The organism is Pseudomonas sp. 5.2 (assembly GCF_059025405.1).
Map to the genome: position 1 here is coordinate 115,130 of NZ_JBYBHH010000009.1, position 57,671 is coordinate 172,800.

40 protein-coding genes (2 of these 40 running past the window's edge) are annotated in these 57,671 nt (G+C 62.5%); 18 read left to right on the forward strand and 22 right to left on the reverse strand.

Annotated elements, in window-relative coordinates; all coding sequences use genetic code 11:
• Both AC5PZ0_RS15635 and AC5PZ0_RS15640 read left to right on the forward strand, forming a co-directional pair.
• Nucleotides 1–44, forward strand: the final stretch of a protein-coding gene (locus tag AC5PZ0_RS15635) for a dermonecrotic toxin domain-containing protein (RefSeq protein WP_493855296.1). 5,521 nt of this gene lie to the left of the window's left edge; 44 of the gene's 5,565 nt are visible here — the last part of the coding sequence; the start codon falls outside the window, past its left edge; its stop codon occupies nucleotides 42–44.
• 83 nt (nucleotides 45–127) lie between these two features.
• Nucleotides 128–5,785, forward strand: a complete 5,658-nt coding sequence (locus AC5PZ0_RS15640) for an NEL-type E3 ubiquitin ligase domain-containing protein (protein ID WP_493855297.1) — start codon at nucleotides 128–130, stop codon at nucleotides 5,783–5,785.
• Between the two features lie 39 nt (nucleotides 5,786–5,824).
• Here AC5PZ0_RS15640 and hutG read toward each other — a convergent pair whose 3' ends face one another.
• The 7 genes from hutG to hutC all read right to left on the reverse strand — a co-directional run bounded on the left by hutG (nucleotide 5,825) and on the right by hutC (nucleotide 14,364).
• Complete coding sequence (hutG, locus tag AC5PZ0_RS15645; protein WP_265969953.1) at nucleotides 5,825–6,628, reverse strand: N-formylglutamate deformylase; 804 nt, start codon at nucleotides 6,626–6,628, stop codon at nucleotides 5,825–5,827.
• Nucleotides 6,629–6,638: 10 nt separating this feature from the next.
• Nucleotides 6,639–7,844 (reverse strand): imidazolonepropionase, encoded by a 1,206-nt coding sequence (gene hutI, locus AC5PZ0_RS15650; protein WP_493855298.1) that lies wholly within the window; start codon nucleotides 7,842–7,844, stop codon nucleotides 6,639–6,641.
• Nucleotides 7,845–7,860: 16 nt separating this feature from the next.
• Nucleotides 7,861–9,264, reverse strand: coding sequence for an amino acid permease (locus AC5PZ0_RS15655; RefSeq protein WP_265969955.1), 1,404 nt, complete (start codon nucleotides 9,262–9,264; stop codon nucleotides 7,861–7,863).
• A 150-nt stretch (nucleotides 9,265–9,414) separates the two neighbouring features.
• Entirely contained in the window at nucleotides 9,415–10,947 is a 1,533-nt protein-coding gene (gene hutH, locus AC5PZ0_RS15660) for a histidine ammonia-lyase (RefSeq protein WP_027592396.1), read from the reverse strand.
• Between the two features lie 69 nt (nucleotides 10,948–11,016).
• Nucleotides 11,017–12,690, reverse strand: a complete 1,674-nt coding sequence (gene hutU / locus AC5PZ0_RS15665; RefSeq protein WP_027592395.1) for a urocanate hydratase — start codon at nucleotides 12,688–12,690, stop codon at nucleotides 11,017–11,019.
• 394 nt (nucleotides 12,691–13,084) lie between these two features.
• Nucleotides 13,085–13,657 carry a HutD/Ves family protein gene (locus tag AC5PZ0_RS15670; RefSeq protein ID WP_493855299.1) on the reverse strand — a complete coding sequence of 191 codons (573 nt, stop codon included), beginning with the start codon at nucleotides 13,655–13,657 and terminating at the stop codon, nucleotides 13,085–13,087.
• Nucleotides 13,654–14,364: a histidine utilization transcriptional repressor HutC gene (gene hutC / locus AC5PZ0_RS15675; protein ID WP_172960436.1), complete on the reverse strand. Its 711-nt coding sequence runs from the start codon at nucleotides 14,362–14,364 to the stop codon at nucleotides 13,654–13,656. Before hutC ends, AC5PZ0_RS15670 begins: the two co-directional genes overlap by 4 nt.
• A 143-nt stretch (nucleotides 14,365–14,507) precedes the next feature.
• On the opposite strand from hutC, the gene AC5PZ0_RS15680 reads away from it, so the two are divergent.
• Nucleotides 14,508–15,872: a formimidoylglutamate deiminase gene (locus AC5PZ0_RS15680; protein WP_493855300.1), complete on the forward strand. Its 1,365-nt coding sequence runs from the start codon at nucleotides 14,508–14,510 to the stop codon at nucleotides 15,870–15,872.
• A gap of 113 nt (nucleotides 15,873–15,985) precedes the next feature.
• Here the strand turns inward: AC5PZ0_RS15680 and AC5PZ0_RS15685 are convergent, their stop codons facing one another.
• The 5 genes from AC5PZ0_RS15685 to AC5PZ0_RS15705 form a co-directional block, all read right to left on the reverse strand.
• The gene (locus AC5PZ0_RS15685) at nucleotides 15,986–16,558 is read right to left on the reverse strand and encodes a lipocalin family protein (RefSeq protein WP_493855301.1); all 573 of its coding nucleotides are present in this window, start codon (nucleotides 16,556–16,558) and stop codon (nucleotides 15,986–15,988) included.
• Nucleotides 16,555–16,809 carry an outer membrane protein assembly factor BamE domain-containing protein gene (gene bamE, locus AC5PZ0_RS15690; RefSeq protein WP_079230016.1) on the reverse strand — a complete coding sequence of 85 codons (255 nt, stop codon included), beginning with the start codon at nucleotides 16,807–16,809 and terminating at the stop codon, nucleotides 16,555–16,557. Before bamE ends, AC5PZ0_RS15685 begins: the two co-directional genes overlap by 4 nt.
• Before the next feature lie 203 nt (nucleotides 16,810–17,012).
• On the reverse strand, nucleotides 17,013–17,609 hold the full coding sequence (locus AC5PZ0_RS15695) for a DUF924 family protein (protein ID WP_454242825.1): 597 nt from the start codon (nucleotides 17,607–17,609) through the stop codon (nucleotides 17,013–17,015).
• A gap of 3 nt (nucleotides 17,610–17,612) precedes the next feature.
• Nucleotides 17,613–18,623 (reverse strand): class 1 fructose-bisphosphatase, encoded by a 1,011-nt coding sequence (locus tag AC5PZ0_RS15700; protein WP_027592388.1) that lies wholly within the window; start codon nucleotides 18,621–18,623, stop codon nucleotides 17,613–17,615.
• Between the two features lie 268 nt (nucleotides 18,624–18,891).
• Nucleotides 18,892–21,342: a glycogen/starch/alpha-glucan phosphorylase gene (locus tag AC5PZ0_RS15705; RefSeq protein WP_027592387.1), complete on the reverse strand. Its 2,451-nt coding sequence runs from the start codon at nucleotides 21,340–21,342 to the stop codon at nucleotides 18,892–18,894.
• Between the two features lie 198 nt (nucleotides 21,343–21,540).
• Here AC5PZ0_RS15705 and AC5PZ0_RS15710 point away from each other — a divergent pair, with 198 nt between their 5' ends.
• Nucleotides 21,541–21,945 carry a YkgJ family cysteine cluster protein gene (locus AC5PZ0_RS15710; protein ID WP_016712459.1) on the forward strand — a complete coding sequence of 135 codons (405 nt, stop codon included), beginning with the start codon at nucleotides 21,541–21,543 and terminating at the stop codon, nucleotides 21,943–21,945.
• A 173-nt stretch (nucleotides 21,946–22,118) separates the two neighbouring features.
• On the opposite strand, the gene AC5PZ0_RS15715 is transcribed toward AC5PZ0_RS15710, so the two are convergent.
• From AC5PZ0_RS15715 to thiI, 3 genes are all read right to left on the reverse strand, one after another.
• Nucleotides 22,119–22,718 (reverse strand): YjaZ family protein, encoded by a 600-nt coding sequence (locus AC5PZ0_RS15715; RefSeq protein ID WP_493855302.1) that lies wholly within the window; start codon nucleotides 22,716–22,718, stop codon nucleotides 22,119–22,121.
• A gap of 168 nt (nucleotides 22,719–22,886) precedes the next feature.
• Nucleotides 22,887–24,710: a translational GTPase TypA gene (gene typA / locus AC5PZ0_RS15720; RefSeq protein ID WP_027592386.1), complete on the reverse strand. Its 1,824-nt coding sequence runs from the start codon at nucleotides 24,708–24,710 to the stop codon at nucleotides 22,887–22,889.
• A 128-nt stretch (nucleotides 24,711–24,838) separates the two neighbouring features.
• On the reverse strand, nucleotides 24,839–26,293 hold the full coding sequence (thiI, locus tag AC5PZ0_RS15725) for a tRNA uracil 4-sulfurtransferase ThiI (protein WP_027592385.1): 1,455 nt from the start codon (nucleotides 26,291–26,293) through the stop codon (nucleotides 24,839–24,841).
• 491 nt (nucleotides 26,294–26,784) lie between these two features.
• Between thiI and glnA the strand changes: the two genes are divergently transcribed.
• The 3 genes from glnA to ntrC all read left to right on the forward strand — a co-directional run bounded on the left by glnA (nucleotide 26,785) and on the right by ntrC (nucleotide 31,052).
• Nucleotides 26,785–28,191 carry a type I glutamate--ammonia ligase gene (gene glnA, locus AC5PZ0_RS15730; RefSeq protein WP_008095432.1) on the forward strand — a complete coding sequence of 469 codons (1,407 nt, stop codon included), beginning with the start codon at nucleotides 26,785–26,787 and terminating at the stop codon, nucleotides 28,189–28,191.
• A 342-nt stretch (nucleotides 28,192–28,533) separates the two neighbouring features.
• Entirely contained in the window at nucleotides 28,534–29,619 is a 1,086-nt protein-coding gene (gene glnL, locus AC5PZ0_RS15735; RefSeq protein WP_027592384.1) for a nitrogen regulation protein NR(II), read from the forward strand.
• The gene (gene ntrC / locus AC5PZ0_RS15740; protein WP_027592383.1) at nucleotides 29,616–31,052 is read left to right on the forward strand and encodes a nitrogen regulation protein NR(I); all 1,437 of its coding nucleotides are present in this window, start codon (nucleotides 29,616–29,618) and stop codon (nucleotides 31,050–31,052) included. Before glnL ends, ntrC begins: the two co-directional genes overlap by 4 nt.
• Before the next feature lie 459 nt (nucleotides 31,053–31,511).
• Here ntrC and AC5PZ0_RS15745 read toward each other — a convergent pair whose 3' ends face one another.
• Nucleotides 31,512–31,949 (reverse strand): hypothetical protein, encoded by a 438-nt coding sequence (locus AC5PZ0_RS15745; protein ID WP_027592382.1) that lies wholly within the window; start codon nucleotides 31,947–31,949, stop codon nucleotides 31,512–31,514.
• Here AC5PZ0_RS15745 and trmL point away from each other — a divergent pair.
• On the forward strand, nucleotides 31,948–32,409 hold the full coding sequence (gene trmL / locus AC5PZ0_RS15750) for a tRNA (uridine(34)/cytosine(34)/5-carboxymethylaminomethyluridine(34)-2'-O)-methyltransferase TrmL (protein WP_099455580.1): 462 nt from the start codon (nucleotides 31,948–31,950) through the stop codon (nucleotides 32,407–32,409). The genes AC5PZ0_RS15745 and trmL overlap by 2 nt on opposite strands.
• A 154-nt stretch (nucleotides 32,410–32,563) precedes the next feature.
• Here trmL and secB read toward each other — a convergent pair whose 3' ends face one another.
• Genes secB through AC5PZ0_RS15765 form a run of 3 tightly spaced genes read right to left on the reverse strand, consistent with a single transcriptional unit; the run spans nucleotide 32,564 to nucleotide 33,758 of the window.
• Nucleotides 32,564–33,049: a protein-export chaperone SecB gene (gene secB / locus AC5PZ0_RS15755; RefSeq protein ID WP_027592380.1), complete on the reverse strand. Its 486-nt coding sequence runs from the start codon at nucleotides 33,047–33,049 to the stop codon at nucleotides 32,564–32,566.
• A gap of 39 nt (nucleotides 33,050–33,088) precedes the next feature.
• Nucleotides 33,089–33,343: a glutaredoxin 3 gene (gene grxC, locus AC5PZ0_RS15760; protein ID WP_003249204.1), complete on the reverse strand. Its 255-nt coding sequence runs from the start codon at nucleotides 33,341–33,343 to the stop codon at nucleotides 33,089–33,091.
• Between the two features lies 1 nt (nucleotide 33,344).
• Complete coding sequence (locus AC5PZ0_RS15765; RefSeq protein WP_027592379.1) at nucleotides 33,345–33,758, reverse strand: rhodanese-like domain-containing protein; 414 nt, start codon at nucleotides 33,756–33,758, stop codon at nucleotides 33,345–33,347.
• A 206-nt stretch (nucleotides 33,759–33,964) separates the two neighbouring features.
• Between AC5PZ0_RS15765 and gpmI the strand changes: the two genes are divergently transcribed.
• The 4 genes from gpmI (at nucleotide 33,965) to AC5PZ0_RS15785 (ending at nucleotide 39,206) form a co-directional block, all read left to right on the forward strand.
• The gene (gene gpmI / locus AC5PZ0_RS15770) at nucleotides 33,965–35,500 is read left to right on the forward strand and encodes a 2,3-bisphosphoglycerate-independent phosphoglycerate mutase (protein ID WP_493855303.1); all 1,536 of its coding nucleotides are present in this window, start codon (nucleotides 33,965–33,967) and stop codon (nucleotides 35,498–35,500) included.
• Nucleotides 35,501–35,706: 206 nt separating this feature from the next.
• Entirely contained in the window at nucleotides 35,707–37,011 is a 1,305-nt protein-coding gene (locus tag AC5PZ0_RS15775; protein WP_493855304.1) for a murein hydrolase activator EnvC family protein, read from the forward strand.
• Nucleotides 37,012–37,113: 102 nt separating this feature from the next.
• Complete coding sequence (locus tag AC5PZ0_RS15780) at nucleotides 37,114–38,430, forward strand: S41 family peptidase (RefSeq protein WP_027592376.1); 1,317 nt, start codon at nucleotides 37,114–37,116, stop codon at nucleotides 38,428–38,430.
• Between the two features lie 8 nt (nucleotides 38,431–38,438).
• Nucleotides 38,439–39,206, forward strand: coding sequence for a divergent polysaccharide deacetylase family protein (locus tag AC5PZ0_RS15785; RefSeq protein ID WP_493855305.1), 768 nt, complete (start codon nucleotides 38,439–38,441; stop codon nucleotides 39,204–39,206).
• 5 nt (nucleotides 39,207–39,211) lie between these two features.
• Here AC5PZ0_RS15785 and AC5PZ0_RS15790 read toward each other — a convergent pair whose 3' ends face one another.
• Together AC5PZ0_RS15790 and AC5PZ0_RS15795 are read right to left on the reverse strand one after the other, a co-directional pair.
• Nucleotides 39,212–43,885 (reverse strand): dermonecrotic toxin domain-containing protein, encoded by a 4,674-nt coding sequence (locus AC5PZ0_RS15790; protein WP_493855306.1) that lies wholly within the window; start codon nucleotides 43,883–43,885, stop codon nucleotides 39,212–39,214.
• A gap of 258 nt (nucleotides 43,886–44,143) precedes the next feature.
• On the reverse strand, nucleotides 44,144–46,147 hold the full coding sequence (locus tag AC5PZ0_RS15795; RefSeq protein ID WP_374707412.1) for a BCCT family transporter: 2,004 nt from the start codon (nucleotides 46,145–46,147) through the stop codon (nucleotides 44,144–44,146).
• A 478-nt stretch (nucleotides 46,148–46,625) separates the two neighbouring features.
• Here AC5PZ0_RS15795 and betI point away from each other — a divergent pair, with 478 nt between their 5' ends.
• The 6 genes from betI (at nucleotide 46,626) to selO (ending at nucleotide 57,560) form a co-directional block, all read left to right on the forward strand.
• The gene (betI, locus tag AC5PZ0_RS15800; protein WP_027592372.1) at nucleotides 46,626–47,282 is read left to right on the forward strand and encodes a transcriptional regulator BetI; all 657 of its coding nucleotides are present in this window, start codon (nucleotides 46,626–46,628) and stop codon (nucleotides 47,280–47,282) included.
• 38 nt (nucleotides 47,283–47,320) lie between these two features.
• The gene (gene betB, locus AC5PZ0_RS15805) at nucleotides 47,321–48,793 is read left to right on the forward strand and encodes a betaine-aldehyde dehydrogenase (RefSeq protein WP_027592371.1); all 1,473 of its coding nucleotides are present in this window, start codon (nucleotides 47,321–47,323) and stop codon (nucleotides 48,791–48,793) included.
• Nucleotides 48,794–48,869: 76 nt separating this feature from the next.
• Nucleotides 48,870–50,567, forward strand: a complete 1,698-nt coding sequence (gene betA / locus AC5PZ0_RS15810; protein ID WP_027592370.1) for a choline dehydrogenase — start codon at nucleotides 48,870–48,872, stop codon at nucleotides 50,565–50,567.
• Nucleotides 50,568–50,822: 255 nt separating this feature from the next.
• Nucleotides 50,823–52,565 carry a potassium/proton antiporter gene (locus AC5PZ0_RS15815; protein WP_027592369.1) on the forward strand — a complete coding sequence of 581 codons (1,743 nt, stop codon included), beginning with the start codon at nucleotides 50,823–50,825 and terminating at the stop codon, nucleotides 52,563–52,565.
• A gap of 36 nt (nucleotides 52,566–52,601) precedes the next feature.
• Nucleotides 52,602–55,919, forward strand: coding sequence for a mechanosensitive channel MscK (mscK, locus tag AC5PZ0_RS15820; protein ID WP_186677130.1), 3,318 nt, complete (start codon nucleotides 52,602–52,604; stop codon nucleotides 55,917–55,919).
• 180 nt (nucleotides 55,920–56,099) lie between these two features.
• Nucleotides 56,100–57,560, forward strand: coding sequence for a protein adenylyltransferase SelO (selO, locus tag AC5PZ0_RS15825; RefSeq protein ID WP_493855307.1), 1,461 nt, complete (start codon nucleotides 56,100–56,102; stop codon nucleotides 57,558–57,560).
• Between the two features lie 110 nt (nucleotides 57,561–57,670).
• Here the strand turns inward: selO and AC5PZ0_RS15830 are convergent, their stop codons facing one another.
• Nucleotide 57,671: a 1-nt sliver of a ParA family protein gene (locus AC5PZ0_RS15830; RefSeq protein ID WP_454242822.1), read on the reverse strand. The gene runs 773 nt beyond the window's last position; a 1-nt sliver of its 774-nt coding sequence is all that appears in the window; its start codon lies beyond the right edge, outside the window — the gene reads right to left on this strand; only part of the stop codon is in view: it crosses the right edge, with 1 base visible at nucleotide 57,671.

The following is a 57,671-nucleotide window of genomic DNA, read 5'->3' on the forward strand; positions in this document are numbered from 1 at the left end:
CGTTCGCCAATCCGGATCGCAGGCCACGTTCCTCGACGGAGTGACACCCCACAGCAGGTAACTAACTACCACTCGCCAATAAAACCCCCATGCAAACTCCGACACTGACTAATCAATCGGAGTTTGTATGCCTGCCATCCCCGCCGCTGCCGCAAACGTCAGCGATGACCCTGTCCACCCAGCCTACCCACTGATCACGAGCCTGATCCCCGACTGGTTCAAGGCATTGCCCAGGCAACAGTATGCCGCGCTGCGCAGTGCCACGAAGCACCCCATGGACTGGTATGAACAGGCATGCCTTGAGGTGCCGGAAACCGTCGCGGCTTTACATGCCGAACATGCCCATTTCCAGTGGCTCGAGTCACAGAAGCGAAAAGCCCTGGAGCAGCTGGCCACACTTGAAGGCTTCGCTGAACCGCTGCTCAAAGCCGCAATCAAACAGCGCTTCAAGCTTGAGGTGGACGTTCGTCGGGCCGTTCTCTTTCACCCTCGGCTTGCGGACACTTCCTGGTCATTCATGAACCTGTCCAAGGACCCGCTGGTGGAGGCCGCCGCCGCTGTGCGAAGGGCCACCCAGCCCTTGCTGACGGCCGCTCTGCAGAATTTTGTGGCGTCCGACACGCAGGCCGGGGGTATGGACCTTAGGCGCATGGAAGCCATCATCTATGACCCTGTCGATCAGGACCAAACGCTAGCGATCGCCCCCCACGAATTCGCCGCGCTGTGCCGAGAACTGGACCTGGGCGGGCAATACCAGAAAACCCTCGACGACGTATTCAACCCCACCTCTTCGGCCGACCAGGCACCTGATGCAGCAGCCTTCAATCAGCTGGGCCTGCTCAAGCGTTGTGAAAGCTCAATACTGAAGCTACATGCCTATACGGCCTACATGAAGAAAGAGATCAGTGAACGCACGTTGCGGTCGCTGCTGTCGTTCTCAGACAACAAGCGCGTCTTGCAAAACGGCAGCCATCTGGTCAGCCGTCACCTGAAGATGCGGGACATCGACCTGACCGGCATCGCGGTCATCGGCACACCGGACGACCAGGGCGGCCTGAACGGCCCCGTCATTGTCTATATCCCAGAAGACCCGGTGTGCCCGCTCAAGGAATATGTCACCACGCTCAACTTCGTCAGCGACCTGCGCGACCGAATGTTCGGCCCAGGCTACCTGGATTTCTTCCGTGGGCTGGTCGCCGACGAGCACGCCAGCGCACTGTTCGCCACCCTCACCGATCGCCTCTATCCGCTGGTCTGGGCCGACGGTGGGCAGCTGAAGGTAAGGCGCCCAGACAAACAAGCCGAGCTGCACGTGCGCATGCACGACTACAGCCAGTCATTCCTGACCGAGTTCACCCTGCGCAAGGTTCGAAAACTGCGAACGGATGCGCTTTACCATGGCGTGCCGACTGCCGTAATGGACGATAAGGCACTGGAAGCCCGGCTGGCGTATTTCGCCGGTGGCGTGCTGCAGGCACTGAACATCGGCGCCTTCTTCGTACCCGTGCTGGGCCAGGTGATGATGGTTGTCACCACCTTTCAGCTGGCCTATGAAAGTTACGAGGGTATCGAAAGCTGGAGCCGTGGCGAGCGCGAGCAGGCCTTGGGCTACCTCATGGACGTGGTCGAGAACGTTGCCTTGTTCGCCGCACTCGGCGCCGCTGGTGCCGGTGCTGGCACCACGCCCGCCCTCGAGCGGATACCGGTCGAAACCCCATCGTTCATCGAAGAGCTGCAAAGCGTTACCTTGGCCAATGGCAAGACACGCCTGATCAAGCCCGATATCACGCCCTTTGCCCATGACATCCTGTTGCCCGCCGGCTTGAAACCTGACGCGTTCGGCCTCTATCACTACCAGGGCAAGACTTGGCTGGCGCTGGAAGACCGCGTCTATTCAGTCAAGACCTCGCCAGGCAATCCACCCCAACAGCGCATTGAGCACCCAACCAAAGCCATCAGCTACGAGCCCTTGCTGCGCCATAACGAAGCCGGTGCCTGGCAGCATGAGTTCGAGCGCCCGCGCCAATGGCAGGGCCACACGCTGTTCCGACGCCTGGGGCCTTCGGCCCGCGGGTTCTCTGAAGAAACCGCCCGACGCATCCTCGCCGTCAGCGATACCCATGAAACCGTCCTGCGCCAGGTCCTGACCGAAAACCAGCGCCCGCCAGCACTGCTGGAAGACACCCTGCGCCGCTTCAGGCTGGATCAGGAGGTGTCACAGGACTTGGCCGGCACAGACGCGAACACACGTATCACTGCCTTTCAAGCACGCTACCAGACACCGCCCGTCGATCAGGCCCCCAGCACCCATACCATTACCCGCCGCTACCCGGCGCTGCCCGTTGGTATCGCGGATGAGTTGGCGCGCCATGCCAGCCCAGCGGAGCTGGAGCAGTTGCTGGCGGGCAAGGTCCCGTTGCGTCTGGCTCAAGAAATCCATACCTACCAACAGCAGGTACGCCTGGCGCGTGCCTACGAGGGGCTCTACCTCGACAATGTGAACAACCCGGACACCGACAGGCTTGTTTTGCACAGTGTGGCGCGTTTGCCTGGCTGGGCTGACGATATCTGCATCGAGGTCCGCCAAAGCAGGTTCACCGGCCCCTTGATCGATCAGGTAGGCGCGCCAGACGGGCCTGTTCGCAAAGTGCTGGCTCAACACGCCGATGGCTACCAGACCTACGATGGCGAAGGGCACGAACTGCATGGGCGCGACACGATCTACTCGGCCATCTTGCATGCTTTGCCCGACGCGAACCGGGCAGCGTTGGGCTTCCCCAATACCTGGGAAGGCCCCGCGCTCAAGCAGCACGTGCAGCAGTTACCGTTACTGCCACGGCCCGAGTTGCGCAAGGTGCTCCACATGCAACCGGCCAAACCAGGCGCAAACTCGCCCATGCGCCTTGCCGACGGACGAGTGGGCTACCCATTGAGCGGCCGCGGCACGCTCGCCAGCACGGTCTTGAGGGAAGACCTGCTGTATCTGATTCGGCTGCTGGCGCTTGAGCAAGACACGCAGAGCGCCGAAGCGGTACTGGCCGCCCTGGAAGGCGCAGGGCTGTCACGCGTGCAGATCAGCGACCGCTTGAATGAGCTGATGGCCGAACGTGATGCCCTGGACCAGAGCCTGACCGCCTGGAGCGACGCGGCCCTTGATCTGCCCGACCTGCACAGGCGTCTGGACAGCCGAACCCGCCTTCAGGACGCGCTATGGCAACATTGGCAGGCCACCCTCCTACCGGAAATTGGGCGGGGCGCTGCCACGCTGCGCCTGGAGCGCATCCTGCTGATCGACTATCCCGCACAGCTGCCCGCCTTTTTCGAGCAACGCATCGTGCGCTTGCAGCTGGTTGATTACCAAGGCACTGGCCTGCTGACCTCGCAAACCCTGGGCGCGAACATCGGCCCGGAACTGCAGGCGGTAGACAACTTCCTGCAGCGCTTCCGGCACCTCACATCCCTGGAAGTCAGCAGCCCTCAAGGGCTCACCTACAGCACCTTGAACCTGCAACCCCGGCAGGCGTTTGCGACACTGCGCGAGCTGCGGCTGCACGACACGCGCCTGGGCCTGAGTGGCGGTTACATCGCAGGGTTGAGTGACCGATTCCCAAACCTGGAGGTGCTCGACCTGAGTGGCAGCCCGATCAACTACTTCGAGGACACGCCGAACATCGGTAATGTCCGCTTACGTTATCTCGGGCTAGACCGCACGGGCCTGGTGGATTGGCCTGTCTGGCTCAACAGCCAGTCGCTCACCACGATCGATCACCTCTCCCTACGTGACAACGCGCTGACTAGCGTGCCCGACGAACTCGCCCTTGCACCACGAACTGCGCAGCCACGTGGGCGCATATCCTTGCAAGGCAACCTGCTCTCGCGTCGAGCCATCCTGACGCTGTTGGCAGATCAGACCCCCGAGGCCAGACAGTTCGACATGGCATTCGACACTCCTCCCAGCATTCAGCAAAGTGCTCAGGCCTACCGGCGAGATCAACAGGAGGTGCTGGCCATCTTCGACAATTGGGCCAATGCCTCAAGCTCGTCCAACCCCCTGAGCGAACAGGCAAGCGCCGCCAGAAGGCAAATCGGCGAGGCATGGCTTGCGTTCATGCGCACTGACTTCCTGGGGACCACGGGCCCGTTGCAGTTAACCGACATTTCGCTGAGTAACTTCCCACCGCAATTTCCGCCGCACCTGTACGCCCGCGTGCGCGAACTACAGCTGCTGCGCATGACCGCCACCCGCGAGCAGCTCGACAGGCTCTTGGGGCACTTCACACAACTGGAGGCACTCACCCTCGATGGCCACGTTGCACCGACTGGCGCGCTTCCCAACTTGCTATTGTCCTTACCGGACCTACACCACCTGACAATACGCATAGAGGGTGGTCCGATTGATGACGACGCCATGGCAATGTTCGCGCGCATGCCCCAGTTGCAATCGCTCAATCTGGAAGGCAACCGCCTGGCCGCTTCTTTCGACAATGAGAACCTGCAAACCCTGAGCGATCACCTGACTCGGCTCACCTTGGCCAACACCGGCCTGCAAACGTGGCCAGCGTGGGTGGAAAACCTTCTGCCCCTGGACATTCTGGACCTCGACGACAACCAGATCGTCAACCTGCCGGACCACATCCTGTACAACCCTCGCAATGACCATGCGCACACGGAAATATCCCTGCGTGGCAACCCGCTAAGCGATTTCACGATGTCCCGCGCCCATGGCTCTGAAGCGCGTAACAGGTCGTACAGTTTTCTGATGGACCTGCCCGACGAAATACTTCAGGAGCATTGGCGCGAGCGTCACGACTCGGACAGTGAATCCGATGACAGCGACGATGATGACAGCGTCGGTTCCGGCGACCATGGCCATGCCCACAGCCCCGCCCTGGAACCTGAAATGGATGCCTCCGACGTCGATGACTGGCTCATGGCAAGCGTGGAGGAAAACGAAGCGCACCGCACGGTGTGGGAGACGTTGCAGCAGGGCGGCGAAGCGCCGGCATTGCTTGAACTGGTAGGCCGCCTGGCGCACACGGCCTCATACCGTACGCTAGGCACCCGCGCCGATTTCGTCGCGCGCGTCTGGCGCATTCTGGAGGTCGCCGGCAACAGCGTCGAGGAACGTGCACTGTTCAACGGCATGGCCCACGCGGGCGTCGAGCGCAATGGTCAAGGGCTATACCAGACCTGCCACGACGGCGCCTGGCTGGTGTTCAACCAAATGGAAATCAAGGTCTTCACCGAGCAGGCGCTCAGGGCGCTGCCCGAGCAGTCTCGCGGCCAGGCACTGTATAGGCTGGTACTGCGCCTCTATCGGTTGGAGGCCGTCGAAACCATCGCCCGCGAACGGGCCGGTACCAGGGACGAGGCCGAAGTGCGCATGGCCTACAAGCTGAACCTGGCGGAGGCCCTGGAGCTGCCACTGGCACCGAAGAAGATGCTCTACCAGGCCTGCGCCAACGTCAGCCCCGCAGAGCTGGATGCTGCTAGGGCGCAGGTACTTGCCGATGAAAGTGGCGACCCGTTCCTGCTATTCGCCGCCCGGCAAGATGCCTGGGTCGACTACCTGCGGGAAACCTATGCGGAGCGTTTCGCCGTATTGGAGCAAGACTACCAACAGCGCGTGCTGGATGCGCCAGATGAAACACGGGAGCCCGGCGGTGCCAGCCCGACCCTGGAAGCACTGGCGCCGCTGTTCGAACGCCTGAAGCTCGAATACGAACAGAAGGTCGCCCACCTGATACGCGAACTGACCATCACCGAAAGCTACAGGTACGCTTGACGCCCCGTTGAGCGGCGCGCTGCGCCGCTCAACATCCGCTTACCTTCCGTAGCGCTCCCGGCCCCAGGCCAGCAGTGTCTCAAGCAGCGCGCGCAGCACTGCTTGAGTCGGCTGCGCCAGGTCTTCGCGGTACGCGAAGGGCTCCACTTCTTCCATGTAGGTGCTCTGCGCCAGTTCCAGCTGCACAGCATGAATGTGCTCGGCCGGGTTACCGTAATGCCGGGTGATATGCCCGCCTTTGAAGCGCCCGTTCAGCACATGACTGTAACCCTGTACCTCAGCGCATGCCCCCTGCAGCCGCTCGGCCAGCTCGGCATCGCAACTGGCGCCGTTGAAGGTGCCCAGGTTGAAGTCCGGCAGCTTGCCGTCGAACAGGTGCGGGATCAGCGAGCGGATCGAGTGGGCATCCCACAGCAAGGCGTAGCCGAATTCCTTGCGTAGGCGCGCCAGCTCGCGCTGGATCGTCTCGTGATAAGGCCGCCAGATCTGTTCCAGGTAGACCTTGCGCTCGTCCGCGGAGGGTTCCTTGCCGTGTTTGAACAGCGGCTCACCCTCGAACAGCGTGGCCGGGTACAGCCCCGTGGTGGCCCCGGCGTACAGCGGCTTGTCGTCATCCGGGCGGTTCAGGTCGATGACGAAGCGTGAATACTCCGCCGCCACTACGCTGGCACCCAGCTCACGGGCGAAAGCGTACAGGCGCGGGATGTGCCAGTCGGTGTCGGGCAGGCTCTGCGCCTGGTCGACCAAGCCCTCGCGCACGGCCTGGGTCAAGCCCAGCCCGGCGTGGGGCATGCTGATCAGCAGGGGCAGGCGGCCCTGGTGAAAACTCAGTACCTTGTCCATTGCGCCTCGCTCAATTGGATATTTCATGGCCCCGGCGCACCACGCGCTTGGGCAGGTCGCCGCCGAGCCAGTAGGCCAGGTCGGCGGGGCGTTCGATTTGCCAGGCGACGAAGTCGGCCACCTTGCCCACTTCAAGCGAGCCGTGGCTGTCGCCCAGGCCAAGCGCCGTGGCGGCATGGGTGGTCACGCCAGCCAGCGCTTCTTCCGGGGTCATGCGGAACAGCGTGCAGCCCATGTTCAGCATCAGGCGCAGCGACAACCCTGGCGAGGTGCCGGGGTTGAGGTCACTGGCCAGGGCAATGTTCACCCCGTGGCGGCGCAAGGCCTCCATCGGGGGCAGCTGGGTCTCGCGCAGGAAGTAGAAGGCGCCCGGCAGCAGCACGGCGACAGTGCCGGCCGCGGCCATGGCAATGGCGTCTTCCTCGGTCATGAATTCCAGGTGGTCGGCCGACAGCGCCTGATAGCGCGCAGCCAAACTGGAGCCGTGCAGCGACGACAACTGTTCGGCATGCAGTTTGACCGGCAGGCCCAACTCATGCGCCTTGATGAATACCCGCTCGACCTGGGCCGGGGAGAACGCCAGGTGTTCGCAGAAGGCATCCACGGCATCCACCAGGCCCTCTGCGGCCAAGGCCGGCAGCATCTCGTCGCAGATGTGGGTGATGTAGTCGTCGGCCCGGCCAGCGTACTCCGGCGGCAGGGCATGGGCCGCCAGGCAGGTGGCGCGCACCGACAGCGGCAATTCGTCGGCCAGGCGCCGGGCCACGCGCAGCATCTTGCGCTCGTTGGCCAGGTCCAGGCCATAGCCGGACTTGACCTCGAGCGTGGTCACGCCATCGCGCATCAACGCCTGAACCCGCTGGCGAGCACTGGCGAACAGCTCATCCTCACTGGCCGCGCGGGTGGCCCGCACGGTGCTGGCGATGCCGCCGCCTTGCGCCGCGATTTCGGCATAACTCACGCCTTGCAGGCGCTGCTCGAACTCGCCGCTGCGGTTGCCACCGAACACGGCGTGGGTGTGGCAGTCGATCAGGCCAGGGGTGACCCAGGCATAGCCCAGGTCCACCGTACGCTCAGCCCCGATCGGCCGCAGCTCGCTGCGGGGGCCGATCCATTCGATCAGCCCGGCGCAGGTGACGATCGCCGCGTCCTCAATGATCGCGTAACGGCCGTCCACCATGGTTGCCGCATGGCAGTGCTGCCAGAGGGTTCTCATTTGCAAATCTCCTGTACTAGCGGTGCAGCTCGGCCGGCGCCTGGGCCGCCTTGCCCTGCCCTGCCCGCGGCTTGCACCACAGCAGGTAGGACGCGACCAGGAACACCACCCAGACGACACCGACCAGCAGCGCGGCCTGGGTATCCGGGAAGTAACCGAGCACGCCAAAGATGAACACCATGAACGCGATGGCCATGGCGGGGCCATAGGGCCAGAACGGTACCGGGAACGCGAGCTGCGCGGCTTCTGCGCGGCTCATGCTGCGGCGCATGGCGACCTGAGTTACCAGGATCATCAGCCACACCCACACGGTGGCGAAGGTGGCGATCGAGGCGATCAGCAGGAACACGTTCTCGGGGATCAGGTAGTTGAGCAACACCCCAACCAGCAGCGCCGCGCCCATGACCACCACGGTCATCCACGGCACGCCGTGCTTGGACAGCTTGCTGAAACCACGCGGGGCGTGGCCTTGCTGGGCCAGGCCATACATCATGCGGCCGGCGCCGAAGATGTCGCTGTTGATGGCCGAAATCGCAGCGGAAATCACCACCACGTTGAGCACTGCCGCTGCCGAACCGATCCCCAGGTTGCTGAAGATCTGCACGAACGGGCTGCCTTCGCTGCCGATCTGCGGCCACGGGTACAGGCACATCAGCACGAACAGGGTCAGCACGTAGAACAGCAGGATGCGCAGTGGCACGGCATTGATGGCCTTGGGGATGACCCGTTGTGGGTCCTTGGCCTCACCGGCGGTCACGCCGATGATTTCGATACCGCCAAAGGCAAACATGACCACCGCGAAGGAGGCGATCAGGCCGCCGACACCGTTAGGCATGAAGCCGCCATGCTCGACCAGGTTGCTCAAGCCGACGGCATGCCCGGTGCCCACCTGGCTGAAGCCGAAGGCCATGATGCCGAGGCCGGCGAGGATCATCGCGACGATGGCGCCGACCTTGAGCAGCGACAGCCAGAATTCCATTTCGCCGAACACTTTGACGTTGCACAGGTTCAGGCCGCCAATCAGGAAGACGATGCCCAGTACCCAGATCCAGCGGGCCACTTCAGGGAACCAGAAGCCCATGTAGATACCGAAGGCGGTCACGTCGGCGATGGCGACGATGACCATTTCGAAGGCGTAGGTCCAGCCGAGGATGAAGCCGGCCATAGGGCCGAGGTAGGTCGTGGCGTAGTGGCCGAAGGAGCCGGCGACCGGGTTGTGCACGGCCATCTCGCCGAGGGCGCGCATGACCATGAACACGGCGGCGCCGCCGATCAGGTAGGCCAGCAGCACGGCGGGGCCGGCCATCTGGATGGCAGAGGCGGAACCGTAGAAAAGCCCGGTACCGATAGCGGAGCCGAGCGCCATGAAACGGATGTGCCGGGCCGATAGCCCGCGCTTGAGACCTTGAGCTTGTTGCATGTCACGTCCTAATTTTGTTTTTGTGGTCGTGAGATCGAGGGGGGCTGCTGTGCAGCCCTTTCGCAGCGCAAGGCTGCTCCTACAGGGAAAGTGTTGCCGTTGTAGGAGCAGCCTTGCGCTGCGAATGGGCCGCACGCGGCCCCAAAGGCATTACAGGCTAGGCAGAACCCCAGCCGGCAGCAGCCCGGTCAGGCTGCCCTTAGCCAGCAGTTCGACGGCCTTCTCGATATCCGGCGCAAAGAACCGGTCGCGGTCGTAGTGCGGCACTTCGCTGCGCAGCGCCTGACGCGCCTGCTCCAGCTTGGCGGAGGTCTTCAGCCCTTTGCGCAGGTCCAGGCCCTGGCAGGCGCCCAGCCATTCGATGGCCAGCACGCCACGGGTGTTCTCGGCCATTTCCCACAGGCGCTTGCCCGCCGCCGGGGCCATCGACACGTGGTCTTCCTGGTTGGCCGAGGTGGGCAGGCTGTCGACGCTGTGCGGGTGCGACAGCGCCTTGTTCTCGCTGGCCAGCGCAGCAGCGGTGACCTGGGCGATCATGAAGCCGGAGTTGACCCCACCGTTTTCCACCAGGAACGGCGGCAGTTGGGACATGTGCTTGTCCATCATCAGCGAAATGCGGCGCTCGCTCAGCGAGCCGATTTCGGCGATGGCCAGGGCCAGGTTGTCAGCAGCCATGGCCACCGGCTCTGCGTGGAAGTTACCGCCCGAGATCACGTCACCTTCAGCCGCGAACACCAGCGGGTTGTCGGACACGGCGTTGGCTTCGATGCCCAGCACTTCGGCAGCCTGGCGCAGCTGGGTCAGGCAAGCGCCCATGACCTGTGGCTGGCAGCGCAGCGAGTACGGGTCTTGGACCTTGTCGCAGTTCTTGTGCGACTGCGAGACTTCGCTGGTTTCACCCAGCAGGTCGCGGAAGCACGCGGCGGTGTCGATCTGGCCACGCTGGCCACGCACGGCATGCACCCGTGCATCGAACGGCGAACGCGAGCCCAGCGCCGCTTCCACGGTCAGGCCACCGCAGGCAATGGCAGCGGCGTACAGGTCTTCGGCGTAGAACAGCCCGCGCAAGGCGTAGGCCGAGGACGCCTGGGTGCCGTTGAGCAGGGCCAAGCCCTCTTTGGCGGCCAGGGTCAGAGGTTCCAGGCCAGCAACGGCCAGGGCTTCGGTGGCCGACAGCCACTGGCCCTTGTAGCGCGCCTTGCCTTCGCCGAGCAGCACCAGCGACATGTGCGCCAGCGGTGCCAGGTCGCCGGAAGCACCGACCGAGCCTTTGAGCGGGATGTGTGGGTAGACTTCAGCGTTGACCAGGGCGATCAGTGCATCGATCACCTTGCGGCGGATGCCGGAGAAACCACGGCTGAGGCTGTTGATCTTGAGCACCATGATCAAGCGCACCAAGTCGTCATCCAGCGGCGCGCCGATGCCGGCGGCGTGGGACAGCACCAGCGAGCGCTGCAGGTTTTCCAGGTCATGGCTGGCAATGCGGGTCGAAGCCAGCAGGCCGAAACCGGTGTTGATGCCGTAGGCGGTGCGGTCTTCGGCAAGAATCTGTTCGACGCAGGCAACGCTGTCGTTGATCGGCTGGTCGGCGCTGGCATCCAGGCGCAGGCGCACGGGTGCGGCGTGGATCGCGCGCAGCTGGGCCAGGGTCAGGGTGCCAGGCTTGAGGGTCAGTTCGGTCACTTCGCTACTCCATTCTGTCGGGGCCCGCAGGCCCCTTCTTGTTGTTCAGTATCACTCAAAGTGCAGCGATCAGCCCGTGATCATTGGCAGGTCGAGGCCTTGCTCTTTGGCGCAATCGACGGCGATGTCGTAGCCGGCGTCGGCATGGCGCATAACGCCGGTGCCTGGGTCGTTGGTCAGCACGCGGGCGATGCGCTCGGCGGCTTCATCGGTACCGTCGCAGACGATGACCATGCCCGAGTGCTGCGAGAAGCCCATGCCTACGCCGCCGCCGTGGTGCAGCGACACCCAGGTGGCGCCGCTGGCGGTGTTGAGCAGGGCATTGAGCAACGGCCAGTCGGAGACGGCGTCGGAGCCGTCACGCATGGCTTCGGTTTCGCGGTTAGGGCTCGATACCGAACCGGAGTCCAGGTGGTCGCGGCCAATCACGATTGGCGCCGACAGCTCGCCGCTGCGCACCATTTCGTTGAACGCCAGGCCCAGCTTGGCGCGCAGGCCCAGGCCGACCCAGCAGATACGCGCTGGCAGGCCTTGGAAGCTGATGCGCTCGCGGGCCATGTCCAGCCAGCGGTGCAGGTGGGCGTCGTCGGGGATCAGTTCTTTGACCTTGGCGTCGGTTTTGTAGATGTCATCGGCTTCGCCAGACAGCGCGGCCCAGCGGAACGGGCCTACGCCGCGGCAGAACAGCGGGCGAATGTAGGCCGGTACGAAGCCTGGGAAGTCAAAGGCGTTGGCCACGCCCTCTTCCTTGGCCATCTGGCGAATGTTGTTGCCGTAGTCGAAGGTCGGGATGCCCTGCTTCTGGAAGTCGAGCATGGCCTGTACGTGCACAGCCATGGACTGCTTGGCAGCCTTGACCACCGCAGCCGGTTCGGTCTGCGCGCGGTCGCGGTACTGCTCCCAGGTCCAGCCGGCCGGCAGATAGCCGTTGAGCGGGTCGTGGGCGCTGGTCTGGTCGGTGACCATGTCCGGGCGCACGCCACGCTTGACCAGCTCAGGCAGGATTTCAGCGGCGTTACCGTGCAAGGCGATAGAGATGGCCTTGCCTTCGGCGGTGTACTTGGCGATGCGCGCCAGGGCGTCGTCGAGGTCGTTGGCCTGCTCGTCGACGTAGCGGGTTTCCAGACGGAAATCGATACGGCTCTGCTGGCATTCGATGTTCAGCGAGCACGCACCGGCCAGGGTCGCGGCCAGTGGCTGGGCGCCGCCCATGCCGCCGAGGCCTGCGGTCAGTACCCACTTGCCTTTCAGGCTGCCACCGTAGTGCTGGCGGCCGGCCTCGACGAAGGTTTCGTAGGTGCCTTGGACGATGCCCTGGCTGCCGATGTAGATCCAGCTGCCGGCGGTCATCTGGCCGTACATGGCCAGGCCCTTGGCATCCAGTTCGTTGAAGTGTTCCCAGTTAGCCCAGTGCGGCACCAGGTTGGAGTTGGCGATCAGTACGCGGGGGGCGTTGCTGTGGGTCTTGAACACGCCCACCGGCTTGCCCGACTGCACCAGCAGGGTTTCGTCGTCTTCCAGGCGGGTCAGGGTCTCGACGATCTTGTCGTAGCAGGCCCAGTTGCGGGCAGCGCGACCAATACCACCGTAGACCACCAGTTCTTTCGGGTTTTCGGCGACCTGCGGATCGAGGTTGTTCATCAGCATGCGCAGTGGCGCTTCGGTCAGCCAGCTTTTGGCGGTCAGCTTGTTGCCACGTGGGGCACGGATTTCAACGTCACGGTATTTGTTGTTGTCGGTCACGGGAAGGGTCCTCTGCGGTCGTCCGCGGGCAGGTGTGTCGTGGTCAATATACAAACACACCTTTACTTGTATGTACAAGCATGGACAACCAAAATATTTGGACCTGTTCGCTCCTGGCTTGAGTTGTGCGGTGGTGCATAGACCGAGCGCCGCCCGCGCGGCGCATCGCGAGCAACGCTCGCTCCTACGTTTGTTTTGGGCCAATTATTCCTGGGGCAAACGCGCGCGACCGCCTTGTTTGTTCGGCGCGATATCGCGCCATGCGCAAAGGCGATCGCGTGCGTCTGTTACAGGTGTTATTGGCCAAAAACAAACGTAGGAGCGAGCGTTGCTCGCGATGCGCCGCGCGGGCGGCGCTCGATCTCACAGGCGCCAAAAATCTACTGGCGAGCCCTCAGCGCGCTGTCAGTTCAGTCAGGCAAAAACGCCCCTGAACCTCCAGCCCCAGCAATTCATCGTTACCCTCAAGCCGCAAGCAGTCATACAAGGCCAGCCGCTGCATCTCACGCCCCGCCATGGCCACTTCAACCTGGCTACTGGCCGCAAACAACAACACCGTCGACGCCGAACTGAGCAGCCGGTGGGTCCCATCGAACCACTGCAACCGCGCCCGATAACGCTGCGGCGAATAGATCAGGTTGAAATCACGAATCGCCCCACCCAGCAGCTTGCAACTGACCTGGCTCTCGCCGGCAAACGCAAAGGCATCGAACGGCAACAGTGGCCGACTGGCCTGGCCATCGACCAACAGGCGCATGCCATCGCCCTGCAGCACGGTGATGATCCGCTGGTAACCGGCGAACGACGAGAACCCGCCTGACTCTTCGATATCGGCAATCGACAAACGCCAGCCGAACCCGTCGAGGCCCTCGCCACTGTCGCGGGTGATTTCCTCGGTGAAGCCCCCGCCGTTCTTCCACGGCATGCGCGGGTAACCCTGCGCACGCAACACCTGCATCTGGCTCATTTGCTGAAACGTCCTTCAAGGCGATGACGGGAACCGGGGTGGATCAACCGCGCAGCGGTGACCGGCTGGCGACCGGACCAGGTGCGGCGGCGAATCAGCAGGCATGGCTCGCCCCGCTCGATCTGCAGCAGCTGGCACTCGTGCGGCTCGGCCAGGATCGCCTCGACCACGTGCTCACCCTCGGTCAACGGCGCGACCTGGGACAAGTAGGCGTAAGGCGTCTGCCGGGTGAAATCCTGCTTGAGGTAATCAGGGGCGATCGCTGCGTTGACGTAGCGGTCCTCGATTTGCACCGGGATGCCATTTTCGTAGTGCACGATCAGCGAATGGAACACCCGCTGGCCTTCGCGCATGTCCAGCGCCAGGGCGCGCTCGGAGCCAGCCGCTTCTTCGGTAAGGGTGATCACCTGGCAGCTATGCTGGTGGCCACGCCCGGCAATTTCGTCGGCGATGTTATTGACCTCAAACAGCGCCGAACGGCTCTTGGGCTCGGCGACGAACGTGCCGACCCCTTGCATGCGCACCAGCAAGCCTTCGGCCGTGAGCTCACGCAGGGCGCGGTTGATGGTCATGCGGCTGAAGCCCAGTTGGCTGACCAGTTCGCTTTCCGAAGGGACCCGGTGATGAGGCGGCCAGCTGCCGTTGTCGATGTGCTGGATGATCATCTGTTTGACCCGCGCGTACAGCGGCGCCGGGCCCTCGCCCATCTGGGCAACCAGCGCGGAGACAGGAGGTGTCGGCACGGCGTTGGATCCTTGTGCGATTGAATGAGCGGTAGCTTGCCGCAGTTTACCCGGCAGGCAAACGCCTGTATATGTATATACAAGTTAACAATAACAGGATTTCACCGATGTCCGCCTACTTCGCCGAACGTGCCCTGCTGCCCAATGGGTGGGCCAGCAATGTCCGAATCGAGGTCGCCAGTGATGGCAACGTGGCCCGTATCGAGCCCGATGCTTCGGCCGAAGGCGCCGAACGGCTGGCCGGCCCGCTGCTGCCGGGCATGCCCAACCTGCATTCCCATGCGTTTCAACGCGCCATGGCGGGGCTTGCGGAAGTGGCGGGCAACCCCAACGACAGCTTCTGGACCTGGCGTGACCTGATGTACCGCCTGGTGGGCCAGATCAACCCGGAGCAACTGCAGGTCATCGCGCGCCAGCTGTATATCGAGATGCTCAAGGCCGGCTACACCTCGGTGGCCGAGTTCCACTACGTGCACCACGACCAGGCCGGCAAGGCCTACGCTGACCCTGCCGAACTGTCCCGGCGCATCAGCGCGGCGGCAGCCAGCAGCGGCATCGGCCTGACCCTGCTGCCGGTGCTCTACAGCCACGCCGGCTTCGGCGGCCAGGCTCCGAACGAAGGGCAACGGCGGTTCATCAATTCCACCGAGCAGTACCTGCGCCTGCAGGCACAACTCGCCCCCCTGCTGGCCGCGCAGCCGGCACAGCAACTGGGCCTGTGCTTCCACTCGCTGCGGGCGGTCACGCCAGGGCAGATCGCCCATGTGCTGGAGGCTGGCAGCCCGCACAGCCCGGTGCATATCCACATTGCCGAACAACAGAAGGAAGTCGACGACTGCCTGGCCTGGAGCGGCCGCCGCCCGCTGCAGTGGCTGTACGAACATGTCGACGTGAACGCGCGCTGGTGCCTGGTGCATGCCACCCATGCCGAAGCCGATGAAGTCACCGCCATGGCCCGCAGTGGCGCGGTGGCAGGCCTGTGCCTGACCACCGAGGCCAACCTGGGCGACGGTATCTTCCCGGCGGTGGATTACCTGGCACAAGGTGGGCGCATGGGCATTGGCTCGGACAGCCATGTGTCGCTCAGCGTGGTGGAGGAGCTGCGTTGGCTGGAGTATGGCCAGCGGCTACGCGATCAACGGCGCAACCGGTTGTACCGCGGCGGCCAACCGATGGTCGGCCGCACGCTGTATGACGCGGCCTTGAGCGGCGGTGCACAGGCGCTTGGGCAAGCGGTCGGCGAGTTGGCAGTGGGCAAGCGAGCCGACTGGCTGGTGCTCGACGGGCAGGACCCGTACATCGCCACGGCAAAGGGCGATGCGATTCTCAACCGTTGGCTGTTCGCGGGCGGCGATCGCCAGGTGCGCGATGTGATGGTCAACGGGCAATGGGTAGTGCGCCAGGGGCGCCATGCGCAGGAAGAGGAAAGCGCGCGGGCGTTCGTCGAGGTTCTGCGTCAACTGCTGAACTGAGGGTAGGCGCAGCCTTGTGCTGCGAAGAGGCCGGTATTACCCCAGCATTTGCTGAATGCATACGGGCCTCTTCGCAGCACAAGGCTGCTCCTACACGCACAGCGTGAATGGCATCAATGAGACTTGACGATCTGCTGGTCAGCCGTGCGCCAGATCAGCCGGCTGGTGTCATAGCCCTGCTGCCGTGCCTTGGCCAGCAAGCTCTCGCGCTGCCAGGCTGGCAGGCTCGGTGTGCGGGACAGGATCCACAGGTATTTGCGGTCCGGGCTGCCGACGATCGCCGTGTGGTAGCGGTCGTCCACGTACAAAATCCAGTACTCGCCTCTCGCCACACCCGGCACCAGGCGCGTGAACCAGTTATCGAACTCGACCCACAGCTTGTCGGTATGCCCCGGTTCCTGGATGTTGGCATGCCCCTCGGCGCGCAGCCATTCGTCACCGATCGTGCGGCAGCGATTGAGCACGCCAAACGTGCCGTCCTGCTTCAGGTTGTAATGCGCCTCGGACTGCTCGCAGCCCTCCTGGTAGCGCATCGGCAGGCGCGCCAGTTCGTACCATTTGCCCTGGTAGCGCTTGAGGTCGACATTGCCGGCGGTTTTCGGCGCCAGCGGGTCATGCGCAGACGTGGCGCAGCCGCCCAGCAGCATCACCAGGCACAACCCCAGTAGCAGGTGGATACGCCTCATTTGAGGCCCTGCCCTGAATACATCAGCACCTTGTCGGCCGCGTATTGCACGCTGATAAAGCTCTTCTCGTCCCCCCAGGTACAGCTGCTCATGCCCAGTGCGCCAGAGCACTCGGTGGGCGTGCCGAGCAATTGCTCGACCTCGGCCTTGTTCATACCGGCCTTGAGCTTGGAATAGTTTTCCTGGTTGATCTTGCTGCACGCGGTCAGAACGACGCACAGGGACAACAGGGCGAGGGAACGCAACGACATGAAGGACACTCCTGAACAGGGGATACAGGCGAGTGGCCTGCAGTGACCTTCGACGGGAAAATCCCTCCCTGGTTCCCTGCCCTCCCCCCTTTTCACCTACACCATTGGTCGGCTGGCCAATGGCAGGCACAAAAAAACCGCGCCTGCAGATGCAAGCGCGGTTTTTGTGTCGCGACAGGCCTGCCCAGCAGGCCCAGTGGCAATCAGAACCTGGAGCCAGGCTCCAGTAAAAAGTCCATCTCTTCGCTGGTGCTCGGCCGCTCCAGCATCAGGTTGCGGTGCGGGAAGCGCCCGAACCGGGCAATCACCCGCTGGTGCTGCTCGGCGTAGTCGAGGAACCCCTCGAACAACCGGCGATTGGCCTCAGGTTGCTCGTCCAGCAGCATCTGGTAACGTTCTACGCACAGGTTTTGCCAGTCCAGCACCTCGGCATGCTCCAGCACCAGCAGCACGAACACCCGCTGGATCGGCAGCAACTGGTAATCCCAGCCTTTTTGCAGGCCCTGCATGGCCACCACCTGCGCACGCCGGTCGCCCTCGAAGGCGCGCGGCGTGTCGCGGTAAATCATGCGAGGCAGCTGGTCCAGCAGGATCAGCAGGCCGAGCCAGCCTTGCGGGCTCTGCTGCCACTCTTCGAGCCCGCCTGCCAGGGCGTGTTCGACCAAGTCGCCAAACAGCGCCTGGGCCTCGGCATCGTGATGCTTGCCGAACCACAGCGTGCTCTTCTCGTCAGCCACGGCCTGGGGACTGGTGCCCCAACCGAACCACCACTCCAGCAACGGCTGCCAAGGTGCGAGCATGACTTACTCCTTGTGATACGCGGTGACGCGCTCGACCTCTTCCTTCGAGCCGAGGATGACCGACACGCGCTGGTGCAGGCTCTCTGGCTTGATGTCGAGGATACGATCGTAACCATTGGTGGATGCGCCGCCAGCCTGCTCGATGATGAATGACATCGGGTTGGCTTCGTACATCAGGCGCAGCTTGCCCGGCTTGCTCGGGTCGCGAGCGTCACGCGGGTACATGAACAGGCCGCCACGGGTCAGGATGCGGTGCACGTCGGCGACCATCGAGGCAATCCAACGCATGTTGTAGTTCTTTTTCAGCGGACCGGTTTCACCGGCCAGCAGTTCGTCCACGTAACGCTGTACCGGGGCTTCCCAGTGGCGCTGGTTGGACATGTTGATGGCGAATTCGGCGGTGGTGGCCGGTACCTGGATATTTTCGTGGGTCAGGACGAAGCTGCCCAGTTCGCGGTCCAGGGTAAAGCCTTTGACGCCATTGCCCAGGGTCAGGATCAGCATGGTCTGCGGGCCGTAGATGGCATAACCGGCAGCAACCTGCTCGGTGCCTGGCTGCAGGAACGCTTCTTCGTTGAGGCTTTCGTTCTGGCTCAGGTACTGGTTAGGGCAACGCAGTACCGAGAAGATGGTGCCGACCGAGACGTTGACGTCGATGTTCGACGAGCCGTCCAGCGGGTCGAAGACCAGCAGGTAGGCGCCTTTCGGGTATTTGCCCGGGATCTGGTAGGCGTTGTCCATTTCTTCGGACGCCATGCCGGCCAGGTGGCCGCCCCACTCGTTGGCCTCCAGCAGGATGTCGTTAGAGATAACGTCCAGCTTCTTCTGTACTTCGCCTTGCACGTTTTCGGTGCCCATGCTGCCGAGTACGCCGCCCAGGGCGCCTTTGGACACGTGGTGGCTGATCTCTTTGCACGCGCGCGCCACCACTTCGATCAGGAAGCGCAGATCGGCAGGGGTATTGTTGCTGCGGGTCTGCTCAATCAGATAGCGACTCAGGGTAACGCGGGACATGTATGGCTCCGAAATGGAAAGGGGGAGAAAAACCCCCGCAGTTTACAGGGAGAGTGCGATGCTAGCGAGTGATGAGACTCGCCTGGGCTGTCTGACGGCACAATAGGTCGGTAGTTCAGCCTTTGCCAGGCCGGCTGTCGACTGGGGCTGGTGTGCACCCCATTCGCGGGCAAGCCCGCTCCCACAGGTTTTGCGCAGCCTTCAAGGCAACGCAAAACCTGTGGGAGCGGGCTTGCCCCGCGAATGGGCCGCACCGCGGCCCCAATGCTCAATCCAGTGCCTTCCAGATCTCCCCCGCATACTCCCGGATGGTCCGATCCGACGAGAACCACCCCATCTTCGCCGTGTTCAGCACCGCCATCCGCCACCATTCCTGCGGCGTATGCCACAGCTCCTCGACCCGCCGCTGAGCATCCCAGTAGGCATCGAAATCGGCGCACACCAGGAAGCGGTCATACGCCACCAGCCCATCGATCAACCCGGTATAGCGCGAGGGATCATCAGGCGAGAACACCCCGCTGCGAATCGACTGAAGCACGTCGTTCAAGCGGCTCGACTCGGCAATCGCCACACTGGCGCCAAAATCCCCCGCTCGCCGCCGCGCCTCGACCTGCTGCGCCGTCAGGCCAAAGATGAACATGTTGTCGGCCCCCACGTGCTCGCACATCTCGACGTTGGCGCCGTCCAGTGTGCCAATGGTCAGAGCGCCATTGAGGCCGAACTTCATGTTGCTGGTACCCGATGCTTCATAGCCGGCGGTAGAAATCTGCTCGGACAGGTCCGCCGCCGGGATGATGCTCTCGGCCAGGCTGACGTTGTAATTGGGCAGGAACACCACCTTGAGCAGGCCGCGCACGGTCGGATCGTTGTTCACCACCCGAGCGATGTCGTTGGCCAGTTTGATGATCAGCTTGGCCTGGTGATAGCTGGCCGCAGCCTTGCCGGCGAAAATCTTCACCCTCGGCACCCAGTTGGTGCCCGGGTCGTTGCGTATGGCCTGGTACAAGGCCACGGTGTGCAACAGGTTGAGCAGTTGGCGCTTGTATTCGTGGATGCGCTTGACCTGTACATCGAACAGCGCCTCCGGGTTGACCGTCACGCCGATACGGTCCTGGATGATGCTGGCCAGGGCGCGCTTGCTGTGCAGGCGCTGGGCGGCGAATTGCTTGCGGAAACTGCTCTTGTCGGCAAACGGCACCAGGTTGGCGAGCAACCCTTCCGGGTCATCCTTGAGCTCCGGGCCCAGCGCCTCGACCAGCATTTCGGTCAATTGCGGGTTGGACTGGTACAGCCAACGCCGGAACGTGATGCCGTTGGTCTTGTTGTTGATCCGCTGCGGGTAGAGCTTGTGCAGCTCGGCGAACACCGTGCTCTTCATCAACTTGCTGTGCAGTGCCGACACGCCGTTGACGCTGTGCGACCCCAGAAACGCCAGGTTGCCCATGCGTACCCGGCGGCCGTTTTCTTCCTCGATCAACGACACCGCCCGCAGCACGTCGAAGTCGTGCAGGCCTTTCGCGCGCAGGGCGTCGATATGGTAGGCGTTGATCAAGTAGATGATCTGCATGTGCCGCGGCAGCATGCGCTCCATCAGCGCCACCGGCCAGGTTTCCAGAGCCTCGGGCAGCAGGGTGTGGTTGGTATAGGCCAGGGTGCCGACGGTCAGCTCCCAGGCCTTTTCCCACGGGATTTCATGCTGGTCGACCAGCAGGCGCATCAACTCGGCCACGGCAATCGACGGGTGCGTGTCGTTGAGCTGGATGGCCGCCGCATCGGGCAGGTTGAGCAAGTCCTTGTGCATGTTCAGGTGGCGCCGCAGCAGGTCCTGCAGCGAGGCCGAAACGAAGAAGTATTCCTGGCGCAGGCGCAGCTCCTGGCCAGCTTCGGTGCTGTCGGCCGGGTAGAGAACGCGTGAGATGCTCTCGGCACGGGCCACTTCGGCGACCGCGCCCAGGTGGTCACCGGCGTTGAAGCGCTCCAGGTGCAGTTCTTCCAGCGCCCGGGCACGCCACAGGCGCAAGGTGTTGACGCTGGCGCCACGCCAGCCGACCACCGGCGTGTCATAGGCCACCGCGCGCACCGTCTCGCCAGGCCACCACACTTGCCGTTGCTGGCCGTGGGTGTCTTGCACCGTTTCGACGCTGCCGCCGAAACTGATCGGGTAGATCACCTCGGCGCGCTCAAACTCCCAGGGGTTGCCAAAGTCCAGCCAGTTTTCGGTCTGCTCCTGCTGCCAGCCATCGACCACCGCCTGGCGAAACAGGCCGTGCTCGTAGCGGATGCCGTAGCCGTGGGCGGCGATGCCCAGGGTCGACATGCTTTCCATGAAGCAAGCGGCGAGCCGCCCCAGGCCACCGTTGCCCAGCGCCGCATCCGGCTCGAGCAGGCGGATACGCTCCAGGTCGACATCCAGGCCATCAAGGGCTTCACGGGCGATGTCCAGCAAGCCCAGGTTGCTCAAGCTGTCGTACAGCAGCCGCCCAATGAGAAATTCCAGAGAAAGGTAATACACCCGCTTTTGACTGCGCCGATAGGCCTGACGGGTGTGGTCCATCCAGTGATCGACCATGTGATCACGCGCGGCCAGGGCAATGGCTTCGAACCAGTCATGGTCGAAGGCATGCTCGGGGTCCTTGCCGACCGCGTAGGTCAGCTTATCCAGTACAGCGGCGCGAAAATCGGCCACCTCGGCGTCACGTGCTTTGGGTTCCTGGGACATGCGGCATCCTCGGGCAAGTTGACGAATACGGAGGGAGAGTGAAGAGACTAGACCCTTCGACAGGGACTTACCGTTCCTGTTCGCAGTTTTCATGCCTGAACACTGAATCAACACCTTGAATCGGGCAAAAGGTTGTTCACAAATTGAACAACTCCGGTATCATCGCGCGCCCCAAGCCCGTGATTCACCCCCATAACGATGAAAACGACCCTGATCGCCGCCGCCGAAGTCGACCGCCTGGAGACTTGGCAGCGCTATGCCAGCCACATGTGCGGTGGCTGCCACTCGACCTGTTGCACCCTGCCGGTGGAGGTGAAGATCAAGGATCTGATCCGCATTGGCGTGGTAGACGAGTTCGAAAAAGACGAACCGCCCAAAAACGTGGCCAAACGCCTGCAGAAGGAAGGCATCATCGAACGCTTCAACCAGAAGTCAGGCATTTTCACCCTGACCCGGATGAGCAACGATGACTGCATGTACCTGGATCGTAAGAGCCGGCTGTGCACCATTTATGACAAGCGCCCGGACACCTGCCGCAACCACCCCAAGGTCGGGCCGCGGCCGGGGTATTGTGCCTACAAGCCTAAAGTGGTTGGGCGTTGACGATCCATCAGAGACCCAATAGACTTTCAACCGTCTTGATGTACACGGAGCTTCCCTCGGGAAGTGTCTAGACGCCGCCACCTGGTTCCGGCCGTGCCGGTTGATGGGATAAGTCCCTAAGGGCATCCGCGATACGACCCCCTTAATTGGGGGTTTCGTATTTCTGCAGCCAGCTAACGCTGCACTGGCCGTCGAATCGGCTCATTTCTCAGCTTCTTCATTATCAACAGCCAGCCCTTAATCTTTTCATGCCGCTTCAGGCGAAGCGGACGATGAGAGGGATGATCAACGTCTCGCACGTAGGCACTTTCAACATATACCTTCAGGCTCCGGGCTGATTCACGACGCAGACTGAAATAGACCTCACAGCGGCTTCCTTCTGGATAGCCGAATTGATGCCCTTCCATGGTCAGCCAGTTGCTATGCCCCGTAAACAGACATTGCCTATCCGCCAGTGATGCCATGATGGTCGGCAGTTGCACGGACAGCCTGTATCGCCCAGCGCAAAACGCCCGGCATATACCCCTGTGATCTATTAGCAAATGCTCGAGGCCCATAGCCTCGAAATTCAATTCAGCACCTTGCTTCGGCCCATAACTGACACAGTGGCTTGAATACTCTATTGCCAGCGTCACTTCTTGCGGTTCCTGAGTGGAATGCGCTGGGATAACTACTTGATGCAAGCCGGGACGCAAGTGGAGCAAGCTCCAGGACACTCCCGCAACATCAATATGGCCACGCGCCAAATGCTCCTTCCACCCCCTGCCCTTCATCTTCAGCTCCCTGATTTTTACAAGCAGGCAGCGTACTGGGGCTATGGTGCATTGCCAAAAACTGCTTAGTTAGCAATTACTTCCGTTGCAACATGGGGCAATAAACGCCCCAAACAAAAACGCCCCCGGCCTTTCGACCGGGGGCGCTTTCATTCAGCCACAGCTAAATCAGCTGTTCTTGGCTTTCTTGGCAGCGCGGGTACGCTCGCTTTCGTCCAGGATCTTCTTGCGAAGACGGATGGACTTCGGCGTGACTTCGCACAGCTCGTCTTCCTGGATGTATTCCAGAGCCTGTTCCAGGGTGAAGCGAACAGGCGGAACCAGGGCGATGACTTCGTCTTTACCCGAAGCACGCATGTTGTCGAGCTTCTTGCCCTTGGTAGGGTTGACGCCCAGGTCGTTGTCGCGGCTGTTCTGGCCGATGATCTGACCGTTGTAGATCTCTTGACCGTGCTCGACAAACAGCTTGCCACGCGCCTGGAGGGTTTCCAGCGAGTAGGTCAGCGCCTTGCCGGTTTCGACCGAAACCAGTACGCCGTTCTGACGGCCGGACATGTGGCCGGACTTCACGGTGTCGTAGCGATCGAAGATCGAAGTCAGGATGCCTGCACCGTTGGTCAGGGTCAGGAACTGGTTACGGAAACCGATCAGACCACGCGCCGGGATGTTGTATTCCAGGCGTACACGGCCCTTGCCATCCGGAACCATGTTGGTCAGGTCGCCTTTACGCAGACCCATCTCTTCCATGACCTTGCCCTGGGCTTCTTCAGGGATGTCGATGGTGACGTTTTCGAACGGTTCCTGCTTCACGCCGTCCACTTCGCGGATGATCACTTCTGGGCGGCCCAGGGCCAGCTCGAAGCCTTCACGACGCATGGTTTCGATCAGTACCGAGAGGTGCAGCTCACCACGGCCCGAGACCTTGAACTTGTCTGGGGAGTCGGTTTCTTCAACGCGCAGGGCAACGTTGTACAGCAGCTCTTTGTCCAGACGGTCCTTGATGTTACGGCTGGTGACGAACTTGCCTTCCTTGCCGCAGAACGGCGAGTCGTTGACCTGGAAGGTCATCGAAACGGTCGGCTCGTCAACGGTCAGCGGCTTCATCGCCTCAACGGCAGTCGGGTCGCACAGGGTGTCGGAGATGAACAGCTCGTCGAAACCGCTGATGCAGACGATGTCGCCAGCTTGGGCTTCTTCGACATCGACGCGGTGCAGGCCGTGGTGGCCCATCAGCTTGAGGATACGGCCGTTACGCTTCTTGCCGTCAGCGTCGATGGCAACAACCGGGGTGTTCGGCTTGATGCGACCACGGGCAATACGGCCAACACCGATAACACCCAGGAAGCTGTTGTAGTCCAGAGCGGAGATCTGCATCTGGAACGGGCCGTCACGGTCAACAGCTGGCGCTGGAACGTGGTCGATGACCGCCTGGTACAGGGCAGTCATGTCTTCGCCCATTTCGGTGTGGTCCAGACCGGCGATGCCGTTCAGGGCCGAGGCGTAGACGACTTTGAAGTCCAGCTGTTCGTCGGTGGCACCGAGGTTGTCGAACAGGTCGAAGATCTGGTCCAGAACCCAGTCAGGACGCGCGCCCGGGCGGTCAACCTTGTTGATGACAACGATTGGCTTCAGGCCAGCTTCGAAGGCCTTTTTGGTCACGAAGCGGGTTTGCGGCATCGGGCCGTCTTGAGCGTCGACCAGCAGCAGCACGGAGTCGACCATCGACATTACACGCTCAACCTCGCCACCGAAGTCGGCGTGGCCGGGGGTGTCGACGATGTTGATGTGGTAGCCGTTCCAGTTGATGGCGGTGTTTTTCGCCAGAATGGTAATACCGCGCTCTTTTTCCTGGTCGTTGGAGTCCATGACGCGCTCGTCGTTGAGCTCGTTACGCTCCAGAGTGCCGGACTGACGCAGGAGTTTGTCGACCAACGTGGTTTTACCATGGTCAACGTGGGCGATGATGGCGATGTTACGCAGATTTTCGATCACAAGTGTATCTCGATCAGAGGATTCGGTTGCCGCCTAGTCTAGGCGACCAATATGTAAGGTATAAGGCTCAGCAGGCCCGGCGGTCGGGAGGGCGATGGCGGATGCTGCCGCCATACAGCCCTGGCGTCTTATGCCGGACGATAAACACGCACATTGGCATGTCCCTCACTGAGCAGGTGGTGTGCGTGCAGTCGGCTCATCACACCCTTGTCGCAATACAGCAGGTACTGGCGTGTTTCATCCAGCTGCTTGAAGCGACTATTAATTGCATAAAATGGCATCACTTGGACTTCGATGCCCTCGATCACCAGGGGTTCGTCTTCCTGGGCATCGGGGTGACGGATGTCGATGACGATCTGGCCAGGCAGCGCTTCGCGCACTTCTTCCACCTCGACGTCCTTGCCCAGCTCATCGATCACGTGGTCGATCGAGATGAACTTGGCGCGTTCGAGGGCGCGCTCCAGCACGGCCATGTCGAATTGCTTCTCTTCATGCTCCATGCGGTGACGCTTGGCGTGGGTGGTCGGGTTTACCGAGATCACGCCGCAGTATTCAGGCATGTGCTTGGCGAAGTCGGCGGTGCCGATTTCGGTGGCCTGGTCGATGATGTCCTGCTTGTGGCTGGCCAGCAGCGGGCGCAGCACCAGCTTGTCGGTCGCCGAGTCGATGATCGACAGGTTCGGCAGGGTCTGGCTGGAGACCTGGGAAATCGCCTCGCCGGTGACCAGCGCGTCGATCTGCAGGCGGTCGGCCATATGGGCGGCGCCGCGCAACATCATGCGCTTGAGGGTCACGCCCATGTAGCTGTTGTCGACCTTGTTGAGGATCTCGCCGACCACTTCTTCGAACGGCACGCTGATGAACAGCACGCGCTGGCTGCTGCCGTACTTTTTCCACAGGTAGTGGGCAACTTCCATCACCCCCAGCTCGTGAGCACGGCCGCCGAGGTTGAAGAAGCAGAAGTGGGTCATCAGGCCACGGCGCATCATCTGGTAGGCCGCCACGGTGGAGTCGAAGCCACCGGACATCAATACCAGGGTTTGCTCGAGGGCGCCCAGCGGATAGCCGCCGATGCCCTGGTGCTGGTTGTGGATCACGTACAGGCGCTGGTTGCGAATTTCGATGCGCACCAGGACTTCCGGGTTCTTCAGCTCGATGCCGGCGGCGCCGCACTGCTGACGCAGCTGGCTGCCGACGTAGCGGTCGACGTCCATCGACGTGAAGTCGTGGTGGCCGCCGCGCTTGCAGCGTACCGCGAAGTGCTTGCCCGCCAGCAGGTGACCGAAGTGCTGCTTGCACTTCTCGACGATGTCGTCGAAGTCGCCGAGCGGGTATTCCTCGACCTGCAGGAAGTGGGTGATACCCGGCGTGCAGGTGAGGCGCTCGATCATCTCGCGCTGGACCTTCTCGTCTTCGACGCGGGTGACCACTTCGAGATTGTCCCAGACACCATCGACCGCGAGCTCAGGATCCAGATCCTTGAGCACGTTGCGGATGTTCTTGCCGAGCTGACGGATGAAGCGCTTGCGCACCGGCCGGCTCTTGATGGTGATTTCTGGGAAGACTTTGACGATAAGTTTCATTGGTTAACAGCGCGCGCAGGGCCTGCCGAAAATGAGGGGCGCGAATTATATCGGAAATTGCTCAGGATTTGACCAACTTTTGATCAGAAGCTTTGAGATAAATGCAAGGCCGGGGTTTTGGGGTGCCTGTTCCGGCCCTTTCGCGGGTAAACCCGCTCCTACAGGGGATTGCACAATCTTCGAAATCCCTGCGGTCCCTGTGGGAGCGGGTTCACCCGCGAAGAGGCCCTGAAAGAAAGCACAACACTAAGCACGTGCACACTATTGGTGCACTGGTACTAAAAACCGCATCTTAAGAGTGCACTTTTCCCCACTACCCTGTCGCCAGATGCCCGCAAACGCCCTCTTTTATCCCGCCCTCGCCATTTTCGGGCACTGGCATGCAATTTGCTCCCTTGTGAGGCAGGTAAGCTTGGCCGACTATCCGCGCCCGGCAACACCCTTTTTCCAGGGCAGCGGCCCACCGCGCTCTAGACCATCCGGAGGACAACATGTCGAAGTCGGTTCAACTCATCAAAGATCATGACGTCAAGTGGATTGATCTGCGTTTCACGGACACCAAAGGCATTCAGCACCACGTGACCATGCCGGCGCGTGATGGCCTGGACGAAGATTTCTTCGAAGTCGGCAAGATGTTCGACGGTTCCTCCATCGCTGGCTGGAAAGGCATCGAAGCCTCCGACATGATCCTGATGCCGGTCGATGACACCGCCGTGCTGGACCCGTTCACCGAAGAGCCAACCCTGATCATCACCTGCGACATCGTCGACCCGTCGAGCATGCAGGGCTACGATCGCGACCCACGCGGCATCGCCAAGCGCGCCGAAGAGTACCTGAAGAGCACCGGCATCGGTGACACCGTATTCGCCGGCCCAGAGCCTGAGTTCTTCATCTTCGACGAAGTGAAGTTCCAGTCGGACATCTCCGGCTCGATGTTCAAGATCTTCTCCGAGCAAGGCTCGTGGATGACTGGCGCTGACGTGGAAGGCGGCAACAAAGGCCACCGTCCTGGCGTCAAAGGCGGCTACTTCCCAGTTCCGCCGTTCGACCACGACCACGAAATCCGTACTGCCATGTGCAACGCACTGGAAGAAATGGGTCAGACCGTTGAAGTTCACCACCACGAAGTGGCGACTGCCGGCCAGAACGAAATCGGCGTCAAGTTCAACACCCTGGTGAAGAAGGCTGACGAAGTACAGGCCCTGAAGTACGTCGTGCACAACGTTGCCGACGCCTACGGCCGTACCGCCACCTTCATGCCGAAGCCACTGTACGGCGACAACGGCTCGGGCATGCACGTGCACATGTCGATCTGGAAAGACGGCAAGAACACCTTCTCGGGTGAAGGCTATGCCGGCCTGTCCGACACCGCCCTGTACTTCATCGGCGGTATCATCAAGCACGGTAAGGCCCTGAACGGCTTCACCAACCCGTCGACCAACTCCTACAAGCGTCTGGTTCCAGGCTTCGAAGCCCCGGTGATGCTGGCCTACTCGGCGCGCAACCGTTCCGCCTCGATCCGTATTCCGTACGTCGGCAGCCCGAAAGCCCGCCGTATCGAAGCGCGCTTCCCGGACCCATCGGCCAACCCGTACCTGGCCTTCGCGGCCCTGCTGATGGCTGGCCTGGACGGCATCCAGAACAAGATCCACCCAGGCGATGCTGCCGACAAGAACCTGTACGACCTGCCGCCTGAAGAGGCGAAAGACATCCCGCAAGTCTGCGGCAGCCTGAAAGAGGCCCTGGAAGAGCTGGATAAAGGCCGAGCGTTCCTGACCAAGGGCGGCGTGTTCTCCGACGACTTCATCGATGCCTTCATCGAGCTGAAGAGCGAAGAAGAGATCAAGGTCCGTACCTTCGTGCACCCGCTGGAATACGAGCTGTACTACAGCTGCTGATCTGATCGGCGCCTGGCGCCGATGACGTGATCAAGACGGCCTCCTTCGGGAGGCCGTTTTTGTTTCTGCCCACGCAGAACCCTCGCCACTCCCGCTATGCTCTATCTTGGTGCACCACTGCCAGCCGTGCCCCTATTTGCTCCCCAATCTGGGTCAAGTGAAACGTTTCATCCAGAGTTTCTGATCCGAAAGTGCGCAGATACAGGCCTTTATGGGCAAATCTCGCTTCTTTTCGGAGCTTTGGTTTGTTTCTTGCATTTTCCTGGCATCAGCGGATCCACAGCGCGCCCGGCTCTGGCCACCTAGTGCCAGGCAAGCGCCAAAAGAGGTCAACGACGCCTTATGACCATCAGCGATGCACAGCACCGTCTGCTTCTGGACAACCTGACCACCGCCACGCTCCTGCTGAACGCCGAGCTGCGCCTGGAATACATGAACCCGGCGGCAGAAATGCTGTTGGCCGTCAGTGGCCAGCGCAGCCATGGGCAGTTCATCAGCGAGCTGTTCACCGAGTCGACCGAAGCGCTCAGCTCGCTGCGCCAGGCGGTTGAACAGGCGCACCCGTTCACCAAGCGCGAGGCGCAGCTGACCTCGCTGACTGGGCAGACCATCACCGTCGACTACGCTGTCACGCCGATTCTGCACCAGGGCCAGACCCTGCTGCTGCTCGAGGTGCACCCGCGCGATCGGCTGCTGCGCATCACCAAGGAAGAAGCCCAGCTGAGCAAGCAGGAAACCACCAAGATGCTGGTGCGTGGCCTGGCCCACGAGATCAAGAACCCGCTCGGTGGCATCCGCGGCGCGGCGCAGCTGTTGGCCCGCGAGCTGCCTGAAGAGGGCCTGCGCGACTACACCAACGTGATCATCGAAGAGGCCGACCGCCTGCGCAACCTGGTCGACCGTATGCTGGGCTCGAACAAACTGCCCTCGCTGGCCATGACCAACATCCACGAAGTGCTGGAGCGGGTCTGCAGCCTGGTGGACGCCGAAAGCCAGGGCTGCATCACGTTGGTGCGCGACTACGACCCGAGCCTGCCGGATGTGCTGATCGACCGTGAGCAGATGATCCAGGCGGTGCTGAACATCGTGCGCAACGCCATGCAGGCGATAAGCTCGCAGAACGAATTGCGCCTGGGCCGCATCACCCTGCGCAGCCGTGCGCTGCGCCAGTTCACCATCGGCCATGTGCGCCACCGGCTGGTGGCACGCGTCGAGATCATCGACAACGGCCCGGGCATCCCGTCGGAACTGCAAGACACGCTTTTCTATCCCATGGTCAGCGGGCGCCCGGACGGTACCGGGCTGGGCCTGGCCATCACCCAGAACATCATCAGCCAGCACCAGGGCCTGATCGAGTGTGAAAGCCACGCGGGCCATACCGCCTTCTCGATCTACCTGCCTCTGGAACAAGGAGCCACCGCCTCATGAGCCGAAGTGAAACCGTATGGATCGTCGACGATGATCGCTCCATCCGCTGGGTCCTGGAAAAAGCCCTGCAACAGGAAGGCATGACCACCCAGAGCTTCGACAGCGCTGATGGCGTGATGGGCCGCCTGGCCCGCCAGCAACCGGATGTGATCATTTCCGACATCCGCATGCCGGGCACCAGCGGCCTTGACCTGCTGGCCCAGATCCGCGAACAGCACCCGCGCCTGCCGGTCATCATCATGACCGCTCACTCCGACCTCGACAGTGCCGTGGCGTCCTACCAGGGCGGCGCCTTCGAGTACCTGCCCAAGCCGTTCGACGTGGACGAGGCAGTGTCGCTGGTCAAGCGCGCCAACCAGCATGCCCAGGAGCAGCAAGGCCTCGATGTGCCACAAGCCTTGGCCCGTACGCCAGAGATCATCGGCGAAGCGCCGGCGATGCAGGAGGTGTTCCGCGCCATCGGTCGCCTGAGCCACTCCAACATCACGGTACTGATCAACGGTGAGTCCGGCACCGGCAAAGAGCTGGTGGCGCATGCGTTGCACCGCCACAGCCCGCGTGCGGCGTCACCGTTCATTGCCCTGAACATGGCAGCCATCCCCAAAGACCTGATGGAGTCCGAGCTGTTCGGCCATGAGAAAGGCGCCTTCACCGGTGCGGCAAACCTGCGCCGCGGTCGCTTCGAGCAGGCCGACGGCGGTACGTTGTTCCTCGACGAGATCGGCGACATGCCCGCCGACACCCAGACCCGCCTGCTGCGGGTGCTGGCCGATGGCGAGTTCTACCGGGTGGGTGGCCACGTGCCGGTCAAGGTGGATGTGCGCATCATTGCCGCCACCCACCAGAACCTGGAGTCGTTGGTGCAGGCTGGCAAGTTCCGCGAGGACTTGTTCCACCGGCTCAATGTGATCCGCATCCACATTCCGCGCCTGGCCGACCGCCGCGAAGATATCCCTGCGCTCGCCCGCCACTTCCTCGCCCGCGCCGCGCAGGAGCTGGCGGTGGAGCCAAAACTGCTGAAGCCGGAAACCGAAGAGTTCATCCGCAACCTGCCGTGGCCGGGCAACGTGCGGCAGATGGAAAACACCTGCCGCTGGATCACCGTGATGGCGTCCAGCCGTGAAGTGCTGATCGGTGACTTGCCTCCCGAGTTGCTCAACCTGCCGCAGGACGCGGCCCCCGTGACCAACTGGGAACAGGCGCTGCGCCAGTGGGCGGACCAGGCGCTGGCCCGTGGCCAATCGAACCTGCTCGACAGTGCGGTGCCCAGTTTCGAACGGATCATGATCGAGACCGCCCTCAAGCACACGGCCGGCCGGCGTCGGGATGCGGCGTTGTTGCTGGGCTGGGGGCGCAATACCTTGACGCGCAAAATCAAGGAGCTGGGGATGAATGTCGCCGGCGGCGATGAGGATGACAGCGAAGACCATTGAGTTGTACGTAGGTCATTGAATACTGGGGCCGCTCTGCGGCCCATCGCGGCACAAGGCCGCTCCCACACCGACCGCGTTATGCCCCTATTCACAGGGCATGCGCGAACATTGTGGGAGCGGCCTTGTGCCGCGATGGGCCGCAAAGCGGCCCCAATACAGGCGATGGATAACTTAAGTGAACAGCATGACGCTTTAGAGCGGCCCTTTTTATTTCAGCCGCAATGCACCGATCCTGTGCCCTCTGCACCGCACGAAGGCACAAAAACCCTCAAAACCTGGCAAAAAAGCCCTGAAAGCCAATGTTTCCGGGTTTTGCAAAACTGGCACGCCCCCTGCAATAAGTCCTGTATCTCCAGTTTCGGGGTCCTCGGTACAGGCAGGCCGGGAAAACCCCTCTTTTATTTGCAATAGCGCAAGTTTTGGGGACCCTGGTACAGGCAGGCCGGGACATCCCCTCTTTTATTCGTGCAGCCTCACCTGCACACGCCAACGCCCAGCGTCCTCTGCACCGGCCCACTCGCCGTGCAGTGGGCGCGCGGCCACCACCGTCAGCAACAGCCCTTCCTCGCTTTTCTGCACACGCCAGCCCACCGGTTTGCCCTGCAGGCTCAATTGCCCCCGCTGGGCCTTGCCCTGGGCCTCGAACAGCACGGCAACCGTCCCCTCGACGTTCTCGCCATGCAGCTTCGGCTCTTCGTTGAACCATAGGTCGAGCCCGTCTTGTACCACCTCAACCTGCTCCAGCACCCGCTCATCGGGGGTGGTCAGGCGGCCGATCATCAAGCCCACCATCAGGCCGACAATGGCCAGCGATAGCATCACGCGTGGGAAGGCCTTCGAACGCAGGTCCGGTTCAGGGGTAGAATGCTCGTCATCTTCACGCCTGGAGCCGTGCATGTTTCACGTCATCCTTTTTCAACCAGAAATTCCGCCGAATACCGGCAACATCATTCGCCTCTGCGCCAACAGCGGTTGCCACCTGCACCTGATCGAGCCCATCAGCTTCGAACTGGATGACAAGCGCCTGCGCAGGGCGGGGCTGGACTACCACGAGTATGCCACGCTCAAGCGCCACGAGAGCCTGGCCGGATGCCTGGAAAGCCTGGGTAACCCACGGCTGTTCGCCTTCACCACCAAGGGCTCGCACCCCTTCCATGAAGTGGCTTACCAGCCGGGCGACGCCTTCCTGTTTGGCCCCGAAAGCCGCGGCTTGCCAGCCGACGTGCTGGACAGCCTGCCGGCCGAGCAGCGCTTGCGCCTGCCGATGCGGCCGGGGTGCCGGAGCCTGAACCTGTCCAATACCGTGGCGGTGACGGTGTACGAGGCCTGGCGGCAGAACGGGTTTGCCGGAAGCTGACCCATTGGCAGGAACGGCCTCTTCGCGGGGCAAGCCCGCTCCCACAATGGTTTGGCGTAAGCATCTCAATGTGGGAGCGGGCCTGCCCCGCGAAGAGGCCAGAACAGGCAATAAAAAAGCGCCCCGTGAGGCGCCTTTCTGAAACCGGCAGCTATTACTGCACAGTAGGCGTCTCGCCCGCTTCCTGCATACGCTGCAGCTCTTGCGCGTACAGGGCGTCGAAGTTGACCGGCGACAGCATCAGCGCTGGGAACGAACCGCGGGTGACCAGGCTGTCCAGGGTCTCACGGGCGTACGGGAACAGGATGTTCGGGCAGAACGCGCCGAGGGTGTGGCTCATCGACGAAGCGTCGAGGTTGGCGATCAGGAAGATGCCGGCCTGCTGCACTTCAGCGATGAAGGCCACTTCGTCACCGTTCTTGACGGTAACCGACAGGGTCAGCACCACTTCATGGAAGTCGCCTTCCAGGGCTTTCTGCTTGGTGTTCAGGTCCAGGGCAACGCTCGGCTCCCACTGCTGGCGGAAGATCTGCGGGCTTTTCGGGGCCTCGAACGACAGGTCACGCACGTAGATGCGCTGCAGGGAGAACTGAGGGCTGTTGTCTTCGGCAGCTGCGCCGTTGGTCTGTTGGTCAGTCATGGCAGATCCTTATCCTAATGTTTTTGAATGCAGTGCAAATCAGGCCGCCAGCAGCGCGTCGAGCTTGCCGGCGCGCTCCAGGGCATAGAGGTCATCGCATCCACCGACATGGGTGCTGCCGATCCAGATCTGTGGCACCGACGTACGGCCGGCCTTCTGGCTCATTTCGGCGCGAACCTGCGGTTTGCCGTCGACCTTGATTTCCTCGAACGCAACGCCCTTGCTCTCGAGCAGGTATTTGGCGCGCATGCAGTAGGGGCAGTAGTCGCTGGAATAAACGATGACGGGCTTCATATCACTTCACCAGGGGCAGGTTATCGGCTTTCCAGCTGGAAACGCCACCGCTCAACTTAGCGGCGTTGTAACCAGCTTTGAGCAGCTCGCGGCAAAGCGTGCCGGACTGCTGGCCCATCGCATCGACGATGATCAGGGTCTTCTCTTTGTGCTTTTCCAGCTCGGCCATACGGCTGACCAGCTTGTCCTGCGGGATGTTCACGGCACCCACGATGTGGCCCGCGGAATATTCCTTGGCAGTGCGGATATCGATGACCAGGGCCTTGTCAGCGTTGACCAGGGCAGTCAACTGGCCATTGCTCAGGCTCTGGCCGCCACGGCGGACTTCATTGATGAGCAGCAGGACCAGCAGAACAACGAAGATCGCAACCAGGATGTAGTGATCTGTCGCGAATTGAATCAGGTGAGCAACCATCAGCGGTGTTCCAGGCGATTGAAAATGCCGGCCAGTATACACAGCCCCCCATGACCACCAAAGCCCGACTGGCCGGCCAGAAAAGCAGCTTTGCCCTGGCACGCTGGCTGCGCCGGTCGGGGGATGGGACGAATATTCGCCGTTGATGGCGCATTTGCCCTAAAATGCGTGTCTTTATCATCTTTGAACAACCGTGAGTTTGATTGATGACGAGTACGCCCAAACCCCTGGTCCTGATCATCCTGGATGGCTTCGGCCACAGCGAAAGCCCCGAATACAACGCCATCTATGCCGCCAACACACCGGTCTATGACCGCCTGCGCGCCAGTCAGCCGCACGGCTTGATCTCCGGTTCAGGCATGGATGTCGGCCTGCCAGACGGGCAGATGGGCAACTCCGAAGTCGGCCACATGAACCTCGGTGCCGGCCGCGTCGTCTACCAGGACTTCACCCGGGTCACCAAGGCTATTCGTGATGGCGAGTTCTTCAGCAACCCGGTGCTCACCGGCGCGGTAGACAAGGCTGTCGGTGCCGGCAAGGCCGTGCACATCCTCGGTTTGCTGTCCGACGGCGGCGTGCACAGCCACCAGGACCACCTGATCGCGATGGCCGAACTGGCCGCACAGCGTGGCGCTGAAAAAATCTACCTGCACGCCTTCCTCGACGGCCGCGACACGCCGCCGCGCAGCGCCGAGTCGTCCATCGAGCTGCTCGACAAGACCTTCGCCAAGCTGGGCAAGGGCCGCATCGCCAGCCTCATCGGCCGCTACTTCGCCATGGACCGCGACAACCGTTGGGACCGCGTTGCCGCGGCCTACAACCTGATCGTCGACAGCGTTGCCGACTACACCGCAGACACCGCCCTGGCCGGCCTTGAAGCCGCCTACGCCCGTGAAGAAAACGACGAGTTCGTCAAAGCCACGCGCATTGGCGAGGCGGTCAAGGTCGAAGACGGCGACGCGGTGATCTTCATGAACTTCCGCGCCGACCGCGCCCGCGAACTGTCGCGTGCCTTCGTCGAGCCGGACTTCAACGAATTCCCGCGTGCGCGCCTGCCGAAGATGGCGGCCTACATCGGCCTGACCCAGTATTCGGCAAAAATCCCGGCGCCAGCAGCCTTTGCACCGTCCAGCCTGGACAACGTGCTGGGCGAATACCTGGCCAAGAATGGCAAGACCCAGCTGCGCATCGCCGAGACCGAAAAGTACGCGCACGTCACGTTCTTCTTCTCGGGCGGCCGTGAAGAGCCGTTCGAAGGCGAAGAGCGCATCCTGATCCCATCGCCGAAGGTCGCCACCTACGACCTGCAACCGGAAATGAACGCGCCGGAAGTCACCGACCGCATCGTCGAAGCCATCGAGCAACAGCGTTTCGACGTGATCATCGTCAACTACGCCAACGGCGACATGGTCGGCCACACGGGCGTGTTCGAGGCCGCGGTCAAGGCCGTCGAAGCGCTGGATACCTGTGTTGGGCGTATCGTCGAGGCGCTGGATAAAGTCGACGGTGAAGCGCTGATCACCGCCGACCACGGCAACGTCGAGCAAATGGAAGACGCCTGCACCGGCCAAGCGCACACCGCGCACACCACCGAGCCAGTGCCGTTCATCTATGTGGGCAAGCGCAAGGTCAACGTCCGCGAAGGCGGCGTGCTGGCCGACGTGGCGCCGACCATGCTGAAACTGCTGGGGCTGGAAAAGCCTGTGGAAATGACCGGGACGTCGATCCTGATCGACGCCTGAGTTGCCTTCATTCGCAGCACAAGGCTGCTCCTACAATGGCCTGCGCACCGCCTGTAGGAGCAGCCTTGCGCTGCGAATGGGCCGCAAAGCGGCCCCAGATTCAAGGTTTCCAGACAAACGCCTCGCCGCATCTGCCGCGAGGCGTTTTTTTTGCAGGCTCGCGCGGGCATACTAGGCCAGTCTCCATCCCTGGTACGCCCAACCCCATGCTCCGCGCCCTGATCCTACTCGCCCTGTCTTGCCTGCTCAGCCCGGCATTTGCCGATGAGCGCGCACAGACCCAGCAACAACTGGACGCCACCCGCCAGGACATCGCCGAGCTCAAGAAGATGCTGGGCAAGCTCCAGGAAGAGAAATCCGGCGTGCAGAAAGACCTCAAGTCCACCGAGACCGACATCGGCAACCTCGAGAAACAGGTGGAGGCTCTGCAACAAGAACTAAAAAAGACCGAGGGCGAGCTGGAGCGCCTTGATACCGAGAAAAAAAAACTCCAGAGCGCCCGCGTTGAACAACAACGGCTGATTGCCATCCAGGCCCGTTCCGCCTACCAGAACGGCCGCGAGGAATACCTCAAGCTGCTGCTCAACCAGCAGAACCCCGAGAAATTCGCCCGCACCCTCACCTATTACGATTACCTGAGCAAGGCGCGCCTGGAGCAACTGCGCACCTTCAACGAGACCCTGCGCCAGTTGGCCAACGTCGAGCAGGACATCGCCCGCCAGCAGGAGCAACTGCTGGCCCAGCGCGCCGACCTCGACAGCCGCCGCCAGGCCCTCGAGACCGAGCGCAGCAAGCGCCAGCAAGTACTGGCCAAGCTCAACAACGACATGAAAGACCGCGACCAGAAGCTGCAGGCCCGCGAGCAGGACCAGGCGGACCTTGGCAAAGTACTCAAGACCATCGAGGAAACCCTGGCACGCCAGGCCCGCGAGGCAGAGGAAGCGCGCAAGAAAGCCCTGTTGGCCCAGCAAGAGGCGGAAAAACGCCGCCAGCAGGAAGCCCTGGCCGCCGCCGCTGCGCGCGAAGAAGCCCGCGAGCCGGTCGAGCCGCCGAAAAAGGCCCGCACCACCCTGGGCCCGATGGTTTCCAGCGATAGTGCCAACTACGGCGGCGCTTTTTCTGCTGCACGGGGCAAACTTCCGTGGCCCGTCAATGGTCGATTGCTGGCACGCTTCGGCGATGCACGCGGCAGTGACGCCCGGGCCAAATGGGACGGGGTGATGATCAGCGCCAACCCAGGCACGCAAGTACGCGCCGTACACGGCGGCCGTGTGGTGTTTGCCGACTGGTTGCGCGGTGCTGGACTTCTGGTCATTCTCGACCATGGTAATGGTTACCTGAGCCTGTACGGCCACAACCAGAGCCTGCTCAAGAGCGCCGGTGACATCGTCAAAGCCGGCGAAGCCATCTCCACCGTGGGTGACAGCGGTGGCCAGGACAGCGCAGGCTTGTACTTCGCCATCCGCCAGCAGGGCCGGCCTACCGACCCGTCGCAGTGGTGCAGAGGCTAGGGTTTGTCCGAAAAACAACCCAGTTCACCTTTTTACGGCGTAGCCTGAATGCTGCGCCGATGCTCCTCACGGAGCGCCTTCAGGATCAGGAGTTCGTTCGACATGCTGCACTCGCCTCGTCTCACCCAGCTGGCCCTGTCCATCGCCCTGGCGGTCGGCGCGCCCCTGGCCATTGCCGCAGAGCCGGCCAAGCCAGCAGCGGTGCCAGCTACCGAGGTGACGGCCAAGGCGCCGCTGCCGCTGGAGGAGTTGCGCACCTTCGCCGAGGTCATGGACCGCATCAAGGCCGCTTACGTTGAGCCGGTGGACGACAAGACCCTGCTGGAAAACGCCATCAAGGGCATGCTCAGCAACCTTGACCCGCACTCGGCCTACCTCGGCCCCGAGGACTTCCAGGAGCTGCAAGAGAGCACCAGCGGCGAATTTGGTGGCCTGGGTATTGAAGTGGGCCAGGAAGACGGCTTCATCAAGGTGGTCTCGCCCATCGATGACACCCCCGCCTCCCGGGCTGGCGTGCAGGCCGGTGACCTGATCGTCAAGATCAACGGCGCCCCGACCCGTGGCCAGACCATGACCGAAGCCGTGGACAAGATGCGCGGCAAGGTCGGCGAAAAAATCACCCTGACCCTGGTCCGCGATGGCGGCAACCCGTTCGACGTGACCCTCGCCCGCGCGGTGATCCAGGTCAAGAGCGTGAAAAGCCAGCTGCTGGAAAACGACTACGGCTACATCCGCATCACCCAGTTCCAGGTCAAGACCGGCGACGAGGTGGGCAAGGCGCTGGCCAAGCTGCGCAAGGACAATGGCAAGAAGCTGCGCGGGGTGGTGCTCGACCTGCGCAACAACCCCGGCGGCGTGCTGCAGTCGGCGGTCGAAGTGGCCGACCACTTCCTGACCAAGGGCCTGATCGTCTACACCAAGGGCCGTATCGCCAACTCCGAGCTGCGCTTCTCTGCCGACCCGGCCGACGCCAGCGAAGGCGTGCCATTGGTGGTGCTGATCAACGGCGGCAGCGCCTCGGCGTCTGAAATCGTCGCTGGCGCCCTGCAGGACCAGAAGCGCGCCGTGCTGATGGGCACCGACAGCTTCGGCAAAGGCTCGGTGCAAACCGTGCTGCCGCTGGCCAACGACCGCGCCCTGAAGCTCACCACTGCGCTGTACTACACCCCCAACGGCCGCTCGATCCAAGCCCAGGGCATTGTGCCGGACATCGAAGTGCGCCCGGCCAAACTCACTGCCGAAATCGATACCGACAACTTCAAGGAAGCCGACCTGCAGGGCCACTTGGGCAACGGCAACGGCGGCGCCGAGCGCCCGACCGGCAGCAGCAAGCGCAAGGAACGGCCGCAGGACGATGACTTCCAGCTGAGCCAGGCCCTGAGCCTGCTCAAGGGCTTGAACATCACCTCGGGTAAGTGATCGCGCCCATGCGGTATCTGCTGTGTCTGCTGTGCTGCCTGTTAGTCGGCGTCGCCCAAGCGGCGCCGGCCAGCAAGGCCTACATGAGCATCATCATCGACGACCTGGGCCAGAGCACCGAGCGTGACAGCCGCACGCTCGCCCTGCCCGGCCCGGTCACCATGGCAATCATGCCCGACACCCCGCACGCCAGCGATTTCGCCCGCCAGGCACACAAAGCCCACAAGACCGTGATCCTGCACATGCCCATGGACCCGGCTACCGGCCCCTATGCCTGGCACCCAGGGCTACCGCTGCCCGAACTGGCCAGCCGGCTCGACGCGGCCTTGGCCAGGGTGCCGTACGCGGCCGGCATCAACAACCACATGGGCAGCCGCATGACCGCCCAACGCGAAGCCATGACCTGGCTGATGGGCGAACTGCAGCGCCGCCACCTGTTCTTCGTCGACAGCCGCACCAGTGCCGCCACGGTGGCCGCCGCCGAAGCTCAGGCGCAGGATGTGGCACACGTGTCGCGGGATGTGTTCCTGGATGACGTGCGCACCCCCGAAGCCATTGCCAGGCAACTGCAACTGGGTATCGCGATGGCCCGCAAGCAAGGCTCGGCCGTGTTGATCGGCCACCCCTACCCGCAGACCCTCGAAGTGCTGGCACGGGAAATCCCGCGCCTGAGAAGCCAGGGCGTTGAGCTGATCGGGCTCAAGCAGATGATTGCCGAGCGCGGCAACCAGGCCATGCCTGCCCACGGCAAACATGGCCGGTACAGCAACCGCTGAACGCCTCAATCGAACGGTATGATGCCGCGCGCCTGTTCCAGGGTGAGTTTACCTCTGTGCACCCGCTGGGTTGAGCCTTCCTCACGCCCACTCAAGCGACGCTGACTCCAGGTTTTCAAATGGCCCAAGGTAAAGTCACGCGCCAGCGCATCGGCGGCAGGCATGTGGAAGTGTGCTGCCCACAACGGCCGGCCTGATGCGGCGCCTGGTTGCGCCAGACGCATGATCTTGTACTCGTCGAAGGTGCTGCCATTGGCCATGACCTGACGCGGGGCGACGTACTCCACCTTGATCAGGTTCTGTTCATGCAGAAAACGTAACGCATCGGCGCTGGGGTAGCGCGTGTCGGTGTACAGCATGGTCAGCTTGAGGTTTTTTTGCGACCGCATCTGGTCCGAGGCAACCTCCAGGCGTCTTATAAGGGTGGCGTTGGCGCCTTCCTCGCCCAATATCGTTGCCGCCTGCCCCAGCTTGTCTATTTGAAGATCAAACAGGCGCGCAAGCAACGTGCCTTTAAGGTCATTCACCACGTATTCGTCGGCCTTCAACAGAAGCTGATCGTTCTCGTCCAGCAGCGCCTGCACCCGAAACGCCGTATCAGTTGCGGCAATCTCGGGTTCGGCCGGTGCTGGCTCACGGCCTCGCTCATGCCATTGGCCGTCCCTCCAGTCAAAGGTGACCAACACCGAGTTATTGAACGGATCACGTACCTGGTACACCTCCTGACCCTCGGCATCGAGTTCTTTTTTGCCGATCAGAATCTGCCCTTCCGCGTTACGCATCGCCCGCTGCGGCTCGCTGGAGATGATGTAAGGCAAGCGCGCGTCAGGCGCACGGGCACCCTCCTGCTCCTTGATCAACGCGACCAACCGACGCCCTGCATCACGCTTGAGCTTCTCCAACTCCGTCCGGTAGCGGTCCAGCATCGAAACGTCGATCAACGCCCCACCCGTTTCGCGAATTCGCAAGCTGTTGACCAGCGCAGCTGCGTATTCGTCCCATGCCTCCTGCAAGATGGTGATACGGTCCTCGAGCGGCAGGTTGGCGAAGTCGAGCTCACCATGGGCACCCCCCGCGTTACGCAATGACAGCCCCGACAGCTCCTCCCGGAATACATTGATTGTGCGCTGACCATCGATGCTATCCAGGTGTAAAGCCAAATCGGCAAGGTTCAACACCTGATGGAAACGGAACTGAACCGTGCTGAACGTACGCTTGGCAATAAATGCATCAACGGTGAGGCTTTGCGGTTCGGGGGCATTGCTGATGATCACCTCGCCTGGCACATCGACCAATAGCTCATCGAGATGTTCGAATGCAGCCAGCATGCGATCCTGAAACGCCACGACGCCTTCGAGCTGGCGGCGATAAGCCTGATACGCCTCAAGCACCTGTTGCACAGGCCGCCCATGAAGGCGCTGTTGCATAGTGGTCAGCTCCTGGTATTCCGCCAATTCCCAGAGCTCATTGAAGATGAAATCGCTGTTGCGGATCAGGCTGAGCTGAACCTCACGCCGCTGCTCTGTCAGACCTGCCTCCACCCCCGGTAGCCGTTCGCGGGCATATTTGGGTTCAAACATGGTATTGATCGTGCGAAGAATCTCCTGGCAGTCCCGAACGATCCCTTCAACCAGCTCAACCGCTTCATTGCGCTTGCTACGGCTTTGCGCTTCCCATTCGGCTTGACGCGTTTCGTACGTGGTAATTATTGCCCTAGACGCGGCCTGCTCGCTGTCTGTGACGGCCACCGTCAGCCTGCCTCGCTCCCTTTCCAGTAGCGCCTCCAGCCTTGTGACTTTTTCTCCCAAATCCGTGATGCTGGCGCCGACCTGGGTAAAGCGCTGCGACGCAGCTGTGACCTGTTCATTAAGTTTCACAACAGTAGTGTGGTACTTGCGGAAGCTATCGGCGAGGTTCTTGCGTGTACTCCGCTTCATCCCACCTAAAAGACGAAGCGAACCGTCGACACGCCAAACGCCTTGTGCATGGCTCAACCATGGGCCGTAGCCACCCTTGCCATCGACCACCCGCACACTGCCGTCGATCAGTTCCACCCGATAAGCATCGGCGTCCATGGCCGCGTACAGGCGCCCGTCGACCTGATACAGCCCTGCTGTCTCGCCCGTGACCTGCAATGCCGAGCCGGGTAGCAATACCCCCGTACGCAGGGTGCGAAGCGCCTGCCGCTGCTCAGGCGCAAGCCAGTTGAATCCTTGATTGCCGCGCCACGAGAAATCCAATTGGCGTTGCGGCAGCGCTGCCAACTCACCGATTGCCGCTGCCCTTCCGCCAAAGGGGGCCACCGAGACCTCGGTAAAAGCCCCTCGCTGTGGGGCGGGCCCATCGAACGCTGAAACGTCGGGTGCTGTACCGGCCGTTCCAGGGTGCGAAGCCGGTTGCCGCGCATGCAGCAATACCATGCTCAAGTTCAGCAACAGATCTGCAACGGCGGCGGGCCGGTCGAACTCGCCGCCCTGCTCAAGCGCCAGCAGGTCATTCTCCAAAGAGCTGATCAGTTGCACCAGCCACGCCACGCTGGCCACCGGGCCACGCAGCGCCAACGACACCACATCGAACAGCAGCCAGGCGCCTTGGGACAGGGTTGCCCACCGCCGCTCGGCATTCGAGGTGGATTGCAGGTCCGCTAGTTCGATAAGTAGATCACGGTTGGCGTTGTACAACTTTTCATCGATAGCGGTGGCCCAGAACACCGGCTCAATGACGGGCGGCTCAGGGCGCTCGGGTAGACTGGACGGGTCAATGCCAATGCTGGTGATGTGCGGCTCAAGGAACCCGCCATGGTCGTAAATATGGCGGACCTGCGGGTTCAGCCAGTCCAAAATGCTCGCTTGCAGTAGCGTGGACTCTTGGATGTGAGCGAGCAATGCCGCCAGGGTTGAATATTCACGAAGGGTGTCCTGCAGGTATAAAGGCCGGTACAGCAACACCCGCTCAGGCTTGGCACAGAACAGCACATACATGCCGCGAACGAGGTCCTGTTGGCGGGAATGCGGCTGGCGTCGCAAGGTCAGCGGCATCAGCGTCATGCGGGGTGTTTGCGGGTCGAAATGGCCTGCACAAAAATCAATGACGCATTGCAGCCCAGCTTCCGTGATCTTGCCATCGAGCTTGGCGCCCAATGCGCTGAAGCGCAGGGCATCGCGCCACTCTCGGCAGAACCGCTTGATGCGCTGCGCACGTTGCAACGGGTCATCAAGCAGACGTGCGACGTAGGCGGGATAGTTTCCACCCACATCGATCTGGCTCACCAAGCGATTAGCGGCATTGGCATCCAGCCATGCCGGTGCAGCGGTACCATCAGCGCGCCGTATGCGACGGATAGAGGCGCCACTGAGCGTTCCGAGGTTGCCAATGGCGAACTCGGTCAGGGTCTTGCTGCCTTCGAACGCAACCGGCTCGCCACCGCCTGCGCCCGTGCCTGCACCTCCCGGAATACCCAGCGCGACGAAGAACTCGATCAGCAGGTCATCCGGGGAGATAGCCTGCGCGTGAGCGGTTTGCATCTGTTCAGTCAACCGCTGGCGGGTGTAATCATTGAGGCTCAGGATGCCGTCCATGGCGCCAACCCCTTCCGCGTCGAGCTGATCGACCGCCAGCTGCAACAGACCCGCACGGAAGGCCACGCTATCGCTGCCAGAGCTGGTCCACAACGCCGGCGGGGTCTTGACCGCGGGGGTATCGTCCGGGTAGCTGTCGAACCACTGCGCGGGGTCACTGATCTGGGCGAACAGTTGCTCCAGCGCGGCGACATCTTTCAGGCGGCGGTAGCTCACCCTGTCCATCTGAGTGAACAGCGTTTCCAGCAACGCCGACACCTGCTGTGCGAATACATTGCCCTCAACCGGATAAAGCTGCCAGGACATGGCATCGAAGCTGTAGCGCTGCGCCAGATCATCACGCAGGGCCAAGGCGAAAGCGGCCAGCGAGGCAAAGCCGCGCACCTCGCCAGACGGCGCACACCAGAGCACCACCTGCCGCTCATCCCACTCACCTGTCACCAGCAAATGGCTAAGCAATTGTTCCGATTCACGCAAACCCTGGGTTAGTTGAACCTGCACGAAGCTCGCCGTGGGCTGGTCGGCACCGCCGCGGATCAGGCCGCGAATGCAGGCCTGCTCCTGGGCATCCAGGCCTTGCAAGGGTAGACCGCGCAACAGGGCCGTGCTCAACAGCAACTGCAGCCAATGATCACGGCTTGCACCGGTACTCCCGGCACTCGCCCAAAAGCCGAGCTGCGCCTCGCAAAAAAGCTGCGGCAGTTGCTCGATCAGGTCATTGAGCGGTTCGCTCAGGCCGCTGAGCTGGCGGGTGTCGAAGGCGCTGTGGGAGCCGGCGAACCGGTAGGGTTCGAGCACACCTAGATTGTAATGGCGGCCCTCGACAGGCTCTAGGTCGAGAAACCGCGACTCGAGCATGGCCTGCAGTACACAGTCCACCAGTGGCTGAGTGGACCAGTAGGGCGTGGAAGGGTCGGGACTGTCCAGCATGAGCGCATCGGCTGACGGCAATGCAGGCTGCACATAGGCCAGCCATGGCAGCTCTGTCCGCAATAACGTGAGCAGTTGGTCGCTGACGACCTGGCGTAGCGTGGGACGGGCGGCGAACTGCCGGGCAGCGGCTCGCTTGAAATCGAATGTCGATGCGTCCGAGGGGGTCATACGAAGGCACTCCAGGTAAATGAGCTGGAAGCCTGTCGCGCAAGCTCTGCCACCTGGTGCTACTTATTGCAGGGCAAAAAAGGTTCTTCACGTGATGTTGGGGAAGTGTGGCTGCCAAGTGCTTGTCTTGGGTTTTGTGATGGTGCGCAAATCGAGCGCCGCGCGGGCGGCGCTCGATCTCAAAGGCGCATAAAATCCAGCGACAAGCCCCCCCCAAAAAAAAGCCCTGCTGTTCAGCAGGGCCCTTTTTCACAACGATCAGCTGTACACACGCCCCAGCAGCTGGCGATGGCTCTCGAACTGGTCGAGCACATCACGCACGATCTGCTCCGGCGCGAAGCCCATCAGGTCGTATTCCTGGCTGCCATCGTGCAGGTACACCTCGGCGCGGTAGAAGCGCTGTTGCACTTGCGGCTCGCCCTCGACCGGCGCCTCGCTCGGCGCGGCCAGGTAGCCGTCCAGGCTCACTTCATAGACGAAGGGGTTGCCCTCTTCCATCATCACCCGCAGGCCCATCATGTTGCGCGACTGGCCCACACGGGTTTCAACCTCGAAGCCCAGGGTGCGCAGTTGCTCGGCCGCTTCTTTCAGGGCCGGGCTGACCTGCTTGTCCATGAAGCGCTGCACCACAGCCTGGGTCGGCTGCAGTTCCAGCTGGGTCAGGCGCTCGCTGAAGCCGCGGCGGCCACGGGCGGCCAGTTCGGAGCGCTCCTGCTCGACCGCAACGTCCTGCTTCATGGCCTTGTACAAGCCGAACATGAACAGCACCAGCACCACCGAGAACGGCAGGCCCGCCAGCACCACCATGGTCTGCATGGCTTCGAAGTTGCCGGCGAACAGCAGGCCGATGGTGACCAGGGTGATGATCACCGACCAGAACACCACCATCCAGTGCGGGGCATCTTCATCAACCTTGCCGCCTTTGCACGACAGGTTGGCCATCATCACCGCGCCGGAGTCAGCCGGGGTGAGGAACAGCACGAAGCCGACGAACACCGCCACACCGATCACGATCTTGGCGGCCGGGAAGTATTCCAGCAGCTGGTAGATCGACATCGACGGCTGCTCAAGGGCCGTCTTGCCCAGCTCCACGGCACCCTGGTTGATCACCAGGTCCAGCGCGGTGTTGCCGAAGATCGACAGCCAGGCCAGGGTGAAGCCCAGCGGGATCAGCAGCACGCCCATGACCAGCTGGCGCACGGTACGGCCCTTGGAGATACGGGCAATGAACATGCCGACGAACGGGCCCCAGGAAATCCACCAGGCCCAATAGAACACGGTCCACAGGCCCAACCAGCGCTCGGACTTGCCCGCCTCGCCTTCGTAGACGTACAGGTCGAAGGTCTTCAGCACGATGCCATTGAGGTAGTCGCCAACGTTCTGCACGAAGCCATTGAGCAGGTGCAGGGTCTCGCCGCCCAGCAGCACGAAAATCAGCAGGCCGCTGAACAGGATGATGTTCAGGTTGGACAGACGGCGGATGCCGTTTTCCACGCCCGACACTGCGGCCACGGTAGCAACGCCGGCCATGACCAGGATGACCACCAGCAAGTTGGTCTTGCTGTGGTCCATGCCGAACAGGTACTCAAGGCCCGAAGACACCTGCATCGAGCCGATCCCCAGGTTGGTGACCAAGCCCAGCAGGGTGACGAACATGCCGAATATGTCCACGGCATTGCCGGCAGCGCCCTTGACCCAACGCTCACCCACCAGCGGATACAGCGCCGAGCGCAGTGCCAGCGGCTGGTTGTGGCGGTAGGCGAAGTAACCCACGGCCAGGCCGACCAGGGCGTAGATCGCCCAGCCGTGCAGGCCCCAGTGCAGGAAGGTCAGCTGCAGGCCCTGGCGCGCGGCTTCGAGGCTGGCGGGCGTGCCTTCCGGTGGGTTGAAATAGTGGTCCAGCGGCTCGGAAGCGCCGAAGTACAGCAGCGAAATACCGATACCGGACGAGAACAGCATGCCGGCCCAGGCGCCGTAGCTGAAGTCGGGCTGGTCATCCTTGCCACCCAGCTTGAGCTTGCCGTAGTCAGAGAAGGCCAGGTAAACGACGAACACCAGGTATCCGCAGATCACCAGCATGTAGTACCAGCCGAAAGTGCGCGTCAGCCACTTCTGGGCCACGCCCAGCACTTGGCCTGCGGTTTCGGGTACAGCGATAAGCAAGGCAGTCAACGCAAGGATCAGCAACGCCGAGGTGTAGAACACGACGCTGTTGACCCGGACCCTCTCGGCGGGGGGTTTGGTAAGGGAGGCAGAACTCATTGCACGAATGCTCCGGGCAGTACGGCTGTGGAGGCTAATCAGTCTTTTCCCGAGCAATTGGTGGAATACCCCCACTGCGTCAGGTGTTATAAAAGCACCCTGGAAACCGTGATCCCGAATCGATACGTTGCAAAAAAACAGACAGGTGGTCTGCAAAAAACGCCGCATCCAACACCGTGGTGCGCGCATTGGTCACAGAGCACCCCGCCCGCTCCAAGGGCCTGCCGCAGGTCGATGACCGTTCGGCAGAATCTGCATTTCGCATCGCACATGCCCGTCAACGCCTTGTATTCCGGGGGTTACGCGATTTCCTGGGGTGTCAATCCGTGCGCTCGAAACAGCCTGAAAAACTGTCAATGGCACAAATTGTCGCAGAGCTTATTCTTTATTGATTGAACGTTCAATCAAAACAAAATAGACTGGCCTTCGCCGAGTCAGCCGCTTGTCGTCTGCTTGTCAGGCCTGAGGAGAATGCAAGATGCCCAAGGTCGGTATGCAACCCATCCGCCGCCAACAATTGATCGAAGCCACCCTGCTAGCGGTCGATCAGGTGGGGCTGGGAGATGCCAGCATTGCGCTCATTGCCCGTTTGGCCGGCGTGTCGAACGGCATCATCAGTCACTACTTTCGGGACAAGAATGGCCTGATTGCAGCGACGATGGGTTACATCATGAACATGCTCAACGAAGGCGTTGCAGCACGGCGCCAGGCACTGACGGACGACAGCCCGCGTGCCCACCTGAAAGTGATCATCGAGGGCAACTTCGATGCCAGCCAGGTGAACGGCCCGGCAATGAAAACCTGGTTGGCCTTCTGGGCGTCCAGCATGCACCAGCCCGATTTGCACAGGTTGCAGCGGATCAACGATCACCGCTTGTACTCCAACCTATGCTGTCAGTTCCGCCGCGTCCTGCCGCTTTACCATGCGCGCAAGGCAGCCCGCGGGCTGGCGGCCCTGATCGACGGCCTATGGCTGCGTGGCGCGTTGTCGGGAGATGCTTTCGACACCGACCAGGCGATACGAATCGCTTACGAATACATGGATCTACAACTGGCTAAACAGCAGTCCCTGGGCACAACCGACCAGGCTTCTGAACCACCGCGCACGGCCGTTGCCAACCCGGCAGGAGCGTGACGCGCTAGCCAACCACACACTGCACTTGCGAGGACACTATGGCCCGTTTCGGAACGCAAAAACTCTACATTGATGGTGGTTATGTCGACGCTGGCAGCGATGCCACCTTCGAGGCCATCAACCCGGCCAACGGCGAAGTCCTCGCGCACGTGCAACGTGCCACTCAGGCCGACGTCGAAAAAGCCGTCGAAAGCGCCGAGCGTGGCCAGAAAGTCTGGGCTGCGATGACCGCCATGCAGCGTTCGCGCATCCTGCGCCGCGCCGTCGACATCCTGCGCGAGCGCAACGATGAGCTGGCTCAGCTGGAAACCCTGGACACCGGCAAGTCGTACTCCGAAACCCGCTACGTCGACATCGTCACCGGCGCCGACGTGCTGGAGTACTACGCAGGCCTGGTGCCGGCCATCGAAGGCGAGCAGATCCCGCTGCGTGAAAGCTCCTTCGTCTACACCCGCCGCGAGCCGCTGGGCGTCACCGTCGGTATCGGCGCGTGGAACTACCCGATCCAGATTGCCCTGTGGAAATCCGCCCCAGCCCTGGCCGCTGGCAACGCGATGATCTTCAAACCGTCGGAAGTCACCTCGCTGACCACCCTGAAACTGGCCGAGATCTACACCGAAGCCGGCCTGCCTGATGGCGTGTTCAACGTGCTGACCGGCAGCGGCCGCGAAGTCGGCACCTGGCTGACCGAGCACCCGCGCATCGAAAAAGTCTCCTTCACCGGCGGTACCACCACCGGCAAGAAAGTCATGGCCAGCGCCTCGAGCTCCTCGCTCAAGGAAGTGACCATGGAACTGGGCGGCAAGTCGCCACTGATCATCTGCGCCGACGCCGACCTGGACAAGGCCGCCGACATCGCGATGATGGCCAACTTCTACAGCTCCGGCCAGGTGTGCACCAACGGCACCCGCGTGTTCATCCCTGCCGAGCTGAAAGCCGCCTTCGAAGCCAAGATCGCCGAGCGCGTTGCCCGCATCCGTGCTGGCAACCCGGAAGACGAAAACACCAACTTCGGCCCATTGGTCAGCTTCCAGCACATGGAAAGCGTGCTGGGTTACATCGCCAAGGGTAAAGAAGAAGGTGCCCGCGTACTGTGCGGTGGCGAGCGTCTGACCGAAGGTGACTTCGCCAAGGGTGCCTTCGTGGCCCCGACCGTGTTCACCGACTGCACCGACGACATGACCATCGTCAAGGAAGAAATCTTCGGCCCGGTGATGAGCATCCTCAGCTACGAGACCGAAGAAGAAGTCATCCGCCGCGCCAACGACACCGAATACGGCCTGGCCGCGGGCGTGTGCACCAACGACATCACCCGTGCCCACCGCATCATCCACAAGCTCGAAGCCGGCATCTGCTGGATCAACGCCTGGGGTGAATCGCCGGCCGAAATGCCGGTCGGTGGCTACAAGCAGTCGGGCGTTGGCCGTGAAAACGGTATCAGCTCGCTGGCTCAATACACGCGCATCAAGTCGGTCCAGGTCGAGCTGGGCGGCTACTCCTCGGTTTTCTAAACCGCGTGTAGTCACGCCCGTGCCAACACGCACGGGCGTTCCCGCTCCCTGATCACCGCCAAACGAGGGTACTTAAATGTCCCAAGAATTCGATTACATCATCGTCGGCGCAGGTTCCGCCGGTAACACCCTGGCCACTCGCCTGACCGAAGACGCCAGCGTCACCGTGCTGCTGCTGGAAGCCGGCGGCCCCGACTACCGCTTCGACTTCCGCACCCAGATGCCAGCCGCCCTGGCCTTCCCGCTGCAGGGCCGCCGCTACAACTGGGCCTACGAGACCGACCCAGAGCCGCACATGGACGGCCGCCGCATGGAATGTGGCCGCGGCAAGGGCCTGGGTGGCTCTTCGCTGATCAACGGCATGTGCTACATCCGCGGTAACGCCATGGACTTCGACGGCTGGGCAGAACTGCCAGGCCTGGAAGACTGGACCTACCTGGACTGCCTGCCGTACTTCCGCAAAGCGGAAACCCGCGACATCGGCCCTAACGACTACCACGGTGGCGAAGGCCCGGTCAGCGTCGCCACGCCCAAGGCTGGCAACAACCCGCTGTTCCACGCCATGGTCGAGGCCGGCGTGCAAGCCGGTTACCCGCGCACCGAAGACCTCAACGGCTACCAGCAGGAAGGCTTCGGCCCGATGGACCGTTCGGTGACCAAGAACGGCCGCCGTTCCAGCACCGCGCGCGGCTACCTGGACCAGGCCAAGAAGCGCCCGAACCTGACCATCGTCACCCATGCCCTGAGCGACCGCGTGCTGTTCGACGGCAAGCGTGCCGTGGGCGTGACCTACCTGGTCGGCGACAGCGAAGAGCGCGTCGAAGCCCGTGCCCGCAAGGAAGTCATCGTCAGCTCCGGCGCCATCGCTTCGCCGCAACTGCTGCAGCGCTCCGGCGTCGGCCCACGCGCCCTGCTGGAAAGCCTCGACATCCCGGTCGTGCATGACCTGCCGGGCGTTGGCGAAAACCTGCAGGACCACCTCGAGCTGTACCTGCAGTACGCGTGCACCCAGCCGGTGTCGCTGTACCCGTCGCTGCTGTGGTGGAACCAACCGGCCATCGGCGCCGAGTGGCTGTTCAATGGCACCGGCATCGGCGCCAGCAACCAGTTCGAGGCCGGTGGTTTCATCCGCACCCGCCCTGAATTCGAGTGGCCGAACATCCAGTACCACTTCCTGCCGGTCGCGATTAACTACAACGGCTCCAATGGCGTGAAGGAACATGGCTTCCAGGCGCACATGGGTTCGATGCGTTCGCCAAGCCGTGGGCGCATCCAGGCCAAGTCGAAAGACCCACGCCAGCACCCGAGCATCCTGTTCAACTACATGGCCACCGAGCAGGACTGGCAGGAATTCCGCGACGGCATCCGCCTGACCCGCGAAATCATGGCCCAGCCGGCGCTGGACCCGTACCGTGGTCGCGAGATCAGCCCGGGCGCCGACGTACAAACCGACGAGCAACTGGACAAGTTCATCCGCGAGCACGCCGAAACCGCCTTCCACCCGTCCTGCTCGTGCAAGATGGGCACCGACGATATGGCGGTGGTCGATGGTGAAGGCCGCGTGCATGGCATGCAGGGCCTGCGTGTGGTCGATGCGTCGATCATGCCGATCATCATCACGGGCAACCTCAACGCCACCACGATCATGATCGCCGAGAAAATCTCGGACAAGATCCGCAACCGCAAGCCACTGCCGCGCAGCACGGCCAAGTACTACGTGGCCAACGGTGCGCCGGTCAAAGGCAAGCCGATGCGTGAAGTGAAGCAAGCGTAAGCCAGCCCTGGCCTCTTCGCGGCTGAAGCCGCTCCCACAGGGTTCGCGCAGTTCTTGAAAACTGTGCAGTACCTGTGGGAGCGGGTTTACCCGCGAAAGGGCCCGCCCAGGCAACACAAAAGAAGGCACCCCTCGCGGTGCCTTTTTTTCATCTGCAGAAACGCTTTACATGCTGCCAATTCATCAGGTTAGAATCAGTTGGCACGCGACTTGCCAGTCAAGCCCCCTTCCCGCGATATCCCGGAGTACCTGCCTTTGGATGCCAGCACCATCAACAGCCTGTTTCTGATCGGCGCATTGCTGGTGGGTGCAAGTATCCTGGTCAGTTCGCTGTCCTCTCGCCTGGGCATCCCTATTCTGGTCATCATTCTCGCCGTCGGCATGGTCGCCGGCGTGGACGGTGGCGGCATCATCTTCAACAACTACCCGACCGCCTACCTGGTGGGCAACCTGGCACTGGCGGTGATTCTCCTCGACGGCGGCCTGCGCACCCGCGTGGCCAGCTTCCGCGTGGCGTTGTGGCCGGCGTTGTCGCTGGCCACGGTCGGGGTGATGATCACCACCGCCCTCACCGGCCTGGTAGCGGCGTGGCTGTTCAACTTGAGCCTGATCCAGGGCCTGCTGATCGGCGCCATCGTCGGCTCCACCGACGCCGCGGCGGTGTTCTCGCTGCTGGGCGGCAAAGGCCTGAACGAGCGGGTCACCGCTACGCTGGAGATCGAGTCGGGCAGCAACGACCCGATGGCAGTGTTCCTCACCGTCACCCTGATCGACATGATCGCCAGCGGCCAGACCGGCCTGCACTGGAGCCTGCTGACCCACCTGCTGCGCGAGTTCGGCATCGGTGGCCTGCTGGGCCTGGGCGGCGGCTGGCTGATGCTGCAACTGGTCAACCGCATCAACCTGGCCGGTGGCCTGTACCCGATCCTGGTGGTGGCGGGCGGCCTGGTGGTGTTTTCGCTGACCAACGCACTGCATGGCAGCGGCTTCCTCGCCGTGTACCTGTGCGGCCTGGTATTGGGCAACAAGCCGATCCGCAGCCGCCACGGCATCCTGCACATGCTCGACGGCATGGCCTGGCTGGCGCAGATCGGCATGTTCCTGGTGCTGGGCCTGTTGGTCACGCCGCATGACCTGCTGCCGATCGCCCTGCCGGCCCTGGGCCTGGCACTGTGGATGATCCTCATTGCACGGCCGCTGTCGGTGGTCGCCGCGCTGCTGCCGTTCAAGGCCTTCCATGGCCGCGAGAAGGGCTTTATTTCCTGGGTCGGCCTGCGCGGGGCGGTACCGATCATTCTGGCGGTGTTCCCGCTGATGGCCGGGCTGCCGGATGCGCAGCTGTTCTTCAACCTGGCGTTCTTCATCGTGCTGGTGTCGCTGCTGGTGCAGGGCACCAGCCTGCCGTGGATGGCCAAGCTGCTGAAGGTCACGGTACCGCCAGACCCAGCGCCGATCTCCCGCTCGGCGCTGGAAGTGCACATCACCAGCGAGTGGGAGCTGTTCGTCTACCGCCTGGGCGCCGAAAAATGGTGCATCGGCGCGGCACTGCGCGAGCTGAAGATGCCCGAAGGCACGCGGATTGCCGCACTGTTCCGTGGCGAACAATTGCTGCACCCGTCGGGCAGTACGGTGCTTGAGGTGGGCGACATGCTCTGCGTGATCGGCCACGAACATAACCTGCCCGCGCTGGGCAAGCTGTTCAGCCAGGCGCCGCAACGCGGCCTGGACCTGCGCTTCTTCGGCGACTTCGTGCTCGAAGGCGATGCAGAATTGGGCGCTGTGGCCGCGCTTTATGGCCTGAAACTCGACGGCCTGGACGCGAAAATGCCGCTGGCGCAGTTCATCCGACAAAAGGTCGGAGGCGCTCCAGTAGTAGGCGACCAGGTCGAATGGCATGGCACGATCTGGACCGTGGCGACCATGGACGGGAACAATGTCCAGAAAGTGGGCGTCAGATTCCCCGAAGGAACGCGACCCGGACCAGGATTGTTCCTCTAAACTCCGTTTCTGCCTGATCCACAATGTAGTCTGCCTATGTCCCTGCGCGTGTACCTTCGCACAGCCCTGTTCGGGCTGTGCTTGTCCCTCTCGTTCGCGGCCACCGCGAACGCCGCGGCCGAAGCGCCGACCACCGCCAGCATCCAGCACAGCCTCGACAAGATCGCCGAGCGCAAGCTGCCCGAGGCCGATCAGAAGGCCCTGCAGCAGGTGCTCGAACAAACCCTGAGCCTGCTGGCCACCAAGGAAGACAACGAGCGCAAGCTCGCCGCGCTGAAGCAACAGCTGGCCGGCGCACCGAAAGAAACCAGCGACAGCCAAAAAGAATTGGCCCGGCTCAAGGAAAGCAAGCCGCAGCCTGTCGCCCAGCGCTATGCCACCCTCTCGGTGCCCCAGCTGGAGCAACTGCTCAGCGAGCGCAGCACCCTGCAAGGCGAGCTGCAAAAGGCGCTGTCCGAAGCCAACAGCCTGATCATCAATTCCCAGACCCGCCCAGAGCGCGCCCAGGCCGAGATCAGCAACAGCCAGGCCCGCTCCCAGCAAATCAACAACGCCCTCAAATCTGGCAAGGACAACGGCAAGGCGCTCAACGCCGACCAGCGCAACCAGCTCAGTGCCGAGCTCGCTTCGCTCAACGCGCTGACCCTGCTGCGCCGCCAGGAGCTGGCCGGCAACAGCCTGCTGCAAGACCTTGGCAATGCCCGCCACGACTTGCTGATCGAGCGCGCCGCACGCCTGGAGCAGGAGATCCAGGACCTGCAGACGCTGATCAACGACAAGCGCCTGGCCCAATCCCAGGAAGCAGTCACCCAGCAGTCGATCGAAGCCCAGAAGGCCGGCGGCAGCAGCCTGTTGGCCACCGAAAGCACGATCAACCTCAAGCTGTCCGACTACCTGCTGAAAAGCACCGACCGGCTCAACGAGCTGACCCAGCAGAACCTGCGCACCAAACAGCAGCTCGACAGCCTGACCCAGGCCGACCAGGCCCTGGACGAGCAGATCAACGTGCTCAAGGGCAGCCTGTTGCTGTCCAAGATCCTCTACAAGCAGAAGCAGACCCTGCCGCACCTGAAGGTCGACCGCGACCTCGCCGACCAGATCGCCGACACCCGCCTTTACCAGTTTGAAATCAACCAGCAGCGCGAGCAGATGAGCAGCCCGGTCACCTATGTCGACAAGCTGCTGGCCAACCAGCCGCCGGAAGACGTCACGCCGCAACTGCGCAAGGCCCTGCTGGAAGTGGCGATCACCCGCACCGACCTGCTGGAGCGCCTGAACCGCGAACTGTCGGCGCTGCTCAACGAATCGATCACCTTGCAGCTCAACCAGAAGCAGCTGCTGGGCACGGCCCAAGGCCTGCGCACCACCCTCGACGAGCAGATGTTCTGGATCCCCAGCAACAAGCCGCTGGACTGGGACTGGCTGCGCTATGTGCCTGAGCGCTTTGCCAGCCAGGTCGCCGACCTGCCCTGGGGTTCCGGCCTCAAGGAGCTGGCCGATGGTTTGAGCCAGCGCCCGCTGCTGTTCCTGCCGCTGCTACTGGTGATTGGCGCCCTGTTGTGGCGGCGCAAATACCTCTACCTGCGCTTGAGCAAGGTCCACCAGGACATCGGCCACTTCCGCCGTGACAGCCAGTGGCACACGCCCCAGGCCATCCTGATCAACATTCTGTTGGCGATGCCGGTAAGCCTGGGCCTGGCCCTGTGCAGCTATGCCCTGCAGATCGACGCCCGCGGGCAAAACGCCAACCTCGGCGCGGCGCTGTGGCAGTTGGCCCAGGCCTGGCTGGTGTTCTACACCGCCTACCGCATCCTCGCCCCTGGCGGCGTGGCAGAAGTGCACTTCCGTTGGCACAAGCCGCAGGTCGAATTCCTCCGGGGCTGGGTGCGCAGGCTGGGTACCGTGGTGCTGGCACTGGTCGGCGTGGTGGCGGTTGCCGAGCACCAGCCTTCGGCACTGGCCGATGATGTACTCGGCATCGGCGTGGTGCTGACCTGCTACGCGCTGATGGCCTGGCTGCTCAGCCGCCTGCTGCTGAGCAGCCCGGCGCACCGCGACACGTCGCTGTTCCGCAAGGCCGTCGGCGTGGCGTTCACCGCCCTGCCGATCGCCTTGTTCGTGGCGGTGTGCTTCGGTTACTACTACACCGCGCTGAAGCTGACCGACCGGCTGATCTACACCCTGTACTTGCTGCTGTTCTGGCTGGTGATCGAAGCGGCATTCGTGCGGGGCCTGTCGGTGGCAGCACGGCGCTTGGCCTATCAGCGCGCCCTGAGCAAACGTGCAGCGGCCAAAGAAGGGCTGGATGGCGAAGTCATCACCGAAGAGCCGACGCTGGACATCGAGCAAGTCAACCAACAGTCGCTGCGCCTGATCCGCCTGGCCTTGCTGGGTGGTTTCATTGCCGGCCTGTACTGGGTGTGGTCGGACCTGATCTCGGTGTTCGCCTACCTCAACAACTTCACCCTGTACGAATACACCAGTGGCACCGGCACTGCCGCCAGCATGGTGCCCATCAGCCTGGGCGACCTGCTCGGCGCGCTGGTGATCGTCGGCATCACCTTCGCCCTGGCCGGCAACTTGCCGGGCTTGCTCGAGGTGCTGGTGCTGTCACGCCTGAACCTGGCCCAGGGCAGCGCCTACGCCACCACCACGCTGCTCTCGTACACCATCGTCGGTATCGGCATCGTCAGTACCCTGTCGACCCTCGGCGTGAGCTGGGACAAGCTGCAGTGGCTGGTGGCGGCCTTGTCGGTTGGCCTGGGCTTCGGTATGCAGGAGATTTTCGCCAACTTCATCTCCGGCATCATGATCCTGTTCGAGCGCCCGGTGCGCATCGGCGACACCATCACCATCGGCAACCTGTCCGGCACGGTGAGCAAGATCCGCATCCGCGCCACCACCATCACCGACTTCGACCGCAAGGACATCATCGTCCCCAACAAGACCTTCATCACCGGCCAGTTGATCAACTGGTCGCTGACCGACACGGTCACCCGGGTGACCTTGAAGCTGGGCATCGACTACGGCTCCGACCTCGACCTGGTGCGCGACCTGCTGCTCAAGGGTGCCCATGAGAACCCGCGGGTGCTCAAGGACCCGGAGCCGATCGTGTACTTCCTCAACTTCGGCGAAAGCTCGCTGGACCACGAACTGCGCATGCACGTGCGTGACCTGGGCGACCGTAACCCGACGCTGGACGAGATCAACCGGTACATCAATCGCGAGTTCAAGGCGCATAACATCAAGATCTCGGTACGCCAGGTCGAGGTGTTCCTGATGGATCAGAAGGGTGGCAAGCAGCAGTTGATTCCGCTGGAGCAGCCGAAATCGGATGGCACTGAAGCGGTATAAAGGGGCTCGAATACCGTATTCTGTTCTGAATCCTTGCGAGGGCTGCGCCCTCGATCGCAGGCAAGCCAGCTCCTACAGGGGCTGCGCTAGCCCAAAGCTCAGCGCTGATCCGGTAGGAGCTGGCTTGCCTGCGATGGGCCGCGAAGCGGCCCCCTTGGCACCGATTTCCAGGAGCAACCCGTGAAAGCCCTCGACCAACTCAGCTTCGACAACCGCTTCGCCCGCCTGGGCGATGCGTTCTCCACCCAGGTCCTGCCCGAACCCATCGCAGACCCGCGCCTGGTGGTGGCAAGCGAGTCGGCCATGGCCCTGCTCGACCTTGACCCCACGCAAGCCGACTTGCCGGTGTTCGCCGAGTTGTTCAGCGGCCACAAGCTCTGGGAAGAGGCCGACCCGCGCGCGATGGTCTACTCCGGCCACCAGTTCGGCTCGTACAACCCGCGCCTGGGCGACGGCCGTGGCCTGTTGCTGGCCGAAGTGCTGAACGACGCAGGCGAACATTGGGACCTGCACCTCAAAGGCGCTGGCCAGACCCCGTATTCGCGCATGGGCGACGGCCGAGCCGTGCTGCGCTCGTCGATCCGCGAGTTTCTCGCCTCCGAAGCCCTGCACGCCCTGGGCATCCCGACCAGCCGGGCGTTGTGCGTGATCGGTTCGAGCACCGCGGTTTGGCGCGAAAGCCGCGAAAGCGCGGCCATGCTCACGCGCCTGGCACAGAGCCATGTGCGCTTCGGCCATTTCGAGTACTTCTACTACACCCGCCAGCCCGAGCAACAGCGCGTGCTGATCGACCATGTGCTGGAACAGCACTACCCCGAATGCCGCGAGGCCGAACAGCCCTACCTGGCCATGTTCCGCACGATCGTCGAGCGCAACGCCGAGCTGATTGCCCGTTGGCAAGCCTATGGTTTCTGCCACGGGGTGATGAACACCGACAACATGTCAATCCTCGGCATCACCTTCGATTTCGGCCCTTTTGCCTTCCTCGACGACTTCGACGCCAACTTCATCTGCAACCACTCCGACGACCGTGGCCGCTACAGCTACAGCAACCAGGTGCCTATCGCCCACTGGAACCTCAGTGCGCTGGCCCAGGCACTGACCACGGTGATCGAAGTGGAACCGCTCAAAGAGGCGCTGGGGCTGTTCTTGCCGTTGTACCAGGCGCATTACCTGGACCTCATGCGCCGGCGCCTGGGCCTAACGACCGCCGAGGATGAAGACCTCGCCCTGGTCGAGCGCCTGCTGCAATGCATGCAAAAGGGCGGCGTGGACTACACCCTGTTCTTCCGCAAGCTGGGTGAACAGCCGGTCGCCGAAGCGCTGAATGTCGTCCGCGACGACTTCATCGACCTGCTGGCCTTCGATGCCTGGGGCACAGACTACCTTGCCCGCTGCGCGCGTGAGGCCGGCAACGGCGAAGGGCGGCGTGAGCGCATGCATGCGGTGAACCCGCTGTACGTGCTGCGCAACTACCTGGCGCAGAAGGCCATCGAAGCGGCCGAGGCCGGGGATTACAGTGAAGTGCGCCGGCTGCACCAGGTGCTGAGCCGGCCGTTCGAGGAGCAGGCCGGGATGCAGGCATACGCCCAGCGGCCGCCGGAGTGGGGCAAGCACCTGGAAATCAGCTGTTCATCGTGATGCCTGGAAGGTGTTTGCCTTGAGATTTTCTGTGCCTGTAAGACCGAGCGCCGCGCGGGCGGCGCTCGGTCTCTGCCCCACCACAACGCTCACGCCCTACCCTTGAACCCC

Bases quoted from the DNA above. Each gene is read 5' to 3' on its own strand.
- AC5PZ0_RS15640 (WP_493855297.1), top strand. From the start codon at position 128: ATGCCTGCCATCCCCGCCGCTGCCGCAAACGTCAGCGATGACCCTGTC.
- hutG (WP_265969953.1), bottom strand. From the start codon at position 6,628: ATGGACAAGGTACTGAGTTTTCACCAGGGCCGCCTGCCCCTGCTGATC.
- hutI (WP_493855298.1), bottom strand. From the start codon at position 7,844: ATGAGAACCCTCTGGCAGCACTGCCATGCGGCAACCATGGTGGACGGC.
- AC5PZ0_RS15655 (WP_265969955.1), bottom strand. From the start codon at position 9,264: ATGCAACAAGCTCAAGGTCTCAAGCGCGGGCTATCGGCCCGGCACATC.
- AC5PZ0_RS15670 (WP_493855299.1), bottom strand. From the start codon at position 13,657: ATGAGCCAGATGCAGGTGTTGCGTGCGCAGGGTTACCCGCGCATGCCG.
- hutC (WP_172960436.1), bottom strand. From the start codon at position 14,364: ATGGGCGAGGGCCCGGCGCCGCTGTACGCGCGGGTCAAACAGATGATC.
- AC5PZ0_RS15680 (WP_493855300.1), top strand. From the start codon at position 14,508: ATGTCCGCCTACTTCGCCGAACGTGCCCTGCTGCCCAATGGGTGGGCC.
- AC5PZ0_RS15685 (WP_493855301.1), bottom strand. From the start codon at position 16,558: ATGAGGCGTATCCACCTGCTACTGGGGTTGTGCCTGGTGATGCTGCTG.
- bamE (WP_079230016.1), bottom strand. From the start codon at position 16,809: ATGTCGTTGCGTTCCCTCGCCCTGTTGTCCCTGTGCGTCGTTCTGACC.
- AC5PZ0_RS15695 (WP_454242825.1), bottom strand. From the start codon at position 17,609: ATGCTCGCACCTTGGCAGCCGTTGCTGGAGTGGTGGTTCGGTTGGGGC.
- AC5PZ0_RS15700 (WP_027592388.1), bottom strand. From the start codon at position 18,623: ATGTCCCGCGTTACCCTGAGTCGCTATCTGATTGAGCAGACCCGCAGC.
- AC5PZ0_RS15705 (WP_027592387.1), bottom strand. From the start codon at position 21,342: ATGTCCCAGGAACCCAAAGCACGTGACGCCGAGGTGGCCGATTTTCGC.
- AC5PZ0_RS15710 (WP_016712459.1), top strand. From the start codon at position 21,541: ATGAAAACGACCCTGATCGCCGCCGCCGAAGTCGACCGCCTGGAGACT.
- AC5PZ0_RS15715 (WP_493855302.1), bottom strand. From the start codon at position 22,718: ATGAAGGGCAGGGGGTGGAAGGAGCATTTGGCGCGTGGCCATATTGAT.
- thiI (WP_027592385.1), bottom strand. From the start codon at position 26,293: ATGAAACTTATCGTCAAAGTCTTCCCAGAAATCACCATCAAGAGCCGG.
- glnA (WP_008095432.1), top strand. From the start codon at position 26,785: ATGTCGAAGTCGGTTCAACTCATCAAAGATCATGACGTCAAGTGGATT.
- glnL (WP_027592384.1), top strand. From the start codon at position 28,534: ATGACCATCAGCGATGCACAGCACCGTCTGCTTCTGGACAACCTGACC.
- ntrC (WP_027592383.1), top strand. From the start codon at position 29,616: ATGAGCCGAAGTGAAACCGTATGGATCGTCGACGATGATCGCTCCATC.
- trmL (WP_099455580.1), top strand. From the start codon at position 31,948: ATGTTTCACGTCATCCTTTTTCAACCAGAAATTCCGCCGAATACCGGC.
- AC5PZ0_RS15745 (WP_027592382.1), bottom strand. From the start codon at position 31,949: ATGCACGGCTCCAGGCGTGAAGATGACGAGCATTCTACCCCTGAACCG.
- secB (WP_027592380.1), bottom strand. From the start codon at position 33,049: ATGACTGACCAACAGACCAACGGCGCAGCTGCCGAAGACAACAGCCCT.
- grxC (WP_003249204.1), bottom strand. From the start codon at position 33,343: ATGAAGCCCGTCATCGTTTATTCCAGCGACTACTGCCCCTACTGCATG.
- AC5PZ0_RS15765 (WP_027592379.1), bottom strand. From the start codon at position 33,758: ATGGTTGCTCACCTGATTCAATTCGCGACAGATCACTACATCCTGGTT.
- gpmI (WP_493855303.1), top strand. From the start codon at position 33,965: ATGACGAGTACGCCCAAACCCCTGGTCCTGATCATCCTGGATGGCTTC.
- AC5PZ0_RS15775 (WP_493855304.1), top strand. From the start codon at position 35,707: ATGCTCCGCGCCCTGATCCTACTCGCCCTGTCTTGCCTGCTCAGCCCG.
- AC5PZ0_RS15780 (WP_027592376.1), top strand. From the start codon at position 37,114: ATGCTGCACTCGCCTCGTCTCACCCAGCTGGCCCTGTCCATCGCCCTG.
- AC5PZ0_RS15785 (WP_493855305.1), top strand. From the start codon at position 38,439: ATGCGGTATCTGCTGTGTCTGCTGTGCTGCCTGTTAGTCGGCGTCGCC.
- AC5PZ0_RS15790 (WP_493855306.1), bottom strand. From the start codon at position 43,885: ATGACCCCCTCGGACGCATCGACATTCGATTTCAAGCGAGCCGCTGCC.
- AC5PZ0_RS15795 (WP_374707412.1), bottom strand. From the start codon at position 46,147: ATGAGTTCTGCCTCCCTTACCAAACCCCCCGCCGAGAGGGTCCGGGTC.
- betI (WP_027592372.1), top strand. From the start codon at position 46,626: ATGCCCAAGGTCGGTATGCAACCCATCCGCCGCCAACAATTGATCGAA.
- betB (WP_027592371.1), top strand. From the start codon at position 47,321: ATGGCCCGTTTCGGAACGCAAAAACTCTACATTGATGGTGGTTATGTC.
- betA (WP_027592370.1), top strand. From the start codon at position 48,870: ATGTCCCAAGAATTCGATTACATCATCGTCGGCGCAGGTTCCGCCGGT.
- mscK (WP_186677130.1), top strand. From the start codon at position 52,602: ATGTCCCTGCGCGTGTACCTTCGCACAGCCCTGTTCGGGCTGTGCTTG.